The 55488-nt window shown below is 66.5% G+C and carries 53 protein-coding genes, 1 tRNA gene, 1 pseudogene and 4 riboswitches (2 of these 59 running past the window's edge); of the genes and pseudogenes, 35 read left to right on the top strand and 20 right to left on the bottom strand.

All coding sequences use genetic code 11. The annotated features are described in order from the left end of the window. Positions 1-264: the 3' portion of a tRNA (guanosine(46)-N7)-methyltransferase TrmB gene (trmB, locus tag AC23D4_RS00805; RefSeq protein ID WP_290971317.1), read on the top strand. 498 nt of this gene lie to the left of the window's left edge; only the last 264 of its 762 coding nucleotides appear in the window; the start codon falls outside the window, past its left edge; the stop codon is at positions 262-264. A 154-nt stretch (positions 265-418) separates the two neighbouring features. On the opposite strand, the gene AC23D4_RS00800 is transcribed toward trmB, so the two are convergent. Further along, complete coding sequence (locus tag AC23D4_RS00800; RefSeq protein WP_226466130.1) at positions 419-658, bottom strand: hypothetical protein; 240 nt, start codon at positions 656-658, stop codon at positions 419-421. A 63-nt stretch (positions 659-721) separates the two neighbouring features. Here AC23D4_RS00800 and AC23D4_RS00795 point away from each other — a divergent pair, with 63 nt between their 5' ends. After that, positions 722-1660 carry a pseudouridine synthase gene (locus AC23D4_RS00795; protein WP_472888452.1) on the top strand — a complete coding sequence of 313 codons (939 nt, stop codon included), beginning with the start codon at positions 722-724 and terminating at the stop codon, positions 1658-1660. 113 nt (positions 1661-1773) lie between these two features. Here AC23D4_RS00795 and alaS read toward each other — a convergent pair whose 3' ends face one another. Beyond that, positions 1774-4395, bottom strand: a complete 2622-nt coding sequence (gene alaS / locus AC23D4_RS00790; RefSeq protein WP_472888451.1) for an alanine--tRNA ligase — start codon at positions 4393-4395, stop codon at positions 1774-1776. 124 nt (positions 4396-4519) lie between these two features. Then, entirely contained in the window at positions 4520-5926 is a 1407-nt protein-coding gene (locus tag AC23D4_RS00785) for an aminotransferase-like domain-containing protein (protein WP_472888450.1), read from the bottom strand. Positions 5927-6071: 145 nt separating this feature from the next. On the opposite strand from AC23D4_RS00785, the gene gabT reads away from it, so the two are divergent. The 9 genes from gabT (at position 6072) to AC23D4_RS00740 (ending at position 16016) form a co-directional block, all read left to right on the top strand. Next, entirely contained in the window at positions 6072-7370 is a 1299-nt protein-coding gene (gabT, locus tag AC23D4_RS00780) for a 4-aminobutyrate--2-oxoglutarate transaminase (RefSeq protein ID WP_472888449.1), read from the top strand. Continuing rightward, positions 7367-8557 carry a CaiB/BaiF CoA transferase family protein gene (locus AC23D4_RS00775; RefSeq protein ID WP_472888448.1) on the top strand — a complete coding sequence of 397 codons (1191 nt, stop codon included), beginning with the start codon at positions 7367-7369 and terminating at the stop codon, positions 8555-8557. The genes gabT and AC23D4_RS00775 overlap by 4 nt, the downstream gene beginning before the upstream one ends. A gap of 37 nt (positions 8558-8594) precedes the next feature. Beyond that, entirely contained in the window at positions 8595-9677 is a 1083-nt protein-coding gene (locus AC23D4_RS00770) for an ABC transporter ATP-binding protein (protein ID WP_472888447.1), read from the top strand. A 39-nt stretch (positions 9678-9716) separates the two neighbouring features. Then, complete coding sequence (locus AC23D4_RS00765; protein ID WP_472888446.1) at positions 9717-10748, top strand: ABC transporter substrate-binding protein; 1032 nt, start codon at positions 9717-9719, stop codon at positions 10746-10748. Positions 10749-10819: 71 nt separating this feature from the next. Continuing rightward, positions 10820-12055 carry an ABC transporter permease gene (locus AC23D4_RS00760; RefSeq protein ID WP_472888552.1) on the top strand — a complete coding sequence of 412 codons (1236 nt, stop codon included), beginning with the start codon at positions 10820-10822 and terminating at the stop codon, positions 12053-12055. Positions 12056-12067: 12 nt separating this feature from the next. Continuing rightward, the gene (locus tag AC23D4_RS00755) at positions 12068-12886 is read left to right on the top strand and encodes an ABC transporter permease (RefSeq protein WP_290967405.1); all 819 of its coding nucleotides are present in this window, start codon (positions 12068-12070) and stop codon (positions 12884-12886) included. 3 nt (positions 12887-12889) lie between these two features. Then, the gene (locus tag AC23D4_RS00750) at positions 12890-13495 is read left to right on the top strand and encodes a GNAT family N-acetyltransferase (RefSeq protein ID WP_472888445.1); all 606 of its coding nucleotides are present in this window, start codon (positions 12890-12892) and stop codon (positions 13493-13495) included. 4 nt (positions 13496-13499) lie between these two features. After that, positions 13500-14459 carry an agmatinase gene (gene speB, locus AC23D4_RS00745; protein ID WP_472888444.1) on the top strand — a complete coding sequence of 320 codons (960 nt, stop codon included), beginning with the start codon at positions 13500-13502 and terminating at the stop codon, positions 14457-14459. Between the two features lie 60 nt (positions 14460-14519). After that, positions 14520-16016, top strand: a complete 1497-nt coding sequence (locus AC23D4_RS00740) for an NAD-dependent succinate-semialdehyde dehydrogenase (protein WP_487623677.1) — start codon at positions 14520-14522, stop codon at positions 16014-16016. A gap of 15 nt (positions 16017-16031) precedes the next feature. On the opposite strand, the gene AC23D4_RS00735 is transcribed toward AC23D4_RS00740, so the two are convergent. Beyond that, positions 16032-16505: an RT0821/Lpp0805 family surface protein gene (locus tag AC23D4_RS00735; protein WP_177135361.1), complete on the bottom strand. Its 474-nt coding sequence runs from the start codon at positions 16503-16505 to the stop codon at positions 16032-16034. 133 nt (positions 16506-16638) lie between these two features. Here AC23D4_RS00735 and AC23D4_RS00730 point away from each other — a divergent pair. Both AC23D4_RS00730 and AC23D4_RS00725 read left to right on the top strand, forming a co-directional pair. After that, positions 16639-16712, top strand: a tRNA-Gly gene (locus AC23D4_RS00730). 174 nt (positions 16713-16886) lie between these two features. Continuing rightward, entirely contained in the window at positions 16887-17108 is a 222-nt protein-coding gene (locus AC23D4_RS00725) for an Arm DNA-binding domain-containing protein (RefSeq protein WP_472888442.1), read from the top strand. 5 nt (positions 17109-17113) lie between these two features. Here the strand turns inward: AC23D4_RS00725 and istB are convergent, their stop codons facing one another. The 3 genes from istB to AC23D4_RS00710 all read right to left on the bottom strand — a co-directional run bounded on the left by istB (position 17114) and on the right by AC23D4_RS00710 (position 20947). Then, a complete protein-coding gene (gene istB, locus AC23D4_RS00720; protein WP_472890616.1) occupies positions 17114-17947 on the bottom strand; it encodes an IS21-like element helper ATPase IstB in 834 nt (277 codons plus the stop codon). After that, a complete protein-coding gene (gene istA / locus AC23D4_RS00715; protein WP_472890615.1) occupies positions 17944-19467 on the bottom strand; it encodes an IS21 family transposase in 1524 nt (507 codons plus the stop codon). The genes istB and istA overlap by 4 nt, the downstream gene beginning before the upstream one ends. 325 nt (positions 19468-19792) lie before the next feature. Beyond that, the gene (locus AC23D4_RS00710) at positions 19793-20947 is read right to left on the bottom strand and encodes an acyl-CoA dehydrogenase family protein (RefSeq protein WP_472888792.1); all 1155 of its coding nucleotides are present in this window, start codon (positions 20945-20947) and stop codon (positions 19793-19795) included. A gap of 112 nt (positions 20948-21059) precedes the next feature. On the opposite strand from AC23D4_RS00710, the gene AC23D4_RS00705 reads away from it, so the two are divergent. From AC23D4_RS00705 to AC23D4_RS00680, 6 genes and pseudogenes are all read left to right on the top strand, one after another. Further along, positions 21060-22265: an acetyl-CoA C-acetyltransferase gene (locus tag AC23D4_RS00705; RefSeq protein WP_472888793.1), complete on the top strand. Its 1206-nt coding sequence runs from the start codon at positions 21060-21062 to the stop codon at positions 22263-22265. 19 nt (positions 22266-22284) lie between these two features. Beyond that, a complete protein-coding gene (locus AC23D4_RS00700) occupies positions 22285-24444 on the top strand; it encodes a 3-hydroxyacyl-CoA dehydrogenase NAD-binding domain-containing protein (protein ID WP_472888794.1) in 2160 nt (719 codons plus the stop codon). Between the two features lie 112 nt (positions 24445-24556). Beyond that, positions 24557-25300 (top strand): 3-oxoacyl-ACP reductase FabG, encoded by a 744-nt coding sequence (gene fabG / locus AC23D4_RS00695; protein ID WP_472888795.1) that lies wholly within the window; start codon positions 24557-24559, stop codon positions 25298-25300. Positions 25301-25463: 163 nt separating this feature from the next. Next, positions 25464-25937: pseudogene (locus AC23D4_RS00690) on the top strand (GNAT family N-acetyltransferase); the annotation flags it as partial. A gap of 64 nt (positions 25938-26001) precedes the next feature. Continuing rightward, positions 26002-26619 (top strand): chromate transporter, encoded by a 618-nt coding sequence (locus AC23D4_RS00685; RefSeq protein ID WP_472888796.1) that lies wholly within the window; start codon positions 26002-26004, stop codon positions 26617-26619. Beyond that, complete coding sequence (locus tag AC23D4_RS00680) at positions 26616-27212, top strand: chromate transporter (RefSeq protein ID WP_472888797.1); 597 nt, start codon at positions 26616-26618, stop codon at positions 27210-27212. The genes AC23D4_RS00685 and AC23D4_RS00680 overlap by 4 nt, the downstream gene beginning before the upstream one ends. 19 nt (positions 27213-27231) lie before the next feature. On the opposite strand, the gene AC23D4_RS00675 is transcribed toward AC23D4_RS00680, so the two are convergent. The 5 genes from AC23D4_RS00675 to AC23D4_RS00655 form a co-directional block, all read right to left on the bottom strand. Next, positions 27232-28470, bottom strand: coding sequence for a Yip1 family protein (locus AC23D4_RS00675; protein WP_472888798.1), 1239 nt, complete (start codon positions 28468-28470; stop codon positions 27232-27234). A 109-nt stretch (positions 28471-28579) separates the two neighbouring features. Further along, entirely contained in the window at positions 28580-28933 is a 354-nt protein-coding gene (locus AC23D4_RS00670; protein ID WP_472888799.1) for a hypothetical protein, read from the bottom strand. Continuing rightward, the gene (locus AC23D4_RS00665; protein ID WP_472888800.1) at positions 28934-29659 is read right to left on the bottom strand and encodes an SIR2 family NAD-dependent protein deacylase; all 726 of its coding nucleotides are present in this window, start codon (positions 29657-29659) and stop codon (positions 28934-28936) included. It abuts the gene before it with no gap. 11 nt (positions 29660-29670) lie between these two features. Next, positions 29671-30414 carry a 23S rRNA (guanosine(2251)-2'-O)-methyltransferase RlmB gene (gene rlmB / locus AC23D4_RS00660; RefSeq protein WP_472888801.1) on the bottom strand — a complete coding sequence of 248 codons (744 nt, stop codon included), beginning with the start codon at positions 30412-30414 and terminating at the stop codon, positions 29671-29673. A 164-nt stretch (positions 30415-30578) separates the two neighbouring features. Next, a complete protein-coding gene (locus tag AC23D4_RS00655; RefSeq protein ID WP_472888802.1) occupies positions 30579-31268 on the bottom strand; it encodes an ABC transporter ATP-binding protein in 690 nt (229 codons plus the stop codon). Between AC23D4_RS00655 and AC23D4_RS00650 the strand changes: the two genes are divergently transcribed. Continuing rightward, a complete protein-coding gene (locus AC23D4_RS00650; RefSeq protein ID WP_472888803.1) occupies positions 31239-31943 on the top strand; it encodes an arylesterase in 705 nt (234 codons plus the stop codon). The genes AC23D4_RS00655 and AC23D4_RS00650 overlap by 30 nt on opposite strands. 6 nt (positions 31944-31949) lie before the next feature. Beyond that, positions 31950-33038, top strand: coding sequence for a tRNA 2-selenouridine(34) synthase MnmH (gene mnmH / locus AC23D4_RS00645; RefSeq protein ID WP_472888804.1), 1089 nt, complete (start codon positions 31950-31952; stop codon positions 33036-33038). A 64-nt stretch (positions 33039-33102) separates the two neighbouring features. On the opposite strand, the gene AC23D4_RS00640 is transcribed toward mnmH, so the two are convergent. After that, a complete protein-coding gene (locus AC23D4_RS00640) occupies positions 33103-33741 on the bottom strand; it encodes a CoA transferase subunit B (protein WP_472888805.1) in 639 nt (212 codons plus the stop codon). Between the two features lie 10 nt (positions 33742-33751). Further along, positions 33752-34453 carry a CoA transferase subunit A gene (locus AC23D4_RS00635; RefSeq protein ID WP_472888806.1) on the bottom strand — a complete coding sequence of 234 codons (702 nt, stop codon included), beginning with the start codon at positions 34451-34453 and terminating at the stop codon, positions 33752-33754. Between the two features lie 71 nt (positions 34454-34524). Here AC23D4_RS00635 and AC23D4_RS00630 point away from each other — a divergent pair, with 71 nt between their 5' ends. Next, positions 34525-35103: a helix-turn-helix transcriptional regulator gene (locus AC23D4_RS00630; protein WP_472888807.1), complete on the top strand. Its 579-nt coding sequence runs from the start codon at positions 34525-34527 to the stop codon at positions 35101-35103. 90 nt (positions 35104-35193) lie between these two features. On the opposite strand, the gene AC23D4_RS00625 is transcribed toward AC23D4_RS00630, so the two are convergent. Further along, positions 35194-36174 (bottom strand): Bug family tripartite tricarboxylate transporter substrate binding protein, encoded by a 981-nt coding sequence (locus AC23D4_RS00625; protein WP_472888808.1) that lies wholly within the window; start codon positions 36172-36174, stop codon positions 35194-35196. A 47-nt stretch (positions 36175-36221) separates the two neighbouring features. Beyond that, positions 36222-36599, bottom strand: coding sequence for a 4-carboxymuconolactone decarboxylase (gene pcaC / locus AC23D4_RS00620; protein ID WP_472888809.1), 378 nt, complete (start codon positions 36597-36599; stop codon positions 36222-36224). Positions 36600-36679: 80 nt separating this feature from the next. On the opposite strand from pcaC, the gene AC23D4_RS00615 reads away from it, so the two are divergent. Continuing rightward, on the top strand, positions 36680-37270 hold the full coding sequence (locus tag AC23D4_RS00615; RefSeq protein ID WP_226466046.1) for a peroxidase-related enzyme: 591 nt from the start codon (positions 36680-36682) through the stop codon (positions 37268-37270). Positions 37271-37291: 21 nt separating this feature from the next. Here AC23D4_RS00615 and AC23D4_RS00610 read toward each other — a convergent pair whose 3' ends face one another. The 3 genes from AC23D4_RS00610 to AC23D4_RS00600 are packed head-to-tail and all read right to left on the bottom strand — an operon-like array spanning position 37292 to position 39483. Next, entirely contained in the window at positions 37292-37741 is a 450-nt protein-coding gene (locus AC23D4_RS00610; RefSeq protein ID WP_472888810.1) for an acyl-CoA thioesterase, read from the bottom strand. Next, positions 37738-38694 carry a DMT family transporter gene (locus AC23D4_RS00605; RefSeq protein WP_472888811.1) on the bottom strand — a complete coding sequence of 319 codons (957 nt, stop codon included), beginning with the start codon at positions 38692-38694 and terminating at the stop codon, positions 37738-37740. Before AC23D4_RS00605 ends, AC23D4_RS00610 begins: the two co-directional genes overlap by 4 nt. A gap of 6 nt (positions 38695-38700) precedes the next feature. Beyond that, positions 38701-39483, bottom strand: a complete 783-nt coding sequence (locus AC23D4_RS00600; RefSeq protein WP_472888812.1) for an SDR family oxidoreductase — start codon at positions 39481-39483, stop codon at positions 38701-38703. A 169-nt stretch (positions 39484-39652) separates the two neighbouring features. Here AC23D4_RS00600 and AC23D4_RS00595 point away from each other — a divergent pair, with 169 nt between their 5' ends. From AC23D4_RS00595 to gcvP, 8 genes are all read left to right on the top strand, one after another. Beyond that, a complete protein-coding gene (locus tag AC23D4_RS00595; protein WP_472888813.1) occupies positions 39653-41335 on the top strand; it encodes an electron transfer flavoprotein-ubiquinone oxidoreductase in 1683 nt (560 codons plus the stop codon). A gap of 146 nt (positions 41336-41481) precedes the next feature. Then, positions 41482-42801 (top strand): TAXI family TRAP transporter solute-binding subunit, encoded by a 1320-nt coding sequence (locus AC23D4_RS00590; protein ID WP_472888814.1) that lies wholly within the window; start codon positions 41482-41484, stop codon positions 42799-42801. Then, the gene (locus AC23D4_RS00585) at positions 42798-44111 is read left to right on the top strand and encodes an ABC transporter substrate-binding protein (RefSeq protein WP_472888815.1); all 1314 of its coding nucleotides are present in this window, start codon (positions 42798-42800) and stop codon (positions 44109-44111) included. Before AC23D4_RS00590 ends, AC23D4_RS00585 begins: the two co-directional genes overlap by 4 nt. A gap of 24 nt (positions 44112-44135) precedes the next feature. Next, entirely contained in the window at positions 44136-44786 is a 651-nt protein-coding gene (locus AC23D4_RS00580; RefSeq protein WP_472888816.1) for a nucleoside/nucleotide kinase family protein, read from the top strand. A gap of 74 nt (positions 44787-44860) precedes the next feature. Then, positions 44861-45415, top strand: coding sequence for a hypothetical protein (locus AC23D4_RS00575; protein WP_472888817.1), 555 nt, complete (start codon positions 44861-44863; stop codon positions 45413-45415). Positions 45416-45442: 27 nt separating this feature from the next. Continuing rightward, a riboswitch (glycine riboswitch) is annotated at positions 45443-45544 on the top strand. Positions 45545-45556: 12 nt separating this feature from the next. Next, positions 45557-45660: riboswitch (glycine riboswitch) on the top strand. Between the two features lie 77 nt (positions 45661-45737). Then, positions 45738-46865 (top strand): glycine cleavage system aminomethyltransferase GcvT, encoded by a 1128-nt coding sequence (gene gcvT / locus AC23D4_RS00570; RefSeq protein WP_472888818.1) that lies wholly within the window; start codon positions 45738-45740, stop codon positions 46863-46865. A 40-nt stretch (positions 46866-46905) separates the two neighbouring features. Then, the gene (gcvH, locus tag AC23D4_RS00565) at positions 46906-47271 is read left to right on the top strand and encodes a glycine cleavage system protein GcvH (protein WP_472888819.1); all 366 of its coding nucleotides are present in this window, start codon (positions 46906-46908) and stop codon (positions 47269-47271) included. A gap of 169 nt (positions 47272-47440) precedes the next feature. Next, positions 47441-50377, top strand: a complete 2937-nt coding sequence (gene gcvP, locus AC23D4_RS00560) for an aminomethyl-transferring glycine dehydrogenase (RefSeq protein WP_472888820.1) — start codon at positions 47441-47443, stop codon at positions 50375-50377. 29 nt (positions 50378-50406) lie between these two features. On the opposite strand, the gene AC23D4_RS00555 is transcribed toward gcvP, so the two are convergent. Continuing rightward, the gene (locus AC23D4_RS00555; RefSeq protein WP_472888821.1) at positions 50407-51312 is read right to left on the bottom strand and encodes a LysR family transcriptional regulator; all 906 of its coding nucleotides are present in this window, start codon (positions 51310-51312) and stop codon (positions 50407-50409) included. A 106-nt stretch (positions 51313-51418) separates the two neighbouring features. Here AC23D4_RS00555 and AC23D4_RS00550 point away from each other — a divergent pair, with 106 nt between their 5' ends. The 4 genes from AC23D4_RS00550 to AC23D4_RS00535 all read left to right on the top strand — a co-directional run. After that, on the top strand, positions 51419-52591 hold the full coding sequence (locus AC23D4_RS00550; RefSeq protein WP_472888822.1) for a M20 aminoacylase family protein: 1173 nt from the start codon (positions 51419-51421) through the stop codon (positions 52589-52591). A 23-nt stretch (positions 52592-52614) separates the two neighbouring features. Next, entirely contained in the window at positions 52615-53613 is a 999-nt protein-coding gene (locus AC23D4_RS00545; protein WP_472888823.1) for a Bug family tripartite tricarboxylate transporter substrate binding protein, read from the top strand. Positions 53614-53621: 8 nt separating this feature from the next. Continuing rightward, a riboswitch (glycine riboswitch) is annotated at positions 53622-53718 on the top strand. 13 nt (positions 53719-53731) lie between these two features. After that, positions 53732-53837: riboswitch (glycine riboswitch) on the top strand. Positions 53838-53896: 59 nt separating this feature from the next. Then, complete coding sequence (locus tag AC23D4_RS00540; protein ID WP_472888824.1) at positions 53897-55153, top strand: D-amino acid dehydrogenase; 1257 nt, start codon at positions 53897-53899, stop codon at positions 55151-55153. Positions 55154-55258: 105 nt separating this feature from the next. Beyond that, positions 55259-55488 carry the beginning of a B12-binding domain-containing radical SAM protein gene (locus AC23D4_RS00535; RefSeq protein ID WP_472888825.1) on the top strand. The gene runs 1738 nt beyond the window's last position, so the window shows 230 of its 1968 coding nt (coding positions 1-230); its start codon is at positions 55259-55261; its stop codon lies off the right edge, out of view.

Here is a 55488-nt window from a genome sequence, read left to right as displayed (position 1 = left end):
CGCCGCCTGATCCAGACCCCGTTCGTGAACCGCCTGGCGCGGCACCTGAAACCCGGTGGTTACCTGCACCTCGCGACCGACTGGGAACCATATGCCCAGCAGATGCTGGAAGTCCTGAGTGCCGAGCCGCTGCTGAAGAACACGGCCGCGGCTGGCAGCGACGGCTACGTGCCCAAGCCGGACTACCGGCCCTTGACCAAATTCGAGAACCGCGGCATCCAACTGGGCCACGGCGTGTGGGATCTGGTGTTTGTGCGCGCCTGAATTGAAACACCCCCCGCACCGCTTCGCGTCACCCCCCTCCAGGGGCGGCACTGGCCGTCTGGCAAAGCCCGCCCGGCGGTGCCTGCGGGTGGCGTTGTTTCATGCGGTGAGGGTGGTGCTCCCGCGCCGCGGAAAACTGATACCGAACATCGGGTCAATCGTCCTCGTCCGAGTCCAGTGCCGCGTCGGCACCGGCACCGATGAGCTGGCCGCCGATGCGGGCCGTGCCGACCGCCGCGTCCACCGCGAGGCCGGCCACGCCCACTACTGCCGATGCAGCCACATCGACCACGGCCACCACAGCGCAGCCGCTCAGCAGCAGGCTGCTCACACCAAGCGCCAGCGCCAGGCGGGCACGGATGACGGTGTCGGAGAGGTTGGCGGCTTTGATCACGGCGGGGTCCTGTGGTGAAGGCGCAGAGAATACCCGCATTTCCTTCGCTCACCCTCCTCCGCCGTGGCCCGATCCTCCAAGAACCCGCTCATTCCCGCCCGCGACGGCGTGTCGCCCAGCTGCGTCGCACTGCCTGGGGTCAAAGCCGGTGACGCCCGCTGGCCCGGCGTGATCGACTTTCTGGACGAACGCCTGCCAAAGGTGGGGCGCGCGGCGTGGGCCGAGCGGCTGGCCACGGGCGCGGTGCTGGACGAAGCGGGCCAGGCCGTACCGCCCGAGGCGCCGTACCGGGGCAATACGCGGCTGTATTACTACCGCGAGCTGCCGGACGAAGAGGTGGTGCCATTTGAAGAAACGGTGCTCTACCAGGACGCGCATCTGGTGGTGGCCGACAAACCGCACTTTCTGCCCGTGACGCCGGGCGGGCGCTATGTGCAGCAGACTTTGCTGGTGCGCCTTCAACGCAAGCTCGGCCTGCCACAGCTGGCACCGCTGCACCGCATTGATCGCGAAACCGCCGGGCTGGTGCTGTTGGCCGTGAATCCCGCCGAGCGCGGGACCTACCACGCGCTCTTCAGTGGGCGAACCATGCAAAAGACCTACGAGGCCATCGCGCCGGCCACCGACGCATTGAGCTGGCCGCACACGCGCCGCAGCCGCCTCGTGGAGCATCCGACCGATTTTTACCGCATGAACGAGGTGGCTGGCGAACCGAACAGCGAGACGCGCATCGGTGTGCTGGAGCGGCTTGGTGACTGGGCGCGGTACGCGCTGGAACCCGTCACCGGCAAGCGTCACCAGCTGCGGGTGCACATGAACGGACTCGGCCTGCCCATCGTAGGCGACCAGCTCTACCCGACCGTGCGGCACGGGCCAGACGAAGAGGAAGATTTTTCTGAGCCGCTGCGCCTTCTGGCCAAGGGTATGACGTTCACCGACCCGGTGACCGGCGAGGCGCGGCGGTTTGAGAGCGGGCTGAGCCTGGACTGGCCAGACACATAGCCCCCAAGCGTGCTCCCGCCGTCGGCGGGGCCCCGGGGCTCCACCGCTGCGCGGGTCGCTGCCCCCCGTGGGGGCTGTTTCGCCTTGGGGCGGCCCGGCGGCGAAACCCTGGGTTACAGGCGCTCGGCCACCCAGGCCTGCACCGAAGCCAGCGCCTTCGGCAGGCCCGACGCATCGGTGCCACCGGCCATGGCCATGTCGGGCTTGCCGCCGCCCTTGCCGCCCACCTGCTGGGCCACAAAGTTCACCAGCTCGCCGGCCTTGACCTTGGCCATCACGTCGGCCGTCACGCCCGCAGCGATCTGTACCTTGCCGCCGTCCACCGCAGCCAGCACGATGGCGGCGGATTTCAGCTTGTCCTTCAGCTTGTCCATGGTCTCGCGCAGGCCCTTGGCGTCTGCGCCGGCCAGCACCGCCGACAGCACCTGGATGCCCTTGACCTCCACCGCCTGGTTCACCAGCTCGTCGCCCTGCGCCGAGGCCAGCCGACTCTTGAGCGCGTTCATGTCCTTTTCCAGATCGCGCATCTGGTCCAGCAGCGCACCCACGCGCGCGGGCACCTCGCCGGGCGTGACCTTGAGCGTGCCGGCCACACCGCCGAGCGTGGCTTCCATGCCCTGCACATAGCTCAGCGCGTTCAGGCCCGTCACCGCTTCCACGCGACGCACGCCAGCGGCCACGCCGCCTTCCGCGGTGATGGTAAAGAAGCCGATGTCGCCCGTGGCCTTGACGTGTGTACCGCCGCAGAGTTCGCGGCTGGAGCCGATGTCGAGCACACGCACCGACTCGCCGTATTTCTCGCCGAACAGCATCATGGCGCCGGTCTTCTGCGCCGATTCGATGTCCATCACGCGCGCCTGCGTCGCCGCGTTGGCCACGATCTCGGCGTTCACACGCTGCTCGATGTCGCGGATCTGCGCATCCGTCACCGGCGCGTTGTGCGTGAAGTCGAAACGCGTCTTGTCGGCGTCGACCAGGCTGCCCTTCTGCTGCACATGCGTGCCCAGCACCTCGCGCAAGGCCTTGTGCATCAGGTGCGTGACCGAGTGGTTGCGCACGGTGGCGGCGCGCTGCGCGGTGTCCACCGCCGCGGTGACGGTGTCGCCCACGGCCAGCGTGCCCTGCTCCATCACGCCGTGGTGGCCGAACACGTCGGACTTGATCTTCTGCGTGTCGCCCACAGAAAACTTCGCCGAGCCGCTGGTGATGAGCCCTTCGTCACCGACCTGGCCACCGCTCTCGGCGTAGAAGGGCGTGGTGTCCAGCACCACGACACCTTGTTGCCCTGCCTTGAGTTCGGCCACGGGCGTGCCGTCCAGGTACAGCGCCACGACCTTGGCCGTGGCTTCGAGCTGTTCGTAACCGACGAAAGTGTTGCCGGCCCCGGTGTACTCCAGCGCCTTGTCCATCTTGAACTTGCCGGCTGCGCGGCCCTTGGCCTTCTGCGCTTCCATGGCGGCGTGGAAACCGGCCTCGTCCACCGTCAGGCCGCGCTCGCGACAGACATCGCCCGACAGGTCGAGCGGGAAGCCGTAGGTGTCGTGCAGCTTGAAGGCCACGTCGCCCGGCAGCACTTTCGCACCATCGGCCAGGGCTGCGTCCAGAATTTCCATGCCGTTGGCCAGGGTTTCGTAGAAACGCTCTTCTTCGGTCTTGAGCACCTCGCCGATGCGCTGCGCCTGGTTCGCCATGTTCGGGTAAGCCTCGCCCATCACGGCCACCAGATCGGGCACCAGCTTGTGGAAGAACGGGGTTTTCTGGCCCAGCTTGTAGCCGTGGCGGATAGCGCGGCGCACGATGCGGCGCTGCACGTAGCCACGGCCTTCGTTCGATGGAATCACGCCGTCGCTGATCAGGAAGGCGGTGGCGCGGATGTGGTCGGCGATCACCTTGAGCGAGGGGTTGTTCAGGTCTTTGGTCCCGGTCTCGCGGCCAGCGGCCTTGATCAGCGCGTCGAAGATGTCGATTTCATAGTTGCTGTGCACGTGCTGCAGGATCGCGGCCAGGCGCTCCAGGCCCATGCCGGTGTCCACGCAGGGCGCGGGCAGCGGCGTGACGGCGCCGGTCTCGTCCATGTTGAACTGCATGAACACGTTGTTCCAGATCTCGATGAAACGGTCGCCGTCTTCATCGGGGCTGCCCGGGGGGCCGCCGGCGATGTGGTCGCCGTGGTCGTAGAAGATTTCCGAGCAGGGGCCGCAGGGGCCGGTGTCGGCCATCATCCAGAAGTTGTCGCTCTTGTAGCGGCCGCCCTTGTTGTCGCCAATGCGGATCACACGCTCGGGCGGCAGGCCGATTTCTTTGGTCCAGATGTCGTAGGCCTCGTCGTCCTCTTCGTACACCGTGGCCAGCAGGCGCTCGGCCGGCAGCTTGTAGACCTCGGTCAGCAGCTCCCAGGCCCACTTCAGGCTCTCGCGCTTGAAGTAGTCGCCAAACGACCAGTTGCCCAGCATCTCGAAGAAGGTGTGGTGGCGCGCGGTGTAGCCCACGTTTTCCAGGTCGTTGTGCTTGCCGCCGGCGCGCAGGCAGGCCTGCACCGAGGCCGCGCGCACGTAGGGACGCTTGTCGGTACCGAGGAACACGTCCTTGAACTGGACCATGCCCGAGTTGGTGAACATGAGCGTGGGGTCGTTGCCCGGCACCAGCGGGCTGGACGCCACCACGGTGTGGCCCTTGGAGGCGAAGAAGTCCAGGAAGGTCTTGCGGATGTCGGCAACGGAGGCGGGGCGGGTCATGGTGGCCTTTGGAGGGGTTCTGTCGATCGGGTGCAGCCGGTGCACATGTGCACCAAACCCGGTATTTTCGCAAACTGGCGGGGCTTGTGCCTGGTGGGCCGCATCGGGCCCGGAAAACCGGGTGTCAGGCGCTCGTGCGGCCGCTTTTCAGGAAAGCCAGCACCTGCGGCTCTTCGGTGAAGGCCACGTTGAAGCGGAACCAGGGGCTGGGCTGCAGGTCGGGCGCGAACAGGTGGCCGGGCCCGAGCAGGATGTCCTGCTCCGCGGCCTTGTAGGCCAGCTCGGTCGCGTTGGCAATGTCGGGATGGCGTGCCCAGAGGAACATGCCGGCCTTGGGCTCGCAGAACAGCTCGAAGCCCAGGTTCTCCAGCTGCTGGGCCACGCGCTGGTGTGCCTGTGCCAGGCGTTCGCGCAGGCTGCGCAGGTGTTTGCGCCAGCGCCCGTCCACCAGCGCGCCGTAGGCCAGGCGCTCGTTGAACTCGGACGAGGTCAGGCCCGAGATCATCTTGAGCTGGGCAAAGTCTTCCAGCAGGTCGGGCGGCGCGGCCAGGAAACCGACGCGGATGTTGGGTGAGATGGTTTTTGAAAAACTGCTGATGTAGACGACCCGTTGCAACTGGTCCAGGCTGGCCAGCGAGGGCCGCGGCTCGGGGTCGAGGTCGGCGTAGATGTCGTTTTCCACCACCGTGAACTGGTGCTGCTCGGCCAGCTGCACCACACGGTGCAGGTGCGCCAGGTTGGCCACCGAACCGGTGGGGCTTTGCAGGCGCGGCTGGGTGAAAAACACCTTGGGCTGGTGCTCCAGCACCAGGGCTTCGAGCGCGGCCAGGTCGTAGCCGGCTGGCGTGCGCGGCACGCCGATCAGCCGGGCACCCAGGAAACGCAGTGAAAACAGCAGATTGGGGTAACCGGGGTCGTCCACCAGCACTGGATCGCCCGGGCGAATCAGGCGGCGCGCCACCAGGTCCATGGCCTGGCTGGAGCCCTGGGTGAGCAGCACCTGGTCGGCGCTGACGGCGATCTCCTGCTCGGCCAGCAGGTCGCGCACCAGCTGGCGCAGTGGCGCAAAACCCTTGGGTTCACCGTAGCCACCCAGGTCCACGTTTTCAGACGCCAGCGTGCGCAGGCTGCGGCGCAGGCCTTCTTCAAACAGCCAGTTGCCCGGCAACCAGCCGCAGCCCGGTTTCATGCGCAGCGCGCGCGCCTCGAACACCCGGCGCAGGTACCACATGGAGTCGAAGTTGTAGTTCGCCGTCTCGGCGGGCACGGTGCCCGGCGCCTGCGGTGCCACGCCATCGCGCTTGCGCACAAAAAAGCCCGAGTGCGGGCGCGAGACGAAATAGCCCAGCGCCACCAGCCGGTCGTAGGCATCGACCACGGTGTACACGCTCACGCCGTGGGCATGGGCGAACTGGCGGATGGAGGGCGCCTTGGAGCCCGGGCGCAGGTTGCCGCTCTGGATCAGGTCGCGAAACCCCTCGACGATCTGCACCACGAGCGGGCTGGTGCTTTTGGGGTTCAGGGTGAACATCGGGCGCTATCAGGGTAAATTTGTACAGGTCCGCAGGGCTGCACAGTGCATCGCTGTGCAGGCACTGTCTGTATATGTTAGCGGTGGCCCGCGAGCCCTACAGTCCGCCCCAGTCTGAAATTTCTTCACGATCGGAGCCCCCTGTATGCAACGCGAATCCCAAGCCACCAACGCCATGCTCATGGCCCGCCGCCAGGCCGCCATCCCCCGCGGCGTCGGCCACAGCCACCAGATCTTCATCGCCAGGGGCGAAAACGCCGAGATCTGGGACGTGGAAGGCCGCCGCTACATCGACTTCGCTGGCGGCATCGCCGTGCTCAACACCGGCCACCGCAACCCGGCCGTGATCGAGGCCGTGAAGGCCCAGCTCGACCAGTACACCCACACCTGCTTCCAGGTGCTGGCCTACGAGCCCTACGTGGAACTGGCCGAGCGCCTGAACGCCAAGGCCCCCGGCGACTTCGCCAAGAAAACCCTGTTCCTGACCACCGGCGCCGAAGCGGTGGAAAACGCGATCAAGATCGCGCGCGCCCACACCGGCCGCTCGGGCGTGATCGCCTTCACCGGTGGCTACCACGGCCGCACCCTGCTGACCCTGGGCATGACCGGCAAGGTCGCGCCCTACAAGACCGGCTTCGGTCCGTTCCCGGGCGAGATCTTCCACGCCCGCTTCCCGAACGCGCTGCACGGCGTGAGCGTGGACGATGCGATCGCCTCGGTCGAATCCATCCTCAAGAACGACATCGAAGCCAGCCGCGTGGCGGCCATCATCATCGAGCCGGTGCAGGGCGAAGGCGGCTTCAACGTCGCACCGCCCGAGCTGATGCAGCGCCTGCGCGCGCTGTGCGACCAGCACGGCATCCTGATGATCTGCGACGAAGTGCAGACCGGCGCTGGCCGCACCGGCACCTGGTTCGCCTGCGAGCAGAGCGGCATCGCGCCCGACCTGATCACCCTGGCCAAGTCCATGGCCGGCGGTTTCCCGATCTCTGCCGTGGTCGGCCGCGCCGAAGTGATGGACGCGCCCGCCGCGGGCGGCCTCGGCGGCACCTACGCCGGCAGCCCGATGGCCTGTGCCGCAGCCCTGGCCGTGCTCGACGAGTTTGAAAAACACGACCTGCTGCAGCGCAGCCGCGACGTCGGCGCGCGCATCACCGCCAGCCTGCAGACGCTGGCGAAGAAACACAACTGCATCGCCGACGTGCGCGGCCTGGGCGCCATGGTCGCCATGGAGCTGTGCAAGAACGGCGACGTGCACCAGCCCGACGCCGACCTCACCAAGGCCCTCGCCGCCGAAGCCACGAAACGCGGCCTGATCATCCTGACCTGCGGCACCTACGGCAACGTGGTGCGCATCCTGGTGCCGCTGACCGCCAGCGATGCCTTGCTCGATGAAGGCCTGGCGATCATTGCTGCCTCGCTCGACGCGCTGCAAGGCGCATGAGCTGCAACGATCAGCCCCCCGACGGCGCAAGCAGCGTGGCGCCACGCCCGCTCGAGGGCGTGCGTGTGCTCGACCTCTCGCGTGTGCTCGCCGGTCCCTGGGCCGGTCAGCTGCTGGCCGACTACGGCGCCGAAGTCCTGAAGGTGGAGCGCCCCGGTGCTGGTGACGATACGCGCAGCTGGGGCCCGCCCTGGTGGGGCGAAGACGCCGGGCGCGTGGCCGCGTATTTCGTCTGTGCCAACCGCGGCAAACGTTCGGTGGCGATCGACATCGCCAGCGCCGAAGGCATCCAGCAGGTGCGTGAACTGGTGCGTGAAGCGGACGTGCTGATCGAGAACTACAAGGTCGGCCAGCTCGCCAAGTACGGGCTCGACGCCACCAGCCTGCAGGCCATCAACCCGCGCCTGATCTACTGCTCGATCACCGGCTACGGCCAGAACGGCCCGCTGGCGCACAAGGCCGGTTACGACTTCGCGATCCAGGCCGAAGCGGGGCTGATGAGCATCACCGGCAACAAAGGCGAAGAGCCGCAGAAGGTGGGCGTGGCCGTGACGGACCTGATGACGGGTGTGTACGCCACCACCGCCATCCTCGCGGCGCTGCACGAACGCGCACGCACCGGCAAGGGGCGCCACATCGACGCGGCGCTGTTCGATGTGCAGGTGGCCATGCTGGCCAACCAGGCCAGCAACCAGCTGATTGGAAACAAGACGCCCACGCGCATGGGCAACGCGCACCCGAACATCGTGCCCTACCAGGTGTTCCCCACCCGGGACGGCCACATGGTGCTCGCCGTGGGCAACGACGGCCAGTTCGCCCGCTTCTGTGAAGCCTGCGACCACCCGGAAGTCTCGCGCGACGCACGCTTCTCGACCAACCCGGCGCGCGTGGAGCACCGCGCCACGCTGGTGCCGCTGCTCACCGGCTGGACGATGCAGCGCAACACTGCCGACTGGGTGCAGCGGCTGGATGCCGCGGGCGTGCCCTGCTCGCCGATCCTTGACATTGCTCAAGTCATGGCGCATCCCCATGTGGCGGCGCGCGGATTGCGGATACCAGCCGAAAGTGCCACAGTGCCACCCATGATCGCCAATCCGATGGTGCTGGACGGGCAACGCCCCGTCGCCGATCTGCCGCCACCCGCCCTCGGCGCCCACCAGGCACGATGGTTGCATGACCAGTCCTGAACCTCCTTCAGTCCTCCTTCCAGAACCGATCGCGCCCATGACCACCCCCAACGCACTCGTCACCTTCACCGGTGTGCAGAAAACCTACGATGGCCACACCCTGGTGGTCCGGGACCTGAACCTGGAGATCCAGAAGGGTGAATTCCTCTCGCTGCTCGGTCCCTCGGGCTCGGGCAAGACCACCACGCTGATGATGCTCGCGGGCTTCGAGTCGCCGACCTCGGGTGAGATCAGCCTGAACGGCGTGCCCATCACGCGCACGCCGCCGCACAAGCGCAACTTCGGCATGGTGTTCCAGAACTACGCGCTGTTCCCGCACATGACGGTGGCCGACAACATCGCCTACCCGCTCACCGTGCGCAAGCTCGGCAAGGCCGACGTCGAAGCCAAGGTCAAGCGCGCACTCGACATGGTGCAGATGGGCCACATGGGCAGCCGCTTTCCCGGCCAGCTCTCGGGCGGCCAGCAGCAGCGCGTGGCGCTGGCCCGCGCGCTGGTGTTCGACCCGCAACTGGTGCTGATGGACGAGCCGCTGGGCGCGCTCGACAAACAGTTGCGCGAACACATGCAGCTGGAGCTCAAGGCGCTGCACCGCCGCCTGGGCGTGACCTTCGTCTACGTGACGCACGACCAGTCGGAAGCGCTCACCATGTCAGACCGCGTGGCGGTGTTCAGCGAAGGCGTGATCCAGCAGATCGACCAGGTCGACCGCTTGTACGAAACACCGTCCAACCGTTTCGTCGCCAGCTTCGTGGGCGACAACTCGGTGCTCGACGCCCAGGTGGTGCAGACCACGGGCGAACACTGCGAGGTGGCGCTCGCCGACGGCACGCGACTGACCGGCGTCAACGTCAACCAGGCGCAGGCCGGTGAGACCGTGCAGTGCAGCGTGCGGCCCGAACGCATCACCGTGGTCAACGGCAGCGGCCCGACCGTCAACCGCCTGGGCGCGGCCATCGGCGACGTGATCTATTTCGGCGACCACCTGCGCCTGCGCTGCCAGGTCAGCGGCCAGCCGGAGATCAGCGTCAAAGTACCGCTGCAGCACCTGGGCCACATGGACGCCGGCCAGACCATCGGCCTGCACATCCCGCCCGAACACCTGCGCATATACCGCTGAACCTGTTTCCCCGTTCCTCAACCCCTGGAGATAAGCCCCATGAAACTCAAACCTGTTCTGTTGGCCGCGGCCCTGATGGTCGCCCTGCCGGTGATGGCCCAGAGCCAGCTCACCGTCGTCAACTTCGGTGGCGCCAACGGTGCCGCCCAGAAGAAGGCCTACTTCGAGGCCTTCGAGAAAGCCGGTGGTGGCAAGATCACCGCCGTGGAATACAACGGCGAACAGGCCAAGATCAAGGCCATGGTCGAAGCCAAGAAGGTCACCTGGGACGTGGTCGAAGTCGAGAGCCCGGACCTGAGCCGCGGCTGTGACGAAGGCCTGTTCGAGAAAATGGACTGGGCCAAGGTCGGCAACAAGGCCGACTTCCAGAAAGCCGCCGTGCACGAGTGCGGCGTCGGCACCTTCGTGTGGTCCACCGTGATGGCCTACGACGGCGACAAGCTCAAGACCGCGCCCACCACCTGGGCCGATTTCTGGGACGTGAAGAAATTCCCCGGCAAACGCGGCATGCGCAAGGGCGCCCGCTACAACCTCGAATTCGCCCTGATGGCCGACGGCGTCAAGACCGCCGACGTCTACAAGGTGCTGGCCACCAAGGACGGTGCCGATCGCGCGTTCAAGAAGCTGACCGAACTCAAGCCCAACATCCAGTGGTGGGAAGCCGGCGCGCAGCCGCCGCAGTTCCTGGTCGCGGGTGACGTGGCCATGACCACCGCCTACAACGGCCGCATCGACGCCGCCCAGCGCGAAGGCAAGAACCTCAAGATCACCTGGACCGGCGGCATCTACGACCTGGACTACTGGGTCATGCCCAAGGGCACGCCCAACAAGGACGCCGCCCTGAAGTTCATCGCCATGGCCAGCTCGCCCGACGCGCAGGCCGAATACGCCAAGAACATCAGCTACGGCCCGACCAACAACAAGGCCCTGACCAAGCTCGACGCCAAGGTCCTGGGCCTGCTCCCCACCTCGCCGGCCAACAGCAAGGACGCGCTGCAGTTCGGCATCGGCTTCTGGGCCGACCAGGGTGAAGCCCTGGAGAAGCGCTTCTCCGCCTGGGCAGCGCAGTGATGAGCACCAGCGGAACCGATCTCCAGCCGTTCGCAGGGGCCGCCCTGGAACGATCCGCTCCGGCAGGGAGCATGGGCCAGGCCCTGGCGGGGGGAAGCCTCGCCGCGCAGCTGCACCGCGCCGAACGGCGCAGGAAGCTGCGCGCCCTGGCACTGACCATGCCCCTGCTGGTTTTTCTGCTGGTGTTTTTTCTGGTTCCGCTGGGTTCCCTGCTGGTGCGGGCGGTTGAAAATCCCGAAGTGGCCGACGTCCTGCCCCGCACGGGGCAGGCGCTGGACGACTGGGACCGCGAGAGCCCGCCACCGGCCGCCGCCTACGCCGCCATCCTGGCCGACATGGGCAGCATCGAAGAAACCGCCCAGGCCGGCATACTGGCCCGCCGCCTCAACAGCGAGGTGGCCGGCGCCCGTTCGCTGGTCATGGGCACCTACCGCGCCCTGCCGCTGGGCGACAACCTCACACCCGAAGAGGCTCGCGCCAAGCTCATCGAACACGACGCGCGCTGGGAAGAACTGCCCTACTGGCAGACCATCGCCAAGAACAGCTCGCGCTGGACGCCCGACTACCTGCTCGCCGCGCTCGATTTCAAACGCAACGCCCAAGGCGACATCGAGCGCGTGGGCGCCGAAGAAGCCGCCTTCAGCGACATCCTGGGCCGCACCTTCCAGATGAGCGCCGTGGTGACGTTCTTCTGCCTGCTGCTGGGCTATCCGCTCGCCTACTGGCTCAGCACGCTCTCGGCGCGCAAGGCCAACGTGCTGCTGATCCTCGTGCTGCTGCCCTTCTGGACCTCGGTGCTGGTGCGCATCGCCGCCTGGATCGTGCTGCTGCAGAACAACGGCCTGGTCAACCGCTTCCTGATCTGGGTCGGTGCGACCGACACCCCCATTCCCCTGCTGTTCAACCGCCTGGGCGTGATCATCGCCATGGTGCACATCCTGCTGCCCTTCATGATCCTGCCGCTGTACAGCGTCATGAAATCGGTGCCACCCAACTACCTGCGTGCTGCCATCTCGCTGGGCAGCCCGCCACTGGCCGGCTTCTTCCGCGTCTACCTGCCGCAGACCTACCCCGGTGTGGCCGCGGGCGGCCTGCTGGTCTTCATCACCTGCATCGGCTACTACGTGACGCCCGCCCTGCTCGGTGGCCCGGCCGACCAGATGCTGAGCTACTACGTGGCGCAGTACACCAACGTCGAAGTCAACTGGGGCATGGCCTGCGCGCTCGGTGGTGTGCTGCTGACCGCCACCATGGTGCTCTACGTGCTGTACCGCAAGGTCTCCAAGGCCGAGCTGAGCCTTGGGTAACAGGAATCCGTCATGAAGTTGTTGCCCGTCTTCCCCGCCTACTACAACCTGCTCGACAAGCTCGGCTGGTTTGCCCTGCGTGGCGCTGGCATCGGTGTGATCGTCTACCTGCTGCTGCCGGTGGTGGTGATCATCCCGCTGTCGTTCAGCGACAGTTCGTTTCTCGCCTACCCCATCGAAGGCTGGTCGCTGCAGTGGTACCGCGAAATGTTCCACTCCGACGACTGGATCCGCGCTGCGAAGAACAGTTTCATCGTCGCGCCCCTCGCCACCCTGCTGGCCACCGTGCTGGGCACGCTCGCGGCCATGGGCCTGGCGAACACGAAGTTCTTTGGCAAGGGCTTCATCACCAGCCTATTGATCGCACCCATGGTGGTGCCGATCGTGGTGGTGGGCGTGAGCAGCTACCTGTACTTCGCCAAGTGGGGGCTGAATGACACCTACCTGGGCCTTGTGATCGTGCACGCCGCGCTCGGTGCGCCGTTTGTCGTCACCACCGTGCTGGCCACGCTGCAGAGCTTCAACCACAACCTGGTGAAAGCCAGCCTGAGCCTGGGTGCGAGCCCGCTCGAAACCTTCTTCCGCGTCACGCTGCCGGTCATCGCCCCCGGCGTGATCTCGGGCGCGCTGTTCGCGTTCGCCACCTCGTTTGACGAGGTCGTGGTCACGCTGTTCCTCGCCGGCCCCGAGCAGGTCACGTTGCCGCGCCAGATGTTCACCGGCATCCGGGAAAACATCTCGCCCACCATCGCCGCCGTGGCCACGCTGCTGATCCTGTTCACGACAGCGCTGATGCTGACGCTGGAGTGGCTGCGTGGAAGAAGAAAATAGATCATGCCCTTCACCACCGACACCACCCTGATCGGCCAGCACGCGCAGTTGGTGCCCTTGCGCGCCGAGCACCACGACAATCTCGTCGAAGCCGTGCGCGACGGCGAACTCTGGAAGCTCTGGTACACCGCGATCCCCACGCCCGAGGGCATGGCCGCAGAAATCGACCGCCGCCTGGGCCTGCAGCAGGCCGGCAGCATGCTGCCGTTCGCCGTGCTGAACGCCAGCAGCAAGGCGGTGGGCATGACGACCTACATGAACATCGACGCCGCCAACCGCCGCGTCGAAATCGGATCGACCTGGTACCGCACGGCCGTGCAGCGCAGCCCGCTCAACACCGAATGCAAGCGCCTGTTGCTGACCCACGCGTTCGAGACGCTGGACTGCATCGCGGTGGAGTTCCGCACGCACTTCTTCAACCACCAGAGCCGGCGCGGCATCGAGCGCCTGGGCGCCAAGCTCGACGGCGTGCTGCGCTCGCACCAGATCAACCGCCACCCCGACGCACATGGCGCGCTGCGCGACACCTGCGTCTACAGCATCCTGGCCAGCGAGTGGTCATCGGTCAAAGCCCATCTGGATTTCCAGCTGGTCAAACCCCGGGCCTGAACCCATGACCGATCCCACCGCTTTCAACCAGCCGCTGGGCGGCAATGCCATGCCGCGCTTCGGCGGCCTGGCCAGCATGATGCGGCTGCCCGTCGCCACATCGGCGGCGGGCCTCAACGCCGGCTTCATCGGCGTGCCGCTCGACACCGGCACCAGCCACCGCCCCGGCGCGCGCTTCGGCCCGCGCCAGATCCGCGCCGAGTCCTGCCTGATCCGCCCCTACAACATGGCGACCGGCGCCGCGCCCTTCGACGCGCTGCAGGTGGCCGACCTGGGCGACGTGGCGATCAACACCTACAACCTCCTGAAATCGGTGGACCTCATCGAGCAGCACTACCGCCCGGTCATCGCGGCCGGCTGCATCCCGCTCACGCTCGGCGGCGACCACACCATCGCCCTGCCCATCCTGCGCGCGATGAAGGCGACACACGGCCCGGTGGCGATGATCCATGTGGACGCGCACGCCGATGTGAACCCCGACATGTTCGGCGAGGCCATCGCCCACGGCACGCCCTTCCGCCGCGCGGTGGAAGAAGGCCTGCTGATCGGCAACAAGGTCTGGCAGATCGGCCTGCGTGGCAGCGGTTATTCGGCCGAAGACTTCGACTGGCCGCGCCAGCAGGGCTTCACCGTGGTGCCGGCGCACGAGATCTGGTGGACCAGCCTGGCGCCCTTGATGGCGCAGATCCGCGAAAAGATCGGCCCCGACACGCCCACGTATCTGAGCTTCGACATCGACGGCATCGACCCGGCCTACGCGGGCGGCACCGGCACGCCCGAGATCGGCGGCCTCACCGTGCCACAGGCGCTGGAGATCGTGCGCGGCTGCCGCGGCTTGAACCTCGTGGGCTGTGACCTGGTCGAAGTGTCCCCGGCCTACGACACCAGCGGCAACACCGCCCTGCTCGGCGCCAACCTGCTGTTTGAAATGCTGTGCGTGTTGCCGGGTGTGCAATACCGGTGACGGCGCTGCAGCGCGTTTGGCGCTAACCTCTTCTTTTTACCGAACCGAGCGAGACATCCCATGGACATGAAAATCGAAGATTTCGATAAAACCTCCCCCCTGGCCCTGCTGAAGGACCCGACCCTGCTGAAGACCGACGCGCTGATCAACGGCGAGTGGGTCAAGGGCAGCAGCCGCTTTGACGTGCTCGACCCGGCCACCGGCCAGAAGCTCGCCGACGTGGCCAACCTCGGCCCGGCCGATGCCGAAAAGGCCATCGCCGCCGCCAACGCCGCCTGGGCCGGCTGGAAGGGCAAGACCGCCAAGGAGCGCAGCATCATCCTGCGCAAGTGGTACGACCTGCTGATGGCCAACCAGGACGACCTGGGCCGCATCATGACCGCCGAGCAGGGCAAGCCGCTGGCCGAAGCCAAGGGTGAAGTGGCCTACGGCGCGAGCTTCGTCGAGTGGTTCGCCGAAGAGGCCAAGCGCGTCAACGGCGAGACCCTGCCGCAGTTCGACAACAACCGCCGCCTGATGGTGCTCAAGCAGCCCATCGGCGTCTGCGCGGCCATCACACCCTGGAACTTCCCGCTGGCCATGATCACGCGCAAGGTCGCGCCCGCGCTGGCCGCCGGCTGCCCGGTCATCATCAAGCCCGCCGAACTCACGCCGCTGACCGCGCTGGCCGCTGCCGAGCTGGCCATTCGCGCCGGCATCCCGGCCGGCGTACTCAACATGATCACCGCCGACGACCAGAACTCGATTGCGGTGGGCAAGGTCATCTGCGCCAGCGACGTGGTGCGCCACATCAGCTTCACCGGCTCCACCGAAGTGGGCCGCATCCTGATGGCGCAGAGCGCACCGACGGTGAAGAAGATGTCGCTCGAACTCGGCGGCAACGCGCCCTTCATCGTGTTCAACGACGCCGACATCGACAGCGCGGTGGAAGGCGCTTTCGCCAGCAAATACCGCAACGCCGGCCAGACCTGCGTCTGCTCGAACCGGCTGTACGTGCAGGAGGGTGTGTACGACGAGTTCGTCGAAAAGTTCGCAGCCAAGGTAAAAACCGCCAAGGTCGGCAACGGCTTTGAAGAGGGCGTGAACCAGGGGCCGCTGATCGAAGAAGCCGCGCTGGTGAAGGTGCAGCGCCACGTGGACGACGCCGTGGCCAAGGGCGGGCGTGTGGTGGCCGGTGGCAAGCGCCTGGCGGGACAGTTCTTCGAGCCCACCGTGGTGGCCGATGCGACCGCCGACATGCTGTGCGCGAAAGAAGAAACCTTCGGCCCCTTCGCCCCGGTGTTCAAGTTCAGCACCGAACAGGAAGCCATCGACGCGGCCAACAACACCGAGTTCGGTCTGGCCAGCTACTTCTACAGCCGCGACATCGGCCGCATCTACCGCGTGGCCGAAGCGCTGGAGTACGGCATGGTCGGCATCAACGTCGGCATCCTGGCCACCGAGCACGTGCCCTTCGGCGGCGTCAAGCAGTCCGGCCTGGGCCGCGAAGGCTCGCACCATGGCATGGACGACTACGTCGAGATCAAGTACCTCTGCCTCGGCGACATTCTGAAGTAACCGCCCCAGGGCCTATCAGTTCACCACCTGCCAGCTGCCATCGGGCTGCCGGCAGGCCCGGCCGTAGACGTCGTCGGGCCGGCCGCCCACGATCGCCCGCATGGTGTATTCGCGGCAGGGCGCGCCAGCCGATTCATAGGTGCGCGTGGGCGTCACGGTGTACTGGTTGCGCGTGTCGGGGTTGACCCACTGGGTCGGCTGCCCGGTCTGCGAGGTTTCCAGCACCTGCGCGGTGCGCATGCGGTCGGTGCTGTCCATGGAGCGGCCGACGTTGGCGCCGATGTTGGCGCCGATCAGCGCGCCCACGATGGTGGCCGCCGTGCGGCCTGTGCCACCGCCCACCTGCGAGCCCAGGGCACCGCCGAGCACACCACCGACGACCATGCCGCCGGTTTCGTTCGGACCACCCGGTGCAGCACAACCCGCCAGCGCCGCAGCGAGCGCGCCAACGAGGACCAGTCGTGCAGGAAAACGTGCGGGGAAACGCATATGAAACTCCTTGAAAAATGTGTCAGAAAGACGCTGGATCGGTCATGGCGGTGGTCCGTCTGGGCGTTTCCGGAACCCGGAACAGCCGCAGCGAGTGGCGCCACGCCCGTGCGTTATCATTCGAAGCGTTTTCGCGGGTGTAGTTCAATGGTAGAACGGCAGCTTCCCAAGCTTCATACGAGGGTTCGATTCCCTTCACCCGCTCCATTTATGACTTTCAAGAGCAGTCATAAACAGTCAAAAACCCAACAAAATCAACCACTTAGGCTAATTTAAGCCGTCAAGTGCAGTCATGTGCCGCCATTGCAGCGCAGCACGTTTGGGGGTACAAACCGGGGGAACAGGGCAAATTTGCCCCCATCCCTGGAGTTTTGTTCCCCCATGCTGACTGAAATCACCTGCAAAGCTGCGACCTGCCCCGAGGACAAGCCGCGTGTTCGTCTTACTGACGCTGGCGGGCTCTACCTGGAGGTCACGCCCAACGGGGCAAAGCGTTGGTTCTGGAAGTACCGCTTCGACGCGAAGGAAAAGCGCCTTGTTGAATTCCACGCAATCCTGACCCCGGCTTTCCATCCAATATTGACCCCACCTGTTGGGGTGTAGCCGAGCTACGCGTCTGTGGATAAGTCTACCGCTGGTGCATCGGCTTCTCCTTTCTCAGTCGTGCCGTTCTGGGCCGTCCGGGGCTTCTTTCTCGGGCCTGTCTTTGCTGCAGCGCTGGAGTGTTTGAACCGCCAGCTTTCATTGCCTGTCTCCACGATGTGGCAGTGGTGGGTCAGCCGGTCCAGCAGCGCCGTCGTCATCTTCGCGTCGCCGAACACCTGGCTCCATTCCCCGAAGCTCAGGTTGGTCGTGATCAGTATGCTGGTGCGCTCGTAGAGCTTGGAGATCAGGTGGAACAGCAAGGCACCACCGGCCTGGCTGAACGGCAGGTAACCCAGTTCATCGAGGATCACCAGGTCCATGTAAACCAGCCGGTGAGCCAACTGCCCGGCCTTGCCCTGGCTCTTCTCCAGCTCCAGCGCATTGACCAGTTCCACCGTCGAGAAGAACCGCACCCGTTTGCCGTGACGCTGGATCGCTTCGATGCCGATGGCCGTGGCCAGGTGGGTCTTGCCCGTACCCGGTCCGCCGATGAGCACCACGTTGTGGGCCGCGTCAATGAACTGGCCTCCATGCAGCGTGCGCACCAGTGCTTCGTCCACACCGGCCTGGCTGAATTCAAAGCCCGCAAGATCGCGGTGGGCGGGGAAGCGTGCCGCGCCCATCTGGTACGCCATGGAGCGCACTGTGCGTTCGGCCTGTTCGGCGCGCAGCAACTGGCCCAGGAATGCCTCAGGACTGAACTCGGTGTGCCGCGCCTGCGCGGCCACCTCGGGGTAGTTGGCGGCCATGCCGTGCAGCTTCAATGCCTTGAGCGCTGTGATGATGGCCTGGCTCATGGCTGCGCTCCTTGGGCGTCGTCACCATCGAGCGAGCGCAGCCGGTCGTAACGCTGCACGTTGGCCAGCGGCTGCACCGCCAACGTCAAGGGCGTCTTGACCTCCTGGGCATCGCCCGTCTGGCCGCCAGACTTCAAACGCGCCAGCACGTTGAGCACATGCTCACCACTGGGCTTGCCGCTCTCCAGCGCCAGCTCGGCCGCCACCAGCACCGGCTCCAGCCCATGCACCGGAACGGCCGCCAGCACCTGTGCCATCACCCGGTCCCCGCCTTCGTGGCGCAGCAGGATGGCCTGCAACTTCTTCAATGGCTCGGGCAGGGTCTCGAAGGGCGCACCGTTGCGCAGCGCCCCGGGCTTGCGTTCGATCAGGCTCACGTAATGGCGCCAGTCGTAGAAGGTCTGGCTGCGCTCGAAGCTGCGCGCATGGCTGGCGATGCGGGTGTTCTCGGCCACAACGTCCAGGCGATCCGGATACAGGCGCAGGCTGACCACCTCGTGGGCGTGTTCGGTCGGCACGCTGTAGCGGTTGCGCTGCAGGTGCACCAGCGCCGTGCTGGAGACTCGGGCCAGCACCTCCACGTAGCCATCAAACGGTTTGGGGTTGGGCATGAGGCGCAGTTGTTCGTCCTGCAGCACGTCGGCCACCTTCAGCGTGGGCCACTCGGGGTGGTTGAGCTCGGCCCACGCGGCGCGGCACTCCTGGGCCAGCCAGTCGTTGAGCGCTTCCATGCTGGGCCAGCGCTGTTTGAGCGCCTTGTGCCAGATGCTGCTGCGCCGGTCGCGCACGTTCTTCTCCACGATGCCCTTCTCCCAGCCGCTGGCGACGTTGCAGAACTCGGGCTCGAACAGGTAGTGGCCCGTCATGGCTTCAAAGCGCGCATTGATCACGCGCTTCTTGCCCGCGCCGACCTTGTCCACGGCGGTCTTCATGTTGTCGTAGATGCCGCGCTGGGGCACGCCGCCGAAGGCGGCAAACGCCCGGGCATGGGCATCGAACAGCATCTCGTGGCTCTGGGTCGGATATGCCACCAGCCAGAAGGCGCGGCTGCCACACAGCTTGGTGTGCGCCACTTCCAGGCGCCGGCGCAGGCCGCCCACCCAGGCGTACTCGGTGCTCCAGTCGAACTGGAACGCGTCGCCCAGCGCGAACTTCAAGGGCACGAAGGCGGGCTTGCCGACCTTGCCCGACTGCTCTTCTCGCCAGCGCCGGGCAAAGGCGGCCACCCGGCCGTAGCCGCCGGTGTAACCCTGCTCGGCCAGGGCTTCGTACATGGCCTTGATGGTGCGGCGATCGCGTTTGCCGCGGTGCTGGTCGGCCTTGAGCCAGGTCGCCAGCGTCTCGGTAAAGCCGTCGAGCTTGCTCACCACCACCCGCTGGGGGTACTTGGGCTGGACCATCTCGCCCTTGCGCAGCCACACCTTGATGGTGTTTCTGGCCAGGCCCGTGCGCCGCTCGATCTCTTTGATTGGAAGGCCATCGCGCAGGTGCATCCTGCGGATCTTTGCCAGTGTTCCCACGTTGATCACTCCTTGAACCCTCCTGCTCAAAAAACAAGCAGGAGACCTTACTCAAGGGGTCAAAGTTGGATGAAAAAACTCAGTCCAGAGGGGTCAGATTTACGTGGAAATCAACAGTGCGGGCGATTGGGTGAATCTGCTACGCGGGGAATAGAACCTATGGCCATGGGGAAAAACAGGGGGTAAAAAATAAATCGAATTGGCGAAACCCAATGCCAGTAAGGCATAGAAGCAACAGTTCGACTCCCTTCACCTCCAGATACACAAAAGGCCCCACGGGGCCTTTTGGCTTTTCTGCGGCCGGTGTGCACCGGGCGTCATTGGCTCAGCGTGCGCCCAGGCCCATGCTGCGCGAGATCACCTCTTTCATGATCTCGTTGGTGCCGCCGTAGATGCGCTGCACGCGCGCGTCGGCGTAGGCCCGGGTGATCGGGTATTCCCACATGTAGCCGTAGCCGCCGTGCAGCTGCACGCACTCGTCCATCACCTTGCACTGCAGGTCGCTGCACCAGTACTTGGCCATGCTGGCGGTGGCGGTGTCGAGCTTCTCCTGCACGATCAGCTCGCAGCACTTGTCCACGAACACGCGCGCCACCTGCACCTCGGTCTGCAGTTCGGCCAGTGTGTAGCGCGTGTTCTGGTAGCTCGCGACGGGCTGGCCGAAAACCTTGCGGTCCTTCACGTACTGCACCGTCCAGTCGATGGCGGCTTGCGCCGCAGCCACGGCACCGATGGCGATCTGCAGGCGCTCCCAGGGCAACTGCTCCATGAGGCAGATGAAGCCCCTGCCCTCACCCCCCAGCAGGTTTTCGGCAGGCACGCTGACGTTGTCAAAGAACAATTCCGACGTGTCCTGCGCCTTCATGCCCAGCTTCTTCAGGCGCTTGCCCTTGCTGAAGCCCGCCATGCCCTGCTCCACCAGCAGCAGGCTCGTGCCCTTGGCGCCTGCAGCCGGGTCGGTCTTGGCGACCACGATCACCAGGTCGGCGTGCCAGCCGTTGGTGATGAAGGTCTTGCTGCCGTTGAGCAGGTAGCTGCCGTCGGCTTGTTTGATGGCCGTGGTCTTCACGCCCTGCAGGTCGCTGCCCGCGGCGGGCTCGCTCATGGCGATGGCGCCCACCATCTCGCCCGTGGCCAGCAACGGCAGGTATTTCTGCTTCTGCGCCTCGGTGCCGTAGTGCAGGATGTACGGTGCCACGATCTCGCTGTGCAGGCCGAAGCCGATGCCGCTCACGCCCGCGTGTGCGATCTCCTCCATCTGCGCCACCGAGTACAGCTTGTCGGCCCCGGCGCCGCCATATTCTTCGGGCATGGTCATGCAGAGAAAGCCGTTTTCGCCGGCCTTGCGCCAGACATCGCGGTCCACGTATCCCTGCTCTTCCCAGCCCTCATGGAAGGGCGTAATCTCCTTTTCCACAAAGCGGCGAAAGCTGTCGCGGAAGGCTTCGTGGTCGGCGTTGAACAGGTTGCGGTCGATCATGGTGTCACCTTCCGGACGGGTGGAGTGATTTATACAAAGCATTTGCTTGGCGAAAGTCTATACTGATCTTATAGGCCCGACCATCCGGGCAAATCCCCCAGGAGACAAGCCCATGAGCGAAGCCTTCGTTTACGACGCCATCCGCACCCCGCGCGGCAAGGGCAAAAAAGACGGCAGCCTGCACGAGGTCAAGCCGGTCAACCTGCTGGCCGGCCTGCTGCGCGAACTGCAGCACCGCAACCACCTGGACACCTCGGCGGTGGACGACGTGGTGATGGGTGTGGTCTCGCCCATCGGAGAACAGGGTTCGGTGCTGCCCAAGGTGGCCGCGCTCAAGGCCGGCTGGGACTGGCGCTGCTCGGGTGTGCAGCTCAACCGCTTCTGCGCCTCGGGCCTGGAGGCGGTGAACATGGCCGCCATGAAGGTGAAGAGCGGCTGGGAAGATCTGGTCGTGGCCGGCGGCGTGGAGAGCATGAGCCGCGTGCCGATCGGCTCTGACGGCGGTGCCTGGGCGCAGGACCCGGAGACCAACAGCGCCACGCTGTTCGTGCCACAAGGCATCGGCGCCGACCTGATCGCCACGCTCGACGGCTTCACGCGCGAAGACGTGGACGCCTTCGCGCTCGAATCGCAGAAGCGCGCCGCCGCTGCGCGCGCGGCCGGGCATTTCCAGCACTCGGTGGTGCCGGTGAAAGATCCGCTGGGCCAGATCATCCTGGCGGTGGACGAGTTCATCAAACCGCACACCACCATGGCGGGCCTGGCCGGTCTGAAGCCCGCCTTCGAGCAGCTTGGCGCCATGGGCTTCGACGCGGTGGCGCTGCAGCGCTACCCGCAGGTGGAGCGCATCCACCACGTGCACCACGCGGGCAATTCGTCGGGCATCGTGGACGGCGCGGCCGCCATGCTGATCGGCAGCGAGGCCGCGGGCAAGGCCCACGGCTTCACGCCGCGCGCGCGCATCGTGTCGGTTGCGCTCTCGGGCGCGGACCCGACCATCATGCTCACCGGCCCGATGCCGGCCGCGCGCAAGGCGCTGGCCAAGGCCGGCCTCGCCATTCACCAGATCGACCTGTTCGAGGTGAACGAAGCCTTTGCGGCCGTGCCCATGCGCTTCATGCGCGAGATGGGCGTACCGCACGAGAAGGTGAACGTGAACGGGGGTGCGATTGCGCTGGGCCATCCGCTGGGCGCCACGGGCGCGATGATCCTGAACACGTTGATCGATGAGCTGCACCGGACGAAAAAGCGCTACGGCCTCGCCACGCTGTGTGTCGGCGGCGGCATGGGCATTGCGACGATCGTAGAGCGCATCTGAACCGAGCGGAGACACCAACATGATCACAAAAACCATCCGCTACGAACTTGCCGACGGCATCGCAACGATCACCTTCGACGAGCAGGATTCCCCCGTCAACACCATGTGCCTGCAGTGGCAGGACGATCTGGACGCCGTGACCGCCCAGGTGGGCAAGGACCGCGAACAGATCAAAGGCATCGTGCTGGCCTCGGCCAAGAGCACCTTCTTCGCCGGCGCCGACCTCAAGGGCGTGATGCGATCGACCGCGGCCGACGGCCACCGCGTGTTCACCGAGATCGAGCGTATCAAACGTTGCTTCCGCAGCCTGGAAACGCTGGGCGTGCCGGTGGTGAGCTGCCTGAACGGCGCCGCGCTCGGCGGTGGCTGGGAGGTGGCGCTGGTCGGCCACCACCGCATCGCGGTCAACAACCCCAAGGTCCAGTTCGGCCTGCCCGAGATCACGCTGGGGCTGATCCCAGGCGGCGGTGGCATCACCAAGATGACGAGGCTGCTGGGCCTGGTGGCCGCGCAGCCCTACATCCTGGAGAGCAAGCTCTTCGGGCCCGAAGAGGGCCTGAAGATCGGCGTGATCCATGAACTGGTGGCCACGGCCGAAGAGCTGATGCCGCGCGCGCTGGCCCACATCGAAGCCGCGCAGGGCAAGCCCGAGGCCTGCCAGCACCCGTGGGACCGCAAGGACTACAAGATGCACGGTGGCACGCCGAGCAACCCCAAGATCGCGGCCATGCTGAGCGTGGCGCCGGCGGTGCTCAAGCAGAAGACACGCGGCCTCTACCCCGCGCCCGAGGCCGCACTCGCCGCGATGGTGGAAGGCGCCATGGTGGACTTCGACACCGCCATGCGCATCGAAAGCCGCTACCTCGCCGGGCTCATGACCGGCCCGATGGCCCGGAACATGATCAACACCTTCTTCTTCAACATGAACGCCATCAAGGCCGGCCAGAGCCGCCCGAAGGACGTGCCGCGTTACAAGCCGCAGAAGGTGGGTCTGCTGGGCGCCGGCATGATGGGCTCGGGCATCGCCTACGCCCAGGCCAGCCGCGGCATCGCCACCGTGCTGAAGGACGTCAGCCTGGAAGCGGCCAACAAGGGCAAGGCCAACAGCCTGAAGGTGACGCAGCCGCGGGTGGACAAGGGCCGCATGAGCGCGGCCGACCAGCAGGCCCTGCTCGCGCGCATCACGCCGACCGCGAGCACCGCCGACCTGCGGGGCTGCGACCTGATCATCGAGGCGGTGTTCGAGCACCGCGAACTCAAGGCCGCGGTGACGCACGAATCCGAACCCATGTTGGCCGAGGGTGGTTTCTTCGCCAGCAACACGTCCACCCTGCCCATCACCGGCCTCGCCAAGGCGAGCGCGCGGCCGCAGAAGTTCGTCGGCATCCACTTCTTCAGCCCGGTCGACAAGATGAAGCTGGTGGAGGTCATCCGCGGCAAGGAAACCGACGACGAGACCATCGCCCGCGCCTACGACTACGTGCAGGCGCTGGGCAAGCTGCCGATCGTGGTGAACGACGCGCGCGGCTTCTACACCAGCCGCACCTTCGGCACCTTCGTGATGGAAGGCGCAGCGATGCTGGGCGAAGGCATTCCGGCGCCGGTGATCGAAAACGCCGCCATGCAGGCTGGCATGCCGGTGGGGCCGCTGGCCGTGCTGGACGAGACCGCGCTCTCGCTGTCGGTGCACGTCCTGGAACAGACCCGCGCCGACTTCGCCGAAGAAGGCCGCCACTACGACACCACGCCGGGCGAGGCGCTGGTGGAGCACATGGTGAAGCAGCTCCACCGCAGCGGCCGTGCGGCCGGTGGCGGTTTCTACGATTACCCCGCCGGGCAGAAGAAAACCCTCTGGCCCCAGCTCAAGACCCTGTTCGAAAAACCCGATGTCGCCTGGGACCTGCAGGACGTGAAAGACCGCCTGCTCTACCGCCAGTCGGTGGAGACGGCGCGCTGTCTGGCCGAAGGCGTGCTCACCAGCGTGCACGACGGCAACATCGGTTCCATCTTCGGCATCGGCTTCCCGGCCTGGACCGGCGGCGCGCTGCAGTTCATCTACGGCATGGGTATCGAGGCGTTCGAGAAACGCTGTGCCGAACTGGCGGCGAAGTACGGCCTGGGTTTTGCCTTGAACGATGCTGTGAAGGCAGCGATCCGCCAGCACCAGCCGGTGTACTGAATCCCGACCCAACCGGTGTCAAAGCGCTGCAAGCCGGCGCCCTTACACTTTTTGCACCCGCCGGCGGGCACCCTGCCCGCCGGCTTTTTCACGACCGCAGGCAACCTCACCCATGAAACGACTCGAAGGAAAAATCAGCCTCATCACCGGCGCCGCACAAGGCATTGGCCTGGCCACCGCGCTCAAGTTCGCACGCGAAGGCGCGACCGTCATCGTCTGCGACGTGAAGCAGGCCGCGGTGGACGAAGCGGTGCAGCAGTGCCAGGCGCTCGGCGCCCAGGCGGCCGGCTTCGTGATGGACGTGACCCAGCGCGAAATGGTCGACGCCGTGGTGGGCCAGGTGCTGGCGCGTTTTGGCCGCATCGACGTGCTGGTGAACAACGCCGGCATCACGCAGGACGCGCGGCTGCAGAAGATGACGCTGGAGCAGTTCGACCGCGTGATCGACGTCAACCTGCGCGGGGTCTTCCACTGCGCGCAGGCGGTGGCCGACATCATGGTTGAACAGGGCGCCGGCGTGATCCTCAACGCCAGCTCGGTGGTGGGCATCTACGGCAACTTCGGCCAGACCAACTACGCGGCCACCAAGTTCGGCGTGATCGGCTTCACCAAGACCTGGAGCCGCGAACTCGGCCCCAAGGGCGTGCGCGTGAACGCCGTGGCGCCGGGTTTCATCGCCACCCCCATCCTCAGCACCATCCCCGAGAAGGTGATCGCCGAGATGGAACACCGCGTGCCGCTGCGCCGCCTGGGCCAGCCGGAGGAGATCGCCAACGTCTACGCCTTCCTGGCCAGCGACGAAGCGAGCTACATCAACGGTGCGGTGATCGAAGTCTCAGGCGGCATGTCGGTATAGATGGAGCACCCCCCGCGCCGCTTCGCGTCACCCCCCTCCAGGGGGGCGGCACTGGCCGTCCGGCGAAGCCGGCCCGGCGGTGCCTCTGGGTTGGGCTGTGGCGTTCGAGGCGGGTCGCGCTCCACCTTTGGAAACTGAAATGACCAACCCTTTGCCTCCCGGTGTGACCCTGCGCGAACCGCGACCGGGCGACATGGGCTGGGTGATCCAGCAGCACGGCGAGCTCTACTGGCGCGAATACGGCTGGAACGCCGAGTTCGAGGCCCTGGTGGCCAGCATCGTGGCCGGCATGATGAAGCGCCACGACCCGGCCTGGGAGCGCGGCTGGATCGCCGAACTCGACGGCGAACGCGTGGGTTCGGCCTTCGTGGTTCGCAAGAGCAAGACGGTGGCCCAGCTGCGCCTGCTGATCCTCTCGCCCGCGGCACGCGGCCTCGGCCTGGGCGGGCGGCTGACCGACGAATGCATCGCTTTCGCGCGCGACAGGGGCTACCGCAAGATGGTGCTCTGGACCAACCGCAACCTCGACGCCGCGCGCGCCATCTACGCCCGGCGCGGCTTCACCCTCATGGGCAGTGAGGCGCACCACAGCTACGGCCGTGACCTGGTGGGTGAACACTGGGAACTCACCCTGTGACCCTGGCGCCGCCACCATGGGCAGGCGCCTCATGAGGCCAGGACCGGCACCCGATAATCGAGCCATGCCCGCCCCAGCAAGCACCCTCGACCCGGCCATTGACGCCGCCCCCAACCAGCCCCGATCCAAAACCGACCTCTTCATGTCGTTCACCTGGCTGGCCCTGCAGGGCTTTGGCGGCGTGCTGGCGGTGGTGCAGCGCGAGCTGGTGGAGAAAAAACGCTGGATGACGCGCGATCAGTTCGTGGAGGACTGGGCCGTGGCGCAGATCATGCCGGGGCCCAACGTGGTCAACCTCTCGATGATGATCGGCGGGCGCTACTTCGGCCTGCCCGGCGCGCTGGCCGCGCTCACCGGCATGCTGGCCGCGCCGCTGGTGATCGTGCTGCTGCTGGCGGCGCTCTACGGCAGCGTGGCCGACAGTGCCACCGCACAAGCTGCGCTGCGCGGCATGGGGGCGGTGGCCGCCGGCCTCATCACCGCCACCGGCATCAAGCTGATCGCCGCACTCGGCAAGAACGCCATGGGCATCGGGGTGTGCATCGGCCTGGCGGCGCTCACCTTCGTGGCGATCGCCCTGCTGCGATGGCCGCTGGCCTGGGTGCTGCCGGGCCTGGGTGGCGTGGCCTGCCTGTGGGCCTACCGCGTGTTGGGTCGGCGCGAAACCGGAGCGGCGCAATGACCATGGCCCCCACGCTGGCGAACTGGGTCGACGTGTTCCTGCATTTCGCCTCGCTCTCGCTGCTGGCGGTGGGCGGCGCCATCACCACCGCGCCCGACATGCACCGCTACCTGGTGGGCCAACAGGGCTGGCTGAGCGAGGCGCAGTTCACCTCGTCGATCGCGCTGTCGCAGGCCGCACCCGGCCCGAACGTGCTGTTCGTCGCCCTGCTGGGCTGGAACCTGGGCCTGAACGCGGGCGGTGGGCCGTCGGCCGGCTGGGTGGCCTGGGCGCTGGCCCTGCTGGGCGTCGTGGTGACGCTGGTGGCGATCATGCTGCCCTCGTCCATCCTCACCTACACCGCAACGCAATGGGGTCACCGCAACCGCGAGCTGCGCGCGGTGCGCGCCTTCAAGGCCGGCATGGCACCGATCGTGATCGCGCTGCTGATCGCCACCGGCTGGCTGCTGAGCGCGGCCCACAATGTGCCCGCGCGCGACTGGCCGCTGTGGCTGCTGACGGCGGGCGCCACCGTGCTGGTGTGGCGCACCAAGATCCACCTGCTGTGGCTGATCGGTGCCGGGGCGGTGCTCGGCGCGTTCGGCTGGGTCTGAACGGCCGGCGCCCCACCGGTCATTCTTCGCGCTTCAGGGTGGACAGACCCTTGACGTCCAGCGCAGCCAGCGCACCACGAAGGCCGTCCATGTCCACGTTGTCGCCCGTGAGCTCGACCATCACGCCGTTGGGCAACATCACCGACATTTCCGCGCGGCTGCCGTCCTTGCTGTACTCCTCTTTGAAGGAGGCGCCGTCCTTCTGGTAGATGCGCTCCACCTCGTCCTGGGTTTCGCGGTTGACGGTGCTCTGCGCCCAGGCGCCCATGGCCATGGTGAGCGCTGGCACGGCGCCGAGGTCCTGCACCTTGACTTCAATCCGGCCGTTCTCCCGGGTGTACTCGGCGGTGACGCTGGAGAAGCTCATGCCCATGGCACTGTCTGTGCGGGCTTCGATCGCGGTGCGTTCCAGACCCGCCAGCTTGTCCGGCACATGGGTCTGCAGCAGATCGGGCGCAAAGGGTTTGCCACCCTGCCCGCCCATGGCCGCGCCCATCATCTCGCTCAGCGCCTTGCCTGCGGCCGCGGAGTCGCCCTTGGCCTGGGCTTCTTCCATGCGCTTGCTCGCCTCCTCGACCTTCTTGCTTGCCGCTTCGATCTTGGCGGTGTCGAGGGTGATATCGGTCCCCGGCAGCTTGATGTTCACCTGGTCGGAGGAGGACGCGGCGCCACCCATCATCATGCCCGGGCCACCCCCCGTGAACAAGGCGCTGACCGCGCCCACCACCAGGCTCGCCACGATGCCGCACACGATCAGCACCGCGGTGTAGCCCACCGCCTTCTCCTCGGGCGCCTTCATCAGCACGGGGATGCCGGTGTAGATCAGGTAGATCGAATACAGCGCAGCCACCACCCCCAGCATGGACAAGGCCGGCAGCAGGTTGAAAATGCCGCCCACCAGTCCGGCCGTGGAACCATAGGCCACCAGCTTGAAGGCGTTGAGCAGGTTTTTCTCACCCTTGAAGGTGGGCGCCAGCGCGTTGGCGATCAGCGCCAGCACATAGACCATCACCAGCGAAAGCACGAAGCCCACCACCATGTTGGCCAAGCCGCTGAGGATGGGCACCCGGAACGAGATGCCAAAGGCACCGGCACCGATCAGGCTGAGCCCGATGAAGGTGGCGATGGCCGGTATGGCGGCCAGTATGACGAGGTAGTTGGTGTAGATGGCCTTGACATCGGTGCTCTCTTGCTCGATGACAGGCCAGGTTTCCCTGGGTTTGAGAAGAATGGCTTGTATGCGGTCAACGATCGACATGGTTCCCTCCAGTTGAAAAACCGGTCACGGCACACAGCCGTCTGTGTTCATGGTCCCGCCACCCCGGGCTGACGCCACGATCTGGCGCAAGCCCGGGCGGCTTTGGAGTTCAGCGCGGGTTTTCGAAGAACACCGCGTTGGTGTAGTCGCTGATCTCGAAATACACCTTCTTCTCGCCCGGATCCACCTGCATGTTGAGGTTCTCGTCCAAGGTCCCGTAACCATAGCGGTAGGCACGGGGTTTGCCATCGTCGGTGCCCAGCGCGGTGCTGATCTTGTCGATCTTGAGGAAGCGGCGCACCACCTTGTCGCCGGCGTACACCTCCAGCACGCCGTTGGTGCCGGTCCAGTTCTGGATATCGCGGCTGAGCTTGTTCTGCTGCTCCTGCGTGCAGCCGACGGCGATCAGCGTGGCAGCAACCAGGGCGGCGGTCAGCAGGCGGTGGGTAGGCTTGTTGTGCATTCAATGCTCCAGGAGTTCTGGCAGGCATTGTGCCGCAGGCTCGCGCAGGCAGTGGTCGGCCACGCGGTCGAGCTCGGTCGGCTCCGGGTTGATCACCACCACGCGAGCGCCGCGCTGGTGGGCGGCCAGCGCCAGCCCGGCCGCGGGGTAGACCACGCCCGAGGTGCCGATGACGAGCATCAGGTTGCAGGCGTTCGCGGCCTCTTCGGCCGCTTCCAGCGCGCCGGCTGGCAGGCTCTCCCCGAACCAGACCACCGCCGGTCGGCGCAGGTTGCCGCAGACCGGGCAACGGGGCGGTCGCCCCGCCTGCAGTGCTCCGGCGTCGCAACACGGGCGCGCTGCATCCAGCCACTGGTCCTGCAGGATGCTGCCGTGGATGGCGATGGTTTCGTGGCTGCCCGCGCGCTGGTGCAGGCCGTCCACGTTCTGCGTGATGAGCGTGAGCCGGCCCGGGTGGCGCTGCGAAAAGGCCGCCAGCGCGAGATGGCCGGCGTTGGGAGTGAGCTTCGCGATCATCTCGCGGCGGAAGGCGTACCAGTCCCAGACGCGCTGCGGATGGGCGCGAAAGGCGGCTTCGGTGGCCAGCTCTTGCGGGTTGAACTGCGCCCACAGACCGGTCTGCGCATCTCGGAACGTGGGCACACCCGATTCGGCGCTGATGCCCGCGCCGGTGAGCACCGCGATGCGGCGTGCTTCACGGATCCACTGGCGCACCGTGTCCCGCATGGACGCGACCTTCAGCTGCGCTGGCGCAGTGCCTCGTACAGGCAGACGCCGCTGGCCACCGAGACGTTGAGGCTTTCCACTGCGCCGGCCATGGGGATGCTGACCAGCTCGTCGCAGGTCTTGCGCGTGAGCTGGCGCATGCCGTCGCCCTCTGCGCCCAGCACCAGCGCCACAGGAACCTTGAGGTCCACCTGGTACAGCGTCTTCGGTGCGTCGTCGCTGGTGCCGATGATCCAGATGTTGCGCTCCTTCAGTTCGTTCAGGGTGCGCGCGAGGTTGGTCACCATGAAGTACGGCATGGTCTCGGCCGCGCCGCTGGCCACCTTGGCCACAGTGGCGTTGATGCCCGCCGCGTGGTCCTTGGGCGCGATCACCGCGTGGGCTCCCGCACCATCGGCCACGCGCAGGCATGCGCCCAGGTTGTGCGGATCGGTGATGCCATCGAGCACCAGCAGCAGCGGCACGGTGCCGGCGGCCTCCAGGCCTTCAAGCAGTTCATCCAGCGAGTGCACCTGCGGCAGTTCCTGCACGCGAGCGGCCACGCCCTGGTGGCCGTGGCTGCCGGCGAGCTTGGCGATGCGCAGGCTGTCGGCCTCGATCAGACGCACGCCCGATTCTTTGGCGCGCTCCAGAAACTGGCGCATGCGCGCATCGCGACGCGTGGACTCGAAGTAAACCTCGACGACGGATTGGGGCGCGGTTTTCAGGCGCACGCCCACGGCGTGAAAGCCGAAAAGCACTTTGGGGGAAGACATCCTCAGATTATCAACGCCCTCCGGGCGCCCCGCGTCGCCTTCGGCTCGGGTGATCACCGCCAGCGCGCAATGCCTCACCCAGGATGCGGCGGAACTGGCTCCGCCAGGCCGCATCGCATCGCCCCCTTGAGGGGGTCGCGCGCAGCGCGGCGGGGGTGTTCACGTCAGGCCGGTGCTTCCGCGGTCTCCACCACCTGACCGGCCTCGATCGTGATGCGGCGCTCGCAGCGCTGGGCGATGGCGCGGTCGTGGGTCACGAGCACCAGGGTCGTGCCCTGCTCGCGGTTGAGCTCGAACATCAGCTCCATCACCTTCTCGCCCGTGGCGAAGTCCAGGCTGCCGGTGGGTTCGTCGGCCAGCAACACGGCGGGCTGCACCACGAACGCCCGCGCCAGCGCCACGCGCTGCTGCTCACCGCCCGAAAGCACCTTGGGGTAGTGGCCCAGCCGTTCGCCCAGGCCCACACGCTGCAGCATGCGCGTGGCGGTGGCGCGCGCATCGCGCCGGCCCGCCAGCTCCAGCGGCAGCATCACGTTTTCCAGCGCGTTCAGGTTGCCCAGCAGCTGAAAACTCTGGAACACGAAGCCGACCTTTTCCGCGCGCAAGGCGGCACGCTGGTCCTCGTTGATCACAAACAGGTCCACACCGTCAACCAGCACGGTGCCGCTGGTGGGGGTGTCCAGTCCGGCCACGATCGACAGCAGGGTGCTTTTGCCCGAGCCCGAGGCCCCCACGATGGCCGCAGTCTCCCCTTTGTTCAGGGAGAAATCGATATCGCGCAAAATGGTCAGGGTGCCCGTGGAGTCGGTCACCGACTTGAACACATGCTGCACAGCAATCATCACATCCGACATGGAAAGGCCTTCCGGTTGAAACGACGTCACTTTAACGCCCTGCTCGTCGGGGCAGCCTGCCTGGGGTCTATCGGTGCGGCGATGGCACAGACCGCCTCGGCGGCCACAGTGCCCACGGTGCTGGTGGTGGGCGACTCCCTGACCGCCGAATACGGCCTCCGGCGCGGCAGCGGCTGGGTGGCGCTGCTGCAGCAACGCCTGGACCAGGAAAAGATCCCCGCCCGCATGGTCAACGCCGGCATCAGCGCCGACACCACATCGGGCGGCCGCTCGCGCCTGCCGGCCCTGCTGCGCCAGCACAAGCCCGCCGTGGTGATCATCGAGCTCGGTGGCAACGATGCCCTGCGCGGCATGCCGCTCAGCATGACGCGCGACAACCTGGCCGCCATGGCCCGGCTTTCCCGCGGGGCCGGTGCCCGCGTGCTGCTGGTGGGCATGGAAGTACCGCCCAACTACGGCACCAGGTACACGCAGGAATTCCGCCAGGTGTTCAAGACCGTGGCGCAGGCCGAGAAGATCGGTCTGGTGCCCTTCCTGCTGGCGGGCGTGGCCGATGTGCCCGATGGGACAGCCACGCTGTTCCAGAGCGACCGCATCCACCCGAACGAACTGGCACAACCCACGCTGGCCGGCAACGTGTGGCCCGCGCTGCGCGGGCTGCTGACGAAACGATAATCCGGCATGCCCGTTCACACCCTGCCCGCCAGCGAAGCACTGACCCAGCTCGACCGCTTCGACACCATCATCGACGCCCGCACCGAAGACGAACACGCGCTCGACCACGTGCCCGGCGCCCTCAACTGGCCCACGCTGAACAACGCCGAGCGCATCACCATCGGCACGATGTACAAGCAGGTCAACGCATTCGAGGCCAAGAAGCGTGGTGCGGCCCTCTCCGCGCGCAACATCGCGGCCCACATCGAACGCGACGTGATCGACAAGCCCCGGGACTGGAAACCGCTGGTGTATTGCTGGCGCGGCGGCAACCGCAGCGGTGCGCTGGCCACCATCCTGGGCGCGATCGGCTTTCATGTCACGCTCATTGAAGGTGGCTACAAGGCCTGGCGCGCGGCACTGGTCGAGTCCCTGCCCGGCCTGGCCGCCCGACTGCACTACCGCGTGGTCTGTGGCCCCACCGGCAGCGGCAAGACGCGGCTGCTGCAGTCACTCGCCGCCCAGGGTGCTCAGGTGCTCGACCTCGAAGCACTCGCGAACCACCGCAGCTCGGTGCTGGGACACATCCCGGGCGTACCACAACCGAGCCAGAAACGTTTTGACAGCCTGATCTGGGATGCCCTGCGCCACTTCGACCCGGCGCGGCCGGTGTACGTCGAGAGCGAAAGCAAGAAGGTGGGCAATGTGCGCGTGCCCGATGCACTGATCGACGCCATGCGCGAGAGCCCCTGCATCGACCTGCGGCTGTCGGACGAGGAGCGTGTGGCGCTTCTGCTGGAAGACTACGATTTCTTCGTCCAGGACAGCGCGCATTTCTGCCAGCGGCTGCAAGCGCTGACCGAGTTGCGCGGCAAGGCCGTGGTGGAGGACTGGATCACGCAAGTGCAGACGGGGCAGACACCGGCGGTGGTGCTGGATCTGCTGAAGCTGCACTACGACCCGACCTACGCCCAGTCCATTTCCCGCAACTTCAAACAATACGCCCAGGCACACCCATGCGTGCTGCGCGACCGCTCGAAGATCTCGCTCGACAAAGCGGCTGCGTCATTGATGGCGTCCGAAGCTGCCGCGGCGCCGGCCTCGCTGGCCGGATGAGGCAGACCGCCTGAACCGGCGGCTCAGGCACCAAGCCAGAGCACGGCGACACCCAGCGGCAGGTTCAGATCAGCGGCACGCCGGTCTTGGACTGCAGGAACTCGCGCGTCACGTCCGGCGCCAGTTCCACCACTTTCAGGCCTTCGGGCGTCACGTCCATCACGGCCAGGTCGGTGATGATGCGGTCGACCACGCCGATGCCGGTCAGCGGCAGGGTGCACTGGGGCAGGATCTTCAGGTCTTCGCTGCCGTCCTTCTTCTTGGCCACGTGTTCCATCAGCACGATCACGCGCTTGACGCCCGCCACGAGGTCCATGGCGCCGCCCATGCCCTTGACCATCTTGCCGGGGATCATCCAGTTGGCCAGGTCGCCCTTGTCGGTCACCTGCATGGCGCCCAGGATGGACAGGTTGATCTTGCCGCCGCGGATCATGGCGAAAGACTGGTCGCTGCCGAAGATGGCCGAGCCCTTCATGGTGGTCACGGTCTGCTTGCCGGCGTTGATCAGGTCCGGGTCCACCTCGTCTTCGTAGGGGAACGGGCCAATGCCCAGCATGCCGTTTTCGCTCTGCAGCCACACTTCGACGTGGTCGGGCACGTGGTTGGCCACCAGCGTCGGGATGCCGATGCCGAGGTTCACATAAAAACCGTCCTGCAGTTCCTGCGCCGCACGCGCGGCCATCTGGTCTTGGGTCCAAGGCATGGTGTTCTCCTTATTTGCGGTCGCGGGTGGTGCGCTTCTCGATGCGCTTTTCCGGGGTCGGGTTCAGCACGATGCGGTGCACGTAGATGCCCGGCAGGTGCACGTCGTCGGGGGCGATCTCGCCGGTGGCCACGATGCGCTCCACCTCGACGATGCAGATCTTGCCGGCGGTGGCGGCCGCGGGGTTGAAATTGCGCGCCGTCATGTTGAAGCGCAGGTTGCCGGACATGTCGGCCACATCGGCCTTCACCAGCGACACCTCGGGCACCAGCGAACGCTCCATCACGTAGGTCTCGCCGTCGAATTCGCGCAGCTCCTTGCCTTCGGCCACCAGGGTGCCGACACCGGTCTTGGTGAAGAAAGCCGGAATGCCGGCGCCGCCGGCGCGCAACTTCTCGGCCAGCGTGCCCTGCGGCGTGAATTCGAGTTCGAGTTCGCCGGCCAGGTACTGGCGCTCGAACTCCTTGTTTTCGCCGACGTAGGACGAAATCATCTTCCGGATCTGGCGCGTCTGCAGCAGCTTGCCCAGACCGAAGTCGTCCACGCCGGCGTTGTTGGAGATGGCGGTCAGGTTCTTCACGCCGGAATCGCGCAAGGCGTCGATCAGCGCTTCGGGAATGCCGCAAAGGCCAAAACCGCCCACGGCGATGAGCTGGCCGTCAGCCACCACACCCTTGAGGGCCTCGGCTGCGCTTGGGTAGATCTTGTTCACGTCGGTTGCTCCAGTGGTTGAACAGGGATGAATGCAACGATACTACGTAACAGCATACGTAGTTTGACCTAATGACTAACCCGAACACCGATCTCTCCGGCATCGACTACCGGCTCGCGTTCGACCTGGCGCCACTCGGGCTGGTGCTCTCGCGCCAGCGCACGATTGTGGACTGCAACCAGGCCTTGTGCGAGATGTTTGGCGCCGCGCGCGAGCAGCTGGTGGGCCAGAGTTTTCTGGTGCTCTACCCGAGTGCCGACGAGTACGAGCGCACCGGGGCGCGCATCGCCCCCATCCTCGGGCGCAGCGGCACCTATGCCGACGACCGCGTCATGAAACGCGTGGACGGCCGCTTCAAGGGCGAGACCTTCTGGTGCCACGTCACGGGCCGCGCGCTGCACCTTGAGGCCCCCCACGAGGCCGGCATCTGGAGCTTCGAAGACCTGAGCTCACGCCGCGCGGTCAAAGCCGAACTCACCGGGCGCGAACGCGAGGTGGCCGCCTTTCTGATGGGCGGTCTGACCAGCAAGGAAATCGGCAAGACGCTGGGCATCAGCCACCGAACGGTGGAGATTTACCGCGCGCGGCTGATGCGCAAGTACCAGGCGCACAGCACACCGGACCTGGTGCACCGACTTCTCGCAGGTTAAGCGCGATCCGGCGCCGGGCAGCCCCAAGCCGGATCAGCCCCCTCGGGGGGCAGCGACCCGCGCAAGCGGTTGAGCGTGGGGGTTGTCAGTTCACTGCGGCTGGTAGCCGCTGTCCTTGATGATCTTTGCCCAGACCTCGCGGTAGGCCACTTCGCGCTTGCCCAGTTCGGCACCGCTCATGAAACCCACGGTCAGGCCCATGGCGGTCAGCTTGTCCTTCACATCGGACATGACGATCACTTTCTGCAGGGCCGCAGCGAGTTTGTCCAGCGCGGCTTTGGGTGTGCCCGCTGGCGCGAAGAGGCCGTAGTACGGCACCTCTTCGAAGCCCTTGATGCCGAGCTCGGTGAAGGTCGGCACCTCGGGCAGCGCGGCCTGGCGTTGTGTGCCCATCACGGCGACCACGCGCAGCTTGCCGGCCTTGTGGTTCTCGATGAAGTCGGGCACCGAGCCCACGCCCGCGGGAATGATGTTGCCCAGCATGTCGCCCATCATGGGCGCGCTGCCGCGGTAGGGTGCGGCCACCAGGTCCAGGCCGAACTGCTTGCCGATCACCTGCACGGCGAACTGCGGCGTGGACGCGGGCGCGGGGATGCCCATGGTCGCCTTGCCGCCGCTGCCCTTGACACTGTCGATCCAGGCCTTGAAGTCGCGCGCGGGTGTGCCACCCGACAGCGCCACGGCGTTCACGAAGGTGGCAAACCCGGCCACGGGCACGAAGTCCCTGGCGGGGTCGAAGCCCGGATTTTTCATGGTCAGCGGCAGGATGGACACACTGTGGTCGTGACTCAGGAACACGGTGTGGCCATCGGCCGGCGCGACCTTGAGCGCATGCGCGGCGAGCTGCCCGCCCGCACCGGGCTTGTTGTCCACCAGCACGTTGCCGCCGAGCTCGGTCTGCAGGCGCTCGGCGAGGATGCGGGCAACGGCATCGGAACCGCCACCCGCGGGGAAGCCGACAAGGATTTTGGTGGGGATCTGCGCCTGGGCAAGACCGAAACCAGCGACGGCGGACAGGGCCAGCGCGAGGCGGCCGGCACGGGTGATGAAGGAACGGCGGGGCGATGTCATGGGTTCAACTCCTGAAGAAAAAAACAGTGGTGTTCGGGGTGGCGCAGTCAGGCCTTGGGCGGCTCCACCACCTCGGCCGCGGTGCGGAACGCGTCCACCGAGGTGGGGATGCCGCAGTAGATGGCCGCGTGCAGCAGCACCTCCTGGATTTCCTGCACGGTGGCGCCGTTGTTCAGCGCGCCGCGCACATGGCCTTTGAGTTCGTGCTGCTTGCCCAGTGCGGTCAGCATGGCCACGGTGACCAGGCTGCGGGTCTTGCGGTCCAGGCCTTCGCGTTGCCAGACATCGCCCCAGGCGGCGCGCGAGATGTGGTCCTGGATCGGCTGGGTAAAGGGCGTGGTGCCGGCCAGGGCCCGGTCCACGAACGCATCGCCCATGACCTCGCGGCGGGTGGCCAGGCCCTTGTCGTACTGCTGATCCTGCATGCTGTGCTCCATGTGTCTGTTCAACGTGGGCCCCAAGGATAAACTTTCGGGACAAGCAAAACCCTGACCGGAGACAAACCATGAGCGATGCACGCTACCCCCTGCCCGACCTCAACACCCTGCCCGAGGACCTCAAGGCCAAGATCCTGGAGGTGCAGGAAAAAGCCGGCTTCGTCCCCAACGTCTTCCTCGCGTTGGCCCGCCGCCCGGCCGAATGGCGCGCCTTCTTCGCCTACCACGATGCGCTGATGACGCCTGAGACCGCAGGGCGCGAGAGCGGGCTCACCAAGGGCGACCGCGAGATGATCGTCACCACCACCAGCGCGGCCAACCACTGCCTCTACTGCGTGGTGGCGCACGGCGCGATCCTGCGCATCTACGAGAAGAAGCCGCTGGTGGCCGACCAGGTGGCGGTGAACCACCGCAAGGCCGACATCAGCCCGCGCCAGCGCGCCATGCTCGACTTCGCGATGAAGGTCTGCCTGGCCTCGCATCAGATCGACGACGCCGATTTCGCCGCCCTGCATGCCCATGGTTTCAGCGACGAAGACGCCTGGGACATCGCCGCCATCACCGCGTTCTTCGGCCTGTCCAACCGCATGGCCAGCTTCAGTGGCATGACGCCCAATCCGGAGTTCTACCTGATGGGGCGCGTTCCCAAGGCGAAGTGAACGGCTGTCGGCTGCCAAGAATCAGCCCGGCAGCCGCGGCAGGCCACCCGCGCTTTCGATCAGCGCGCGGGCATGCGCCGACATCGCCACCGACTTCTGCTTCGGAAAATCGACCCACACCACCGTGGCACCACCGTTGGCGTAAACCGTGTCCGGCTCGTCGGTGCGCAGCATCTCGTGGTAGGTGTCGAACGAGGTGCGGCCCATGGCGCCCAGGTAGGTGCGCACCAGCACATCGCCCGGAAACTCGAGCTGCCGGATGAAGTTGCAGAAGGCGTTGACGATCACCGGCCCCTCGCCCTTCGGATCGGCCGGCAGGCCCATGCCGAAGAACCAGTCCAGGCGCGCGATCTCCATGTAGCGGAAGTACAGCGTGTTGTTGACGTGGCCCATGGCGTCCATGTCGCCCCAGCGGATGGGAACGACCACGCTGTGCACCAGCTTCTTGTCTTCGGGAAGGTCCAGTTTCATCGGTGTGCCTTGATGGATGCGAGGATGCCCAGCACGAACAGCATGCAGGCCGCCCATTGAATGGCGGCCGGCCACTGCCCGCTCCAGGCAAAGGTGTAGATCAGTCCGAACACGGTTTCGCTCACGATGAGCTGACCCGCCAGGCTCGGACTCAGGCGCCGGCTGGCCATGTTCCACAGCACCGCGGCCACCCAGGCCGATCCGATGCCGGTGACCGAGCACACGGTCACAAAAACCCAGAAGCCGGGTCGGGCCGACATCTCGCCCCAGGCCGATCCCCACAGCGCCCACAACAGCAGCGCACCCACTCCGGCGGCCACGCCCAGCCAGTTGGCCCACTCGGTCGAATTCACTTCCGGGTGACGGCCCAGCCAGGCGGCGTTGAGCAGGCCGAAGGCGGTCCAGCTCGCCATCGCCGCGACGGCGTACAGGATGCCGCGCCACAGGTGTGCGCCACCCGCCTCACCCGCGGCCTCACCCGTGGACTGCATCATGAGCAGCATGCCCAGCGCCGTCAGCAGCAGGCCCGGCACCAGCGCCACCCAGCGCATCGCCTGCGGTTTGCCCAGCACCATGACCCAGAGGGGAATCGTGCCGATGATGAGCACCGGCAGGGCCGCGCCGGCGTCGGCGATGGCCAGCACGAGCAGCAGGTAATAGCCGGTGTACCCCAGCACGCTCAGGACCAGCGCGGCACCGGCCTGCCGCAGCGTCGGCACACGCGGCACCGGCCCGCCCGCTGCGCGGTGCACGTGGCCCAGCAACAGCAGCAAGGCCGAGAACAAGCCGCAGGCCACAAACCGGCCCACGGTGTAGTCCACCGAGGTGAACCCCTCGACGATCAGCGGGGCGACAAAGGTCATGCCCCAGAAGGCCCCCGCGCCCAGCCCCGCCAGGATGCCCGTCACCATGCCGGGCGGCCAGGCCAGCGGCCGTCCGGCGTCAACCGACATCAAGCGTCACACTCCAAAGCCGTCGTCGGCAGCGATCACGGCGCCGTTGATGAAATGGCTCTCGTTGCTCACCAGCATCATCAGCACGGCGTCCAGATCGGACGGTTGACCCACGCGTTTGCGCGGCAACATGTTGATGAGTTTCTGGCCCTGCTCGGTCTGCCAGTGGTGGTGGTTGATTTCGGTGTCGATGTAGCCCGGGCAGATGGCGTTGACGTTGATGCCGAAGCGGCCCCACTCCGCCGCCATCGCCTTGGTCATGTGCACCACCGCGGCCTTGCTCATGCAGTACACGCCGATCTGCGGCAGCACCTTGAGCCCGGCCATCGAGGCGATGTTCACGATGCGTCCGCCCACATAGGTGCCGGGTGCCGCCCCGTTGGCCCGGGCCAGCATGCGTTTGGCCACTTCCTGTGCGACAAAAAACGCGCCCTTGGTGTTGGTGTCGAACACGAAGTCGTAGTCTTCTTCGCTCACCTCCTGCAGCCGCTGCGTGGTGCTCACACCCGAGTTGTTGATCAGGATGTCGATAGCGCCCACCTCGGTTTCGGCGTGTGCGACCGCGGCCTTGATAGAGGCCAGGTCGGTCACGTCGAGCGCGACCACATGCGCATCGCCACCATCGGCTTCGATGTGGGCACGCAGCGCCATCAGGCGGTCGGTGCGGCGGCTGGCCAGCACCACGGCGGCTCCGGCATTGGCCAGTGTCTTGGCGAACTGCTCACCCAGACCGCCCGAAGCGCCGGTGATGAGGGCCACGCGGCCCGAGAGATCCAGGGTGTAAGCCATTTAGAGTTGCTCCTCGAATGAGACCATCGCGAACACGCTCGCGCCAGACGTGACATGGATTGTGGCGCATCGCCCACTAGAATCCGTCTCCATCACGACAATGTCTGCCCCATGTTCCTGACGATGGGCTTGCGCTGTCAGACGAAACATCCACCAGAGACCGCACCCCATGAGCCCAGAAGAAATCCTCAGCACCTACGGCCCACGCGAAGCGATGGAATACGACGTGGTGATCGTCGGCGGCGGCCCCGCCGGCCTGGCCACCGCCATCCGCCTCAAGCAGCTCGCCACCGAGAAAGGCAGCGAGATCAACGTCTGCGTGCTGGAGAAAGGCTCCGAGCCCGGCGCCCACATCCTCTCGGGCGCGGTCATGGACCCGAAAGCCATCACCGAACTGTTCCCGAACTGGAAGGAACTCGGCGCCCCGCTGAACCAGCCCGTGACCGGCGACGACCTGCTGGTGCTGAGCGAAACCGGTGCCCAGCGCACGCCCGACTGGCTGATGCCGCGCAACTTTCACAACCACGGTTGTTACGTCATCAGCCTGGGCGCCGTGACCAAGTGGCTCGGTGAACAGGCCGAAGCGCTGGGCGTGGAGATCTTCCCCGGCTTCAGCGCCGCCGAAGTGCTTTACAACGACGACGGATCGGTCAAAGGCGTCGCCACCGGCAACCTCGGCGTGGGCAAGGACAGCGAGCCGATGGAGAGCTTCCAGATCGGCATGGAGCTGCATGCCAAATACACCGTGTTCGCCGAAGGTGCGCGTGGCCATCTGGGCAAACAGCTGATCGCGAAGTTCAAGCTCGATGAAGGCAAAGACGCCCAGACCTTCGCCATCGGCATCAAGGAACTCTGGGAAGTGCCGGCCGACAAGGCCAAGCCCGGTCTCGTGGTGCACACGGCCGGCTGGCCGCTGAACGACGACGCCTTCGGCGGTGGTTTCCTGTACCACCTCGAAGGCAACAAGGTCACGCTGGGTTATGTGATCGGCCTGGACTACCAGAACCCGTGGATGAGCCCGTTTGAAGAGATGCAGCGCTGGAAGACGCACCCCAGCATCAAGGCGCACATCGAAGGCGGCAAGCGCCTGGGCTACGGTGCGCGTGCACTGAACAACGGCACACCGCAGGCCCTGCCCAAGCTGGTGTTCCCGGGTGGCGCGCTGGTCGGCTGTGACGCCGGCTTCCTGAACGCCGCGCGCATCAAGGGCAGCCATGCGGCGATCAAGAGCGGCATGTTGTGCGCCGAGGCCGCGTTCGAAGCGGTGGCCGCAGGCCGCAGCAGCGACGAGCTGACCGCGTTCGAGACCGGCTTCAAGGCCAGCTGGCTGCACGAGGAACTCTGGACCTACCGCAACTTCAAGAACTGGTTCAAGAAGAGCCCGCTCATGGGCAAGCTCATGACCGGCGTCGAACACTGGTTCCTGCCCAAGATCGGTGTGTCCAACCCGCCCTGGACGCTGCACAACACGACCAAAGACCACACCAAGCTCAAGCCGGCCAATGAAATGCCGCAGATCACGTACCCGAAGCCCGACGGCGTGATCACCTTCGACCGCCTCTCCAGCGTGTTCGTCAGCAACACCAACCACGAAGAGCAGCAGCCGGCCCACCTGACGCTGAAAGATGCCAGCGTGCCGGTGATGATCAACCTGGCGAAATACGCCGGCCCCGAGAGCCGCTACTGCCCGGCCGGGGTGTACGAGTTCGTCAACAAGGACGGTGCCGATCAACTGGTGATCAACGCGCAGAACTGCGTGCACTGCAAGACCTGCGACATCAAGGATCCGACGCAGAACATCGTCTGGGTCACGCCCGAGGGTGGGGGTGGTCCGAACTACGCGGGCATGTGAGGCGCTCAAACCCTTGAAATGGTCGCTCGAAGCGGCCATTTCCCTTTGCAGCAACGCCCGGGCCGCACCCTGCGGCTGATCGGCAGGTCAAGTATTGCAAAAAGTATCAAGGCAGATATTCTGGCGGTACCTGTCAACCCACCGCCATGAACACCGCAGCCCTCTACCAGCACCGCTGGACACTGATCCGGATGCCCCTGGCGTTGTTCGCCATCGCACTGGCCAGCGCGGTCTGGTGGTGGTGGTATCCCATTCCGCCGACCCGGCTGATCATCAGCACCGGGCAGGCCGATGGCGCCTACCAGTTCCACGCCTCGCGCTACGCCGAAGCACTGGCCCGCCGGGGCATCCAGCTGGACGTCCTGCTGTCGGACGGTTCACCCCAGAACCTCGAACGCCTGCGGGCCGTCCCCGCATCGGCCGATCTGGCCCTGGTACAAGGCGGCTTCGGCTGGTCTTCCGCCGTCGGCCCTGGCATTCCGAAGGCTCCTGTGCAGACGCTCGCCAACGTGGACATCGAAGCCTTGTGGCTGTTCAGCCAGGGCGTCCCGCTGACCACGCTGACCGATCTCGATGGCCTGCGTGTGGCCGCCGGGCCCGAGGGCAGCGGACACCGCAACCTGTTGCGGCGCCTGCTGGCGCAAGAACGGGTCCCGCCCGAAGACATCCGCTGGTCGGACCTCAGTGGCCTGCCCGCCCGCGACGCCCTGCTGCGCAACGAAGTGGACGCGGTGTTCATGGTCTCTGCGCCGCGTTCACCTGGCGTGGAGGGCCTGCTGGCGGCCCCCGGCGTGCGGCTGGCGACGCTGCAGGGCACCGGGGCGATCGCCGAACGCAACAAATACCTCGAAAGCCGCCTGCTGCCCCAGGACGGCATGGGCGCCAACCTGCCCTCCGTGGACACGTCCATGCTGACCACACCGACCCATCTGCTGGCCCGCGAAGACCTGCATCCCGCGCTCAAACGGGTGGTGACCGCCGTGGCCCTGGAGGTGCATGGCGAGGGTGGACCCTTTCATCGCGCCGGCGAGTACCCCACCTTGCACGCCAGCGACTTCCCCTCAGCGCCCGAATCCCGCAGTGTCATGTTGCGTGGTCCCAACCTGTTTGAAAGGCACCTGCCGTTCTGGTGGGCCCAGGTGGCCAAACGCCTGCTGCTGATCGGCCTGCCGGTGCTGCTGGTCACGACCCTGCTGCTCCTGCTGGTGCCGGCCTGGCTGCGCTGGCGCCTCGAAGGCCACGTCATGCGCTGGTACGGTGAGCTGCGCTTCATCGAGGACGATCTCGCCAGCCAGAATCTGGATGTCGGGGGCATGGCGCTCAGCCACATCCACAACCGCCTGAACCACATGGAAACGGCCATCGCGGCCATGCAGCTGCCGGAGGAACTGGCCCAGCACTGGTTCACCCTCCGGCAACACGTCGAGTTCGTGCGTTCGCGCATCCTGGAGTACCGCGGACGATGAAACTCATGCTGCTCTACCGCCACCGCTGGCTGCTGATCTACCTGCCCATCCTGCTGGCGCTGGCGGTTGCGCTGGCCATGGTCACCCGACTCTGGCATCCGCTGCCACCGCCGCGGCTGGTGATCGGGACCGGTCCGAACCAGAGCAGCTACCTGCGGCTCGCCCAGCTTTACGCCAGCCGCCTGGAACACCACGGCATCGCCGTCGACCTGGTCACCCACCCCAGACCACAGGACGCGCTGCAACACATGAAGCCGGGTGACGGTGCGATCGACGCCACCTTTGCCCAGGGCCTGTACGCCCCCGCCAACGCATCCCTGGCCCCGGCCGACGGCGTGCAGGCGCTGGCCGTGATCGGCCACGAAATCATCTGGGTCTTCGCACGCGAGGACATCACAGACATGGGGCAGCTGCGGGGTCGGCGCATCGCCACATCGGTGGCGGGCTCGTCCAACCGGATCGCGGCCGATCTCCTGCTGGCCCACCTGCACATCCGTCCCGACGAGGTGAAGTTCGTGCCCGAAGTGGGTGACTCGGCGATCGCCTCCCTGACCGGGGGCCGTGTGGATGCCGTCATCCATGTCGCTACCGGCGATTCCCAGACCGCCAACGCGCTCGCCCGGCTGGACGGCGTGCACATCCTGGGCATGGAGCGCGCCGGCGCCCTGGCAGCACGCGAACGCCGGCTGCGGACCGTGGTCATGCCGCAAGGCGCCATCGAACTGCGCAGCCAGCTGCCCGCCAGTGACCTGCCCACCATGGTCACCCAGACGCACCTCCTGGCCAGGCCTGGCCTGCACCCCGCCCTGCAGCGCGCGCTGCTCGATGTGGCCGGCGAGCTGCACGTCATGAGCGGTTTTCTGGAGAGCCCGGGTCGCTACCCCACCACGGTCGGCAGCGACTTCCCGGTCTCACCGGTTGCCCTGCAGCACGCCAGCGGCATGCGTCCCTGGATGGAGACACTGCTGCCCTTCGGCATGGCGCAAAGAACCGAGCTGTTCCTGTATGCGGTACTGCCGCTGAGCCTGCTGGGTGTGGCCCTGCTGCTGCGCGCGCCGCGCTACATCGACTGGCGGGTCGACGCCGCGCTGCAGCACATCTACGGCGAAGTGCGCTTCATGGAGGAAGACCTCGCCCGGCAACCGGCCCACAAGCCGGTCTCGATACAGCCCCTGCTGGAACGGCTGGACACCCTGGAGCGGCAGGTGGCGCAAATGCAGCTGCCCAACCGCTACGCCGGACGCGGGTACACCCTGCGCCAGCATCTCTACCAGACCCGTCAGCGCCTGATCGTGATGCACGCGAGCTGAGTCAACAGGCTCCGCAGCCCGCCCATGCACCTCCATGCCGAGCTGATGCAGCGCCTTCAGGCACTCGCCAGCGGGCCGCGCCGCCTGCTCGGCATCGTCGGCGCCCCCGGTTCGGGCAAGTCCACGCTCGCCCACCTGATCGCCCAACACCTGGGTGAGCAGGCCCAGGCAGTCCCCATGGACGGCTTCCACCTCGCGCAGGCCGAACTGGAACGGCTGGGCCGGGCCCGACGCAAAGGCGCTCCCGACACCTTCGATGCCGCGGGTTATGCCACCCTGCTGCGCCGCCTGCGTGCGCAAAGCGGTGACGAGGTGGTCTATGCGCCCGACTTCCGGCGCGAGATCGAAGAGCCGGTGGCCGGCGCGCTGCCGGTGTTCGCCCGCACGCCGCTGATCGTCACCGAAGGCAACTACCTGCTGTTCGACGAAGGCGACTGGGCACCGGTGGCCGGGCTGCTCGACGAAGTCTGGTACCTGCACGTGGACGCCGCCCTGCGGCTGGAGCGCCTGAAGCGCCGGCACGAACAGTTCGGCCGCAGCCGGGAACAGGCACTGGACTGGATCGCCAGCACCGACGAACCGAACGCCCGGCGGATCGAAGCGTCGGCCCACCGGGCTCAGCGCCACATGGGCTGGGATCCGGCGGCCAACTGCTACACATTCCTGAGCATTTGACCCCGTGCTGGCCGCGGCTTTCACACCAATGACATGCGGCGCTGGCAGAGTAGCGCCTGTCGTTGGAGCAAAAAATGTTGAGAAAAACAGAAAAGGGCCGGCTGGAGCTGCGCCCGGGCAACCGGACCCTGGGACAGCGTGAGCGGGCCATTCTGCTGCTGGCCGATGGACAGCAAAGTGAACCGCAGATGGCGGGCCTGTTCACCGGCGATGGCCGGCAGCTGATTGATGTGCTGCTGGAGCGGGGCTATCTGGAGCGACAAGGTTCCGGGCAAGCGGGCAAGGGCCACGCCAAAGAGATCCAGCACATGCCGAAAAGCGTGCTGGAGCCGGACCCGGCCAGCACCGTTGGTGGGCACGGCGATGCTTTCACAGGCACCCGGTCGCTGGCCACCGCCCGCATGTTCCTGTTCGATCTCAGCGAGCGCCTGTTTGCCCCGCGCGACAAAGCCCTCGCGGCCCGATACCGGTCCGCGCTGCGCGAGGCACGCGATGCCGTGGCCATGCTCGCGGTGGGCCGGGAGATGATCGTTGACGTGGAAGCGCTGGCAGGCAGCGAGCGTGCCGACGGCATCAGTGAGCGGCTGGCGAAACTGTTGCCCGTGGAACTGCTGGAAACCATGGGTTGAGCCCGTTAGGGCAAGCTATCCGTTAAACTCGCCGGGTCAGGAGAGAGCTCCCCGAAACGGGAGCCGCCGAAGGCGCAGGCGACCGGAACACGGTCCTGAACGCTCAGGCAAAAGGACTGACAAGCACCGGCTGCAAAGCGGGTGTACCCCCCTGGAGAGAGACCGCCCGCGAGGCGGTCCACCGAAGGAGCAAATGCGGCATCGCCCGCGTGAATCTCTCAGGTAAAGCGGACAGCGGGGCAGCGCACGGATGAACCGTGTCCACCCTCCCCCGGGAGGCCTGCCCCATCAGCGAGCGCTTTAGCGCCGCAGAAAGCCCGCCGTGACCGACGCCTCCGAACTGCTCAAGACCCCGCTGCACGCCCTGCACCTGGAACTCGACGCCCGCATGGTGCCCTTTGCCGGTTACAGCATGCCGGTGCAGTATCCCGCCGGCCTGATGGCCGAACACCTCCACACCCGCAGCGCTGCCGGCCTGTTTGATGTCTCCCACATGGGCCAGCTGCGCCTGGTCGGGCCCGACGCCGCAGCCGCGTTTGAAACCCTGATGCCGGTCGACGTGATCGGCCTGGGCGTGGGCAAGCAGCGCTACGGCCTGCTGCTCAACGAAGAAGGCGGCATCATCGACGACCTCATGTTCGTCAACCGGGGCGACGACATTTTTGTCATCGTCAACGGTGCCTGCAAACACGGCGACCTGGCCCACATCAAGGCCTGCATTGGCCAGCTGTGCCACGTGGACGCGCAGTTCGAGCGCGCCTTGCTTGCCCTGCAAGGCCCGCAGGCCGTCACAGCCCTGCAGCGCCTGCTGCCGGACGTGGAAAAACTGGTGTTCATGACCGGTGCGGCCTTCACCTGGGCCGACGCCGACCTGTACGTTACCCGCAGCGGTTACACCGGTGAGGACGGCTTCGAGATTTCGCTGCCCGCCCCGGTGGCAGCCGACTTTGCCCGCGCCCTGCTGGCGCAACCCGAAGTGAAACCGGTGGGACTGGGCGCGCGCAACTCGCTGCGCCTGGAGGCGGGCCTGTGCCTCTACGGGCAGGACATCGACACCACCACCACGCCGGTGCAAGCCGGTCTGAACTGGGCCATGCAGAAGGTGCGCCGCACCGGTGGCGAGCGCGCCGGCGGTTTCCCGGGTGCCGCCCGCGTGCTGGCCCAGCTTGATGGCACCGAGCATCTGACCCGCAAGCGTGTGGGCCTGGTGGCGCTGGAGCGCGTGCCGGTGCGCGAACACGTCGAGCTGCAAAACACCGCGGGTGACACCATCGGCGAAGTCACCAGCGGCCTGTTCGGCCCCAGCGCCGGCAAGCCCGTGGCCATGGGTTACGTCAACCTCGAATACGTCGCCACCGGCACCCGCGTCCACGCCATCGTGCGCGGCAAGGTGGTGCCCATGGACGTGGCGCCCATGCCCTTCGTGCCGAACCGTTATTTCCGCGGTTGAACAACCCCTTTTCTGTCCACTTTCTTTACTGGAGCCCTTCATGACCATCAAGTACACCGAAGACCACGAATGGATCGGCGTTGACGGCGACATCGCCACCGTCGGTATCACCCACCACGCACAGGACGCGCTGGGCGACGTGGTGTTCGTGGACCTGCCCGAAGTGGGCAAGAGTTTTGCCCAGAAGGACGTGGCCGGCGTGGTCGAGTCCGTCAAGGCCGCGGCAGATGTGTACATGCCCGTCAGCGGCGAGATCACTGAAGTGAATGAAGCTCTGCGCGCCGACCCCTCGCTGGCGAACAGCGACCCGCTGGGCGCAGGCTGGTTCTTCAAGGTCAAGCTGAGCGATGCTTCGCAAGTGGATGCCCTGCTCGACGAAACCGCTTACGCCGCTTTCGCGGCTTGAATTTGGCCCACCCCTGCCGCGCTGCGCGCGTGTCCCCCTCCAGGGGGCGGCGCTGGCGGACCGGCGAAGCCGGTTCCGCGCCACCCTTGAATCGGGACACTTCGCTCGTGGCGGGTGTCTTTCGCTCTTCTGAGTTTTTGACTTTCCTCTTTCCCAACCAGGTCGTCCCATGCTGATGCCGTCCGTCAAACCCCTGGATGAACTCGAAAATGCCAGCGAGTTCATTGCCCGCCACATCGGCATCAGCGAAGTCGACGAAACGCTGATGCTGTCGGTCATCGGCGAGGCTTCGCGCCGCGCCCTTATCGACGGCATCGTGCCGCGCAGCATCGCGCGCAGCACCGGCATGGACCTGCCACCCGCCGTGACCGAAGCCGCCGCGCTGGCCGAACTCAAGGCCATCGCTGCGAAGAACCAGGTGTTCAGGAGCTTCATCGGCCAGGGCTATTACGGCACGCACACGCCGGGTGTGATCCTGCGCAACGTGCTGGAAAATCCCGCCTGGTACACCGCCTACACGCCCTACCAGGCCGAGATTTCGCAAGGCCGCATGGAGGCGCTGGTCAACTTTCAGACCATGGTCACGGACCTGACCGGCATGGCCATCGCCAACGCGTCCATGCTCGACGAGGCCACCGCCGCCGCCGAAGCCATGACCCTGGCCAGGCGCTCGGTCAAGGCCAAGGGCAACACCATCGTGGTGGCCGGCGACGCGCACCCGCAGACCATCGAGGTGGTGCAGACCCGCGCCGCGCCACTGGGCCTGACCGTGAAGCTCGCGAACTCGGCGCAGGAATGGGCCGACGCGCTCGCGGGCGACGACTACTTCGCCGTGCTGGCGCAGTACCCGTCCACCAGCGGCCGCATCGACGACCTGCGCGCCGAGGTGCAGACCGTGCATGCCAAGCAGGCCGCCTTCATCGTCGCGGCTGATCTTCTCGCGCTCACGCTGCTGGTGCCCCCGGGCGAGTTCGACGCCGACATCGTGGTCGGTACCACGCAGCGCTTCGGCATGCCCATGGGCGCGGGTGGTCCGCACGCCGCCTACATGGCCTGCCGCGACGAGTTCAAGCGCTCTCTGCCCGGTCGCCTGGTCGGCGTGAGCGTGGACACCCACGGCAACCCCGCCTACCGCCTCGCGCTGCAGACGCGCGAGCAGCACATCCGCCGCGAAAAGGCCACCTCCAACATCTGCACGGCGCAGGTGCTGCCTGCCGTCGTGGCCAGCATGTACGCCGTCTACCACGGCCCGCAGGGTTTGAAACGCATCGCGCAGCGCGTGGCCGCCTACACCGCCGTGCTGGCCCAAGGCCTTCAGCAACTGGGTTGCACGCTGACCAGTGCCTCGGCCTTCGACACGTTGACCGTAAAGGCCGCCGACGCGGCCCAAGCCAAGGCCGTCGTCGCCAAGGCGGTGGCCCAGGGCGCCAACCTGAAGCTGTCATGGGGCCAGTACGTGAGCATGTCGCTGGACGAAACCACCACGCGCGACGACATTGCGCTGCTGTGGTCGGTGTTCGCACAGGACGGCCAGACCCTGCCCACGTTTGACGCTTTCGAAAAGGGCATCGAGCCGCTGATCCCTGTCGAGCTGCGCCGCACCAGCACCTACCTCACGCACCCGGTGTTCAACAGCCACCACAGCGAGACCGGCATGCTGCGCTACATCCGCGCGCTGTCCGACAAGGACCTGGCGCTGGACCGCAGCATGATCCCGCTGGGCAGCTGCACCATGAAGCTCAACGCCACCAGCGAGATGATCCCCATCACCTGGCCCGAGTTCGCCAACGTGCACCCCTTCGCGCCGGCCAACCAGCTGCAAGGCTACAAGGAACTCGACGAGCAGCTGCGCGCCTGGCTCTGCCAGGCCACGGGCTACGCCGGCATCAGCCTGCAGCCCAACGCCGGTTCGCAGGGCGAATACGCCGGCCTGCTGGCGATCAAGGCCTTCCACGCCTCGCGTGATGAAGCGCACCGTAACATCTGCCTGATCCCCTCTTCGGCCCACGGCACCAACCCCGCGTCGGCCCAGATGGCGGGCATGCAGGTGGTGGTGACCCAGTGCGACGAGAGCGGCAACGTGGACATGGCCGACCTGCAGGCCCAGTGTGAAAAACACAGCGCGAACCTGGCCGCGGTGATGATCACCTACCCCAGCACGCACGGCGTGTTCGAAACCACCGTCAAGGAGCTCTGCGCGCTGGTGCACCAGCACGGCGGCCGGGTCTACGTGGACGGCGCGAACATGAACGCGCTGGTCGGCGTGGCCGCGCCGGGCGAGTTCGGCGGCGACGTCAGCCACCTGAACCTGCACAAGACCTTCTGCATCCCGCACGGCGGTGGCGGCCCGGGCGTCGGCCCGGTCTGCGTGGTGGCCGACCTCGTGCCCTTCCTGCCCGGTCATCGCGCAGGTGCCGAGCCCGCCGGTGTGTGCGACACGCCCGAGACCGAAGACAAGTTCCGCGTCGGCGCCGTCAGCGCAGCCCCACTGGGCAACGCCGCCGTGCTGCCGATCAGCTGGATGTACATCCGCATGATGGGCGCCGATGGCCTGAAGCACGCGACCGAAGCCGCGATCCTGGCCGCCAACTACATCAGCAAGCGGCTGGCACCGCACTACCCCACGCTCTACGCCTCGGCCAACGGCCACGTGGCGCACGAGTGCATCCTGGACCTGCGGCAATTGAAAGAAACCAGTGGCGTGATGGCCGAGGACGTGGCCAAGCGTCTGATGGACTACGGCTTCCACGCGCCCACGCTCAGCTTCCCGGTCGCCAACACGCTGATGGTCGAGCCGACCGAGAGCGAGACGCTGGAAGAGCTGGACCGCTTCATCGACGCGATGATCGCCATCCGCAACGAGATCCGCCAGATCGAAGCCGGCGGCTGGCCACAGGACGACAACCCGCTGAAGAACGCGCCGCACACGGCCGACAGCCTGATGAAGGCCGAGTGGCCGCATCCCTATGCGCGCAACGTGGGTGCAGCCAGCACCTCGACCCGCGCACACGCCAAGTACTGGCCACCCGTGGGCCGCATCGACAACGTGTACGGCGACCGCAACCTGTTCTGCAGCTGCGTGCCCATCGCCGAGATGGTCGATTGAAAAAAAAAGGGCACCGACAGTGCCCTTTTTCATGCCACGTGAGGCGCCACGAAGCGCTCGACCCACAACGGCAGCTGCTCGCGCAGGATGCGCAGCGCTGGCGCCTCCTGGCGCTGGCTGAGCGTGACCAGGCCGAAGCGCGCCGTGGCGTCCAGCGCGGGTGACACGTCCAGCCGCACCAGGTCGCCGGCCACGGCGTTGACAGTGAGCACGATGGCGTCGCTGTGGCGGGCGACCTCGACGATGTTCATGGTCTCGTCGCAGCGCAGCGTCACCATGTCGTCCGGGTTGGCCTGCGGCCCGTAGCGGTTGATGAGCAGCCGCGCCACCTCGTCGCTCAGGGGCGTGGACGCCACAGGGCAGGCCAGGATGTCGGCGAGACCCACCGGCCGCCCGCGCAACGCCAGCGGGTGGTCCGCCCGCACCAGAAACCCGGCATCCAGCTCGAACACCTGCGCCACCGTCAGGTCGGCCGCAGGCCGCAGGGAGCGCACGTCCACGATGGCCGCGTCCAGGTGCTGTGCCCGCAGCTCGTGCACCAGCAGCTCGGTGTGGCCGCGCGAAATCTGCAGCTGCAACCTAGGATGGTGTTCGGCCATGTGCAGCATCAGCGGCGTGGACAACAAGGCGCCGGGCGCCGAGCTCAGGCCCACGCGCAGGGTGCCGATCAGGCCGGCATGCAGGCCTTTGCCGGTTTGTTTGAGCGCTTCCGCATCACTCACCAGCCGCCGGGCGCGTTGCAGCACCTCGTGCCCGAACGGCGTGAGCGCGATGCGCCGCCCCAGGCGGTCGAACAGGCGCCCGCCCAGCTCGTCCTCCAGACCCTGGATGCTGCGCGTGAGCGCGGGCTGCGTGAGGTACAGGGCCTTGGACGCCTGCACGAAGGTCCCCAGCTCGGCCAGCACCACAAAGTGCCTGAGTTGCACGAGGGTCATCCCGAACCTCCATTCAAAGTCATGGGTTGTTGCTTATCAATGCATTGGACTTTAGTTCAGGCCCTTCCTAACATGCAACAAAGTTCATGTTTCAGGAGTAATTTGCATGGAACGACTCAGTGACGCCGCCATCCAGGCATTCACCCGCCTGCGCCGCGACATCCACCAGCACCCGGAGCTGGCCTTCAACGAACGCCGCACCGCCGCGCTGGTGGCGGCCCAGCTGGGCGCCTGGGGCTACGCGGTCACGACAGGCCTGGGCGGCACCGGTGTCGTCGGGCAACTGAAACGCGGTTCATCGGACCGCAGCCTCGGCCTGCGCGCCGACATGGACGCCTTGCCCATTGCCGAGGCCACGGGCGCGGCCTGGGCCAGCTGCACCCACGGCGTGATGCACGCCTGCGGCCACGACGGCCACACCGCCATGCTGCTGGCGGCTGCGCAGCACCTCGCCACGCAAGGCGAATTCGACGGCACGCTGAACCTGATCTTCCAGCCCGCAGAAGAAGGCGGTGGCGGCGCGCTGAAGATGATGGAGGACGGCCTGTTTCAGCGCTTCCCCTGCGATGCGATCTTCGCCATGCACAACATGCCGGGCTATCCGCAGGGCCAGCTGGTGTTCCGCAGCGGGCCGACCATGGCCTCGTCCGATTACGCCACCATCACACTGCACGGCCACGGCGGCCACGGCGCCATGCCCCACAAGGCGACCGACGTGGTGGTCGCGGCGGCCTCGCTGATCATGGCGTTGCAGACCGTGGTCTCGCGCCATGTCGATCCGATGCAGCCGGCCGTGGTCACGGTCGGCGCGGTGCACGCGGGCGAGGCCAACAACGTGATCCCGGCGTCGGCTCGGCTGGAGATCAGCGTGCGCGCGCTGGACCCGCAGGTGCGGCGCAGCGTGGAGCAGCGCATCCGCGAGCTGGTGATGCTCCAGGCGCAGAGCTACGGCGTGCGGGCCGAACTCGATTGGCGCCCGGGCTACGCGGTGCTGGTGAACGATGCGCAGCAGACCGCCCGCGCGCTCACCGTGGCACAGAAGCACTTCCCTGCGGAGCAGATCAACCCGCAGGGCCCCATGCTGACCGGCAGCGAGGACTTCGCTTTCATGCTCGAACACGTGCCCGGCAGCTACCTGTTCATCGGCAACGGCGCCGACGGCGAACCCGGCGCCTGCATGGTGCACAACCCGGCCTACGACTTCAACGACCTCAACATCGCCCCCGGCGCGGCCTACTGGATCGCGCTGGTGCAGGACCTGCTTTCCCCCACCCCTTGAGAACCATCACAGGAGACAACACCATGAACGCACGCATCCGCATCAAGACCCTCATCGCTGGCGCTGCGCTGGCCACCCTGGGCATGGCTGGCACCGCCGCCGCCCAGACCTTCCCCGCCAAACCGGTGACGCTGATGGTCCCCTACCCGGCCGGCGGCCTGTCGGACGTGATCGCGCGCTCGGTCAACATCACCCTGGGCAAGCAGCTCGGCCAGCCGGTGGTGATCGAAAACCTGGGCGGCGCCAGCGGTTCCATCGCAGCGCAGAAGGTGCTCAACGGTCCCTCGGACGGCTACACCGTATTTCAGGGTTCGCCCAATGAACTGATCCTGGCGCCGCTGGCGATTTCATCGATCAGGTTCAAGAGCGAAGACTTCCGCCTGGTGCAGATGATCGCCACCGCGCAGATCGCCTTCCTCGCCAAGAAGGACCTGCCGGTCAACACCGTGGACGAATTCGTGGACCACGCGCGCAAGGCCGCCAAAGACGGCAAGGCGCTCACGTTCGCCAGCGTCGGCCCGGGTTCGTTCTATCACCTGCTGGGTGAGCACCTGTCCAAGGTCACCGGCATCCCGATGATCCACGTGCCCTACAAGGGCGCAGCCCCCGCCGAGCAGGACCTGATGGCCGGCCAGGTGGACTTCTTCCTCGCGCCCTATGGGAAGAAGTACGACGAGATGCAGAAGCAGGGCCGCGTCAAGGTGCTGGCCATGCTCAACAGCGAACGGCTGGAGAGCGTGAAGCAGTACCCCGCCGTGAGCGAGAGCAAGCAGCTCAAGGACTTCACCTTCAAGATCTGGACCGGCTACTTCGTGAAGAAGGACACCCCGGAACCGGTGGTCACCGCGCTGCACAAGGCCATCACCGGCACGCTGGGCGATCCGGCCGTGCACTCCGCCCTCGAAGCCAACAGCCAGCTGCTGCCCAAACCACAGACGCTCGCCGAAGCCGACAAGGCCTACACCGACGGCACACAACAGTTCCGCGCCATCGTCAAATCCATCGGGCTGCAGGCACAATAAGTGCCTTCTTCCGTCGATCGGGAGAGACCGGCACCCTCAGGGAAAGCCGGCGCCGAAGGAGCAACCGCCCCGGAAACTCTCAGGCAAAAGGACCGATCGACGCACCGCGCCCATCCCGGCGCACAACTCTGAAGAGTGGCCGGAATTCGTCTCCCGGCCCACCGCAGGAGCAAGCCCGCCGTCACGGCGGGTGAATCTCTCAGGTCACAAACAGAGGGGGTCATGGCCCGCACACGGTGTGCGGGGCGTGCCCCTTTGTTTGACGGCCTTCAAAGAGATTCCCATGGCACAGCACCTCATCGTCATCGGCGGCGGCATCACCGGCGTCACCAGCGCCTACGCCCTGGCCCGTCAGGGTCACCAGGTCACCCTGATCGAAAAACACCGCTACGCGGGCATGGAAACCAGCCACGCCAACGGCGGCCAGCTCTCGGCCTCCAACGCCGAAACCTGGACCCACCCGTCCACCCTGCTCAAGGGCATCAAGTGGATGCTCAAGGCCGACGCGCCGCTGCTCGTGAACCCGAAGCCCAGCTGGCACAAGCTGAGCTGGTTCGCCGAGTTCGCGGCGTCCATCCCCAAGTACCGCGACAACACCATCGCCACCGCGAAGCTGGCGATCGCCGCGCGTGAACACCTGTTCGGCTGGGCGCAGGCGGAAGGCATTGATTTCGACCTGAAGCAGCAGGGCATCCTGCACATCTACCGCGACAAGGCCGGCTTCAAGCACGCGGGCGAAGTCAGCAAGTTGCTGGCCGAAGGCGGCCTGCCGCGCCGCGCCGTCACACCCGACGAGATGCGCGCCATCGAACCCACGCTGGCCGGCGAATACTTCGGCGGCTACTACACCGAGAGCGACAGCACCGGCGACATCCACAAGTTCACCCACGGCCTGTCGCTCGCCTGCGAGCGCCTGGGCGTGAAGCTGCTGACCGGCCACACCGTGACGCGGGTGCAGAGCGATGGCGCGTCCGCACAGGTCACGCTGTCCAGCGGCGAGGTGGTGAGCGGCGACGCGGTGGTGGTCTGCGCTGGCGTGCACAGCCGGGCGCTGGGCGCACAGCTGGGCGACCGCCTCAACGTCTACCCGGTCAAGGGCTACTCCATCACCGTGATGCTGAACGACGAAGCGAGCCAGGCCGCCGCGCCGCAGGTCAGCCTGCTCGACGACGAAACCAAGCTGGTCACCAGCCGACTCGGCGCCGACCGCTTCCGTGTCGCGGGCACGGCCGAGTTCAACGGCATGAACCTCGACATCCGGGCCGACCGCATCCGCCCGCTGGTCAACTGGGTCAACCAGTGTTTCCCGGGCGTGAGCACGCGCCGCGTCGAGCCCTGGGCCGGCCTGCGACCCATGATGCCGGACATGCTGCCGCGCGTCGGCCCCGGCAGAGCGCCCAACGTGTTCTACAACACCGGCCACGGCCACCTGGGCTGGACGCTCTCCGCCATCACCGCGCACCAGCTGACCGGGCATGTGGCGCAGTGGCAGGCGCAACAGCGCCACACGCGCCAGGTGATGCCCGCCCCCGCTGTCTGACGCCGCACGCGCAACCAGCGGCGATCAGCGGGTATGGCGCACGCCAGCCCGCTGGTGCGGCGGGCTTGGGCTAAGCTCCCTGTGTTACTCCCAGCCGAGCCGCCCATGCCCACCGATTTCCGCGTGCTGAGCGTCATCCCCCCGATGACGCAGCTCAACACGCCCTATCCCTCCACCGCCTACCTCACCGGCTTCCTGCGTTCGCGCGGCATCGACGCGGTGCAGGAAGACCTGGCGCTGGCGCTGGTGCTCCAACTGTTCACGCCCGCCGGGCTGGAAGCTGTGCGCGGCCGTGCGCTGGCCCAGCCCGAGGCGCAACGCTCGGGCAGCGTGCA

The organism is Hydrogenophaga sp. L76 (assembly GCF_057654755.1).
Note: the sequence above shows the minus strand (reverse complement) of the source record. Positions and strands in the feature narration are given on the sequence as shown.

Bases quoted from the DNA above. Each gene is read 5' to 3' on its own strand.
- AC23D4_RS00655 (WP_472888802.1), bottom strand. From the start codon at position 31,268: ATGTCGGATGTGATGATTGCTGTGCAGCATGTGTTCAAGTCGGTGACC.
- AC23D4_RS00580 (WP_472888816.1), top strand. From the start codon at position 44,136: ATGCACCTCCATGCCGAGCTGATGCAGCGCCTTCAGGCACTCGCCAGC.
- AC23D4_RS00540 (WP_472888824.1), top strand. From the start codon at position 53,897: ATGGCACAGCACCTCATCGTCATCGGCGGCGGCATCACCGGCGTCACC.
- AC23D4_RS00705 (WP_472888793.1), top strand. From the start codon at position 21,060: ATGAGCGAAGCCTTCGTTTACGACGCCATCCGCACCCCGCGCGGCAAG.
- AC23D4_RS00595 (WP_472888813.1), top strand. From the start codon at position 39,653: ATGAGCCCAGAAGAAATCCTCAGCACCTACGGCCCACGCGAAGCGATG.
- fabG (WP_472888795.1), top strand. From the start codon at position 24,557: ATGAAACGACTCGAAGGAAAAATCAGCCTCATCACCGGCGCCGCACAA.
- AC23D4_RS00685 (WP_472888796.1), top strand. From the start codon at position 26,002: ATGCCCGCCCCAGCAAGCACCCTCGACCCGGCCATTGACGCCGCCCCC.
- mnmH (WP_472888804.1), top strand. From the start codon at position 31,950: ATGCCCGTTCACACCCTGCCCGCCAGCGAAGCACTGACCCAGCTCGAC.
- gabT (WP_472888449.1), top strand. From the start codon at position 6,072: ATGCAACGCGAATCCCAAGCCACCAACGCCATGCTCATGGCCCGCCGC.
- AC23D4_RS00755 (WP_290967405.1), top strand. From the start codon at position 12,068: ATGAAGTTGTTGCCCGTCTTCCCCGCCTACTACAACCTGCTCGACAAG.
- AC23D4_RS00640 (WP_472888805.1), bottom strand. From the start codon at position 33,741: ATGCCTTGGACCCAAGACCAGATGGCCGCGCGTGCGGCGCAGGAACTG.
- AC23D4_RS00650 (WP_472888803.1), top strand. From the start codon at position 31,239: ATGCTGCACAGCAATCATCACATCCGACATGGAAAGGCCTTCCGGTTG.
- AC23D4_RS00670 (WP_472888799.1), bottom strand. From the start codon at position 28,933: ATGCACAACAAGCCTACCCACCGCCTGCTGACCGCCGCCCTGGTTGCT.
- AC23D4_RS00700 (WP_472888794.1), top strand. From the start codon at position 22,285: ATGATCACAAAAACCATCCGCTACGAACTTGCCGACGGCATCGCAACG.
- speB (WP_472888444.1), top strand. From the start codon at position 13,500: ATGACCGATCCCACCGCTTTCAACCAGCCGCTGGGCGGCAATGCCATG.
- AC23D4_RS00630 (WP_472888807.1), top strand. From the start codon at position 34,525: ATGACTAACCCGAACACCGATCTCTCCGGCATCGACTACCGGCTCGCG.
- AC23D4_RS00600 (WP_472888812.1), bottom strand. From the start codon at position 39,483: ATGGCTTACACCCTGGATCTCTCGGGCCGCGTGGCCCTCATCACCGGC.
- AC23D4_RS00615 (WP_226466046.1), top strand. From the start codon at position 36,680: ATGAGCGATGCACGCTACCCCCTGCCCGACCTCAACACCCTGCCCGAG.
- AC23D4_RS00590 (WP_472888814.1), top strand. From the start codon at position 41,482: ATGAACACCGCAGCCCTCTACCAGCACCGCTGGACACTGATCCGGATG.
- AC23D4_RS00740 (WP_487623677.1), top strand. From the start codon at position 14,520: ATGGACATGAAAATCGAAGATTTCGATAAAACCTCCCCCCTGGCCCTG.
- AC23D4_RS00750 (WP_472888445.1), top strand. From the start codon at position 12,890: ATGCCCTTCACCACCGACACCACCCTGATCGGCCAGCACGCGCAGTTG.
- AC23D4_RS00710 (WP_472888792.1), bottom strand. From the start codon at position 20,947: ATGATCGACCGCAACCTGTTCAACGCCGACCACGAAGCCTTCCGCGAC.
- AC23D4_RS00665 (WP_472888800.1), bottom strand. From the start codon at position 29,659: ATGCGGGACACGGTGCGCCAGTGGATCCGTGAAGCACGCCGCATCGCG.
- AC23D4_RS00760 (WP_472888552.1), top strand. From the start codon at position 10,820: ATGGGCCAGGCCCTGGCGGGGGGAAGCCTCGCCGCGCAGCTGCACCGC.
- AC23D4_RS00625 (WP_472888808.1), bottom strand. From the start codon at position 36,174: ATGACATCGCCCCGCCGTTCCTTCATCACCCGTGCCGGCCGCCTCGCG.
- istB (WP_472890616.1), bottom strand. From the start codon at position 17,947: ATGAGCCAGGCCATCATCACAGCGCTCAAGGCATTGAAGCTGCACGGC.
- AC23D4_RS00725 (WP_472888442.1), top strand. From the start codon at position 16,887: ATGCTGACTGAAATCACCTGCAAAGCTGCGACCTGCCCCGAGGACAAG.
- AC23D4_RS00550 (WP_472888822.1), top strand. From the start codon at position 51,419: ATGGAACGACTCAGTGACGCCGCCATCCAGGCATTCACCCGCCTGCGC.
- AC23D4_RS00675 (WP_472888798.1), bottom strand. From the start codon at position 28,470: ATGTCGATCGTTGACCGCATACAAGCCATTCTTCTCAAACCCAGGGAA.
- AC23D4_RS00575 (WP_472888817.1), top strand. From the start codon at position 44,861: ATGTTGAGAAAAACAGAAAAGGGCCGGCTGGAGCTGCGCCCGGGCAAC.
- AC23D4_RS00555 (WP_472888821.1), bottom strand. From the start codon at position 51,312: ATGACCCTCGTGCAACTCAGGCACTTTGTGGTGCTGGCCGAGCTGGGG.
- AC23D4_RS00765 (WP_472888446.1), top strand. From the start codon at position 9,717: ATGAAACTCAAACCTGTTCTGTTGGCCGCGGCCCTGATGGTCGCCCTG.
- AC23D4_RS00785 (WP_472888450.1), bottom strand. From the start codon at position 5,926: ATGTTCACCCTGAACCCCAAAAGCACCAGCCCGCTCGTGGTGCAGATC.
- AC23D4_RS00585 (WP_472888815.1), top strand. From the start codon at position 42,798: ATGAAACTCATGCTGCTCTACCGCCACCGCTGGCTGCTGATCTACCTG.
- pcaC (WP_472888809.1), bottom strand. From the start codon at position 36,599: ATGCAGGATCAGCAGTACGACAAGGGCCTGGCCACCCGCCGCGAGGTC.
- AC23D4_RS00775 (WP_472888448.1), top strand. From the start codon at position 7,367: ATGAGCTGCAACGATCAGCCCCCCGACGGCGCAAGCAGCGTGGCGCCA.
- rlmB (WP_472888801.1), bottom strand. From the start codon at position 30,414: ATGTCTTCCCCCAAAGTGCTTTTCGGCTTTCACGCCGTGGGCGTGCGC.
- AC23D4_RS00680 (WP_472888797.1), top strand. From the start codon at position 26,616: ATGACCATGGCCCCCACGCTGGCGAACTGGGTCGACGTGTTCCTGCAT.
- AC23D4_RS00610 (WP_472888810.1), bottom strand. From the start codon at position 37,741: ATGAAACTGGACCTTCCCGAAGACAAGAAGCTGGTGCACAGCGTGGTC.
- AC23D4_RS00605 (WP_472888811.1), bottom strand. From the start codon at position 38,694: ATGTCGGTTGACGCCGGACGGCCGCTGGCCTGGCCGCCCGGCATGGTG.
- AC23D4_RS00545 (WP_472888823.1), top strand. From the start codon at position 52,615: ATGAACGCACGCATCCGCATCAAGACCCTCATCGCTGGCGCTGCGCTG.
- AC23D4_RS00735 (WP_177135361.1), bottom strand. From the start codon at position 16,505: ATGCGTTTCCCCGCACGTTTTCCTGCACGACTGGTCCTCGTTGGCGCG.
- gcvP (WP_472888820.1), top strand. From the start codon at position 47,441: ATGCTGATGCCGTCCGTCAAACCCCTGGATGAACTCGAAAATGCCAGC.
- gcvH (WP_472888819.1), top strand. From the start codon at position 46,906: ATGACCATCAAGTACACCGAAGACCACGAATGGATCGGCGTTGACGGC.
- alaS (WP_472888451.1), bottom strand. From the start codon at position 4,395: ATGACCCGCCCCGCCTCCGTTGCCGACATCCGCAAGACCTTCCTGGAC.
- AC23D4_RS00770 (WP_472888447.1), top strand. From the start codon at position 8,595: ATGACCACCCCCAACGCACTCGTCACCTTCACCGGTGTGCAGAAAACC.